Source organism: Bacillus sp. 95MFCvi2.1, from assembly GCF_000374965.1.
GTDB classification, from domain to species: domain Bacteria; phylum Bacillota; class Bacilli; order Bacillales; family Bacillaceae_G; genus Bacillus_A; species Bacillus_A pseudomycoides.
The window spans coordinates 1-57,671 of the sequence record NZ_KB895705.1 but is presented as its reverse complement, the minus strand read 5'-3'; the positions used below and the strand labels follow the sequence as shown (position 1 = coordinate 57,671).

The window sequence follows — 57,671 nt, the reverse complement described above, 5'->3', positions numbered from 1 at the left end:
TGACGAAGACAAAAGTATATACCAGCTATAGCATATCCAAAACTATTTATAAGTTTTCCTTTTTTCATCTACCTAATCCGAACGCCTCTAAAATTTCTTTTTGCTTTCCAAACATTTCTTGTTCGTCTTCATCTGTCATATGATCATAACCAAGTAAATGCAAGAATCCATGCAACGCTAAAAATCCTAATTCACGATCAAAGGAATGCCCATATTCTTCAGCCTGTTCTTTCGCTCTTGGAATAGAAATAATAAGATCTCCTAGCATACGCGGCATTTCCGCGCCAACGATCTCCATCTCTCCTTCTCCCATATCCTCCATTGCAAAAGAAATAACGTCTGTCGGTTGATCTTTGTCGCGATAATCACGATTAATTTCTTGAATACGTTCATTATCAACAAATGTAACAGAAAGCTCTGTTCCATCTTCTACGTTCTCCATTCGTGCAGCTTGCTCTAGCAAATCGCAAATCATATTCACATATTCTTCTTTCACTTCTTCTGTTTCATCAAAAAAATCTATTAATAAACTCATTCTGTCCCCTTTTCTTCCGGCGGTTCCGGATATTTAATACGAGAATGAAAAATACCATTTAACGTTTCACATAAAGTTTTCCCAACAATTTGTAATTCTTTAAATGTCAAATTACATTCACTAAATTGTCCATCCTGCAAACGATCTTTTATAATACTTTGTACTAAATTATTAATTTGTTCTGGTGTCGGATGGTTCATAGAACGCACTGCTGCTTCGACGCTATCCGCAATCCCAACAATTGCAGACTCTTTTGACGTCGCTTTTGATCCTGGATAACGGAACATTTTTTCTGTATATCTCTCTTTATCTTCTTTAATCGCTTTATAGTAAAAATATTTAAGTAATGTCGTTCCATGATGCTGTCCTGCAATATCAATAATTTCTTGCGGAATATGGTGTTCTTCTAACATTTTTACTCCATTTGTCACATGAGCAATAATAATATCTCTGCTCATTTCAGGATCTAATTTATCATGCGGGTTTTCAATCCCCATTTGGTTTTCTATAAAGAAATGAGGCTGCACTGTTTTCCCAATATCGTGATAATACGCACCAACACGTGCTAAAACTCCATTTGCTCCAACAGCCTCACAAGCTGCCTCAGAAAGGTTAGCAACCATAACGCTATGATGATATGTTCCCGGTGCTTCTAGTAAAATTTTACGAAGGAGTGGATGATTCGGGCTTGAAAGCTCCATAAGCTTCATACTTGATACAATTCCAAGACCACTTTCTAAATACGGTAAAATCCCCATAGCTAAAATGGATGAGATGATACCAGAAGCAGCAGCCATTAATAATTGTGAACCAATTTCAAGCGGCGAGAAGTTTCCATTACGCAAAAGTAATAGCGCAGCTAATACAACTACATTTAGAACAGAAACAAGGATGCCCGCTTGTAAGATCATCGAACGTCGATTTTTCTCTCTCAAAAAGATACTAACCGATAACGAGCTTAATAAAACATAAATACCTACACTATAATTCAGTGTACTCGTTACACCTTCATTAAACATAATACTCCCACATACAGAGAAGATCATACTTGTTATAAAAACAAAACGATCACCAATCATTAATTTTACTAGTATTGTTCCCATCGCGACCGGAACAACATATGCGATACCGGCATATTCCAACTTTTGAAACAAACTAATGATTTTCATCAAAACGACTGTAATCGCTACAATTGTTGTATAAGCTAAAATATATGGTTTTTCTTCTCTTTTCAATTTTAAAAACGATTCAAATTGCTTATGCATAAAGAATAGGAGTACACCAATAATGATTGCTAATCCTACAAATGGCTGAAATGTATTTCCTTGTTCAAGAAGCCCAACTAATTTCAATTGATCATATACTTCTCTTGTAATCGTGTCGCCTTCCTTCACAAGAATTTGCCCTTGAAGAATATAAACTGGCGCAACTGCATCTTCCGCTACTTTTTTCCGGTCTTTTGTAGCAGTTGAATCATAGAAATAATTTGCTTCAATTGCATATTTTCCAAGTACGTTAAGTGCGTCTTTTAAATCGCTATTCACATTAACATTGCGTATTTCATTGACAAATCGTTCTCTCGCATCATTTTCTTCATTCATTTTAATGTGAGTACTCATAATATTATTAATCGCTGTTACCATAGCATCTCTTGCTAATGACAATTGACCTGGTTCAGCATTTACAAACTGTAACAACACAGAATCAGATAAACTTTTCGTTAAATCTGTAGGCAATTTCTTCTTTAATTTCTCCAATCGTTCTGCAGCAGAAATCCTTTTCTGTTCATCAGGACCAACAGCCTTCGTGTCAGCTTCCACTTCTTTTATCGCTAAAAAGACAGAGTTTACAATATCTACTTTATTTTGCTTGTATTCACTTCGATATGTATATTGGTCCTCTACCTTTTGAGCAGCTTCTCTCTTCTTTCTATCCGTCGTTACTTTATCTTCGATTTTGATAGGAGAGTGGATTGTTTGTTTCGAAATAGATAGCATTTTAACATCTAGTTGCTCTGGTTTCACATTGTTCATGAGTGCAAAAAACAGTACCGCTCCTAATAAAATATAAGAAATCCAGCTTAATTTTTTCGAATGTTGTATGTTACGAAACCACCTAGAAATTTCTTGAGATCTTGACATGATTTCAATACCTTCTCCTCTCCAGACATAAAGTGAATCTTTAATCAACGGGAGTTTTTTATCCCCACCAATGATTAACCCCCACCAATCGGGCTTTTTATAAGCAGGCTTCTACATTGCACTGCACATTCACAAGTAAATGAATCTACTTGTCCACCCTTTAATGATAGTAAAAAATAGGCTATTCGCCAACCCTTTCATCTATCTCTACCATACAAAAAGAAATGATCCTTACAAATAGGATCATTCCATTTTATCATATGCCTCGATAATCCGCTGCACAAGGGGATGTCTTACAACGTCCGATTGCTCTAATTTAACAAATGAAATCCCTGATACACCTGATAGAACATTCGCAGCAATTGAAAGTCCCGACTTTACCCCCTTCGGTAAATCAACCTGCGACGGATCGCCAGTAACAACCATTTTCGAACTAAAACCTAGGCGAGTTAAAAACATTTTAATTTGAGCACCAGTTGTATTTTGAGCTTCATCTAAAATAACGAAAGAATCATCCAGCGTACGTCCCCTCATATATGCAAGAGGTGCAATTTCAATCGTTCCTCTCTCTAGCATACGCTGTGTATATTCTTGCCCAAGAATATCATGAAGCGCATCGTATAAAGGACGTAAATAAGGGTCTACCTTTTCTTTTAAATCACCTGGTAAAAAACCTAAGCTTTCCCCTGCTTCTACAGCTGGTCTTGTTAAAATAATCTTTTTTACATACCCTTGCTTTAATGCTCGTACAGCCATTACCACAGCTAAATATGTCTTCCCTGTACCAGCAGGCCCTATTCCAAATACAATATCATTCTTCTTCATCGCATGAATGTACTGTCTTTGACCCATTGTTTTCACACGGATGGATTTACCTTTTGCTGTTTTAAAGATCTCCTCTTCATATAGCTCTTCAAAATGAGTTATTTTCCCTTGACGGCCAAGCTGAATTGCATATGCAACATCTCGTTCCGAGATTGATACACCTTTACGAATAACAGCAAGTAATTGCTGTAAAATTTTTTCAACAAGCGCCACGGTTTCATCTGTTCCAGATACACGAACAGATTCACCTCGCGTTACGATAGATACGGCAAGTTCTCGTTCAATTACTTTTAAATGTGCATCATTCACTCCAAATAGAGCAATTGCTTCATTAGGATTTTCCACTTGTTGATTCATTTCTATTAATTGTTCTGCCATTACTCAGTCTCCTTGAATATCGGATTCAGATATCGGTTGTGGCTCTGCAATATTTTCAATCACCGTATAATGTAATGTTACTCTTAGATGATTCGCCTCAACCTCGTTGTGCAAAATCTTATCACTTACAATCATAGCATGTTCATCCAATTTTTTCTTTAGTTCTTTTTCAGCCATTTCTTTCGCTACTCGCATTGCTTGTTTTTCTGTATATTCACGATTCGCTTCTTCCTCTTCACGCACAATTTCCCTTTCATAGGAAATAGGCAATATAAAACCAAACAGTTTCACATCATGTTTGACATTTTCAGTACGAGACCGCTTATACTTATCATGCTGAAATCCCCATATTTTTATTTTAACACTTCCAAGACGAAGATAATGCTCATTATATGAATTTCCTGTATACACTTGAAATGTTGTTTTTAAAGGAACTGTCACTTCAGATTCATACCACGTTTCTCCATATACAATTCCTTTAGCAGAAACAATCGTTGGATTATCCTCTTTTCCAAACATCCCTGACACAAGAAGTTGTCCCTTTTGCACATAATCATTTTTCATTACAACTGGTTTTCCAGTTTCCACAAATGTTTTTGTAATGATTGCCTCTTTTTTGGCAACTAAATTTTGTGGTTTTTGCTCTTTCTCCTTCTCCGGCTCATTTTTTTCAACAATTTTAAAATGATATGTTGTCCCCTTTATCTCTAGGCCAGCCCATGTAATCGCATTAATATTATCTGTCAAATGACGCTGAACATCTTCTACATTCGGCATTTGAAATTGCAGTCTTCCTTTTTTAATACCCATTTTATCCAATTCTTTTATAAGAATATATTCCGTTTCCGGTTTTGCCCCTGTAATCTCGATTTTCCAGACCATATTTGATAAAGCAATCATACCGAAAAAAAAGATAAGAAAACCGATTAAAAAACCACTATTCTTAAGCAAACGCTTATTCCAAAACGGAAAACCGAAACGTCCAATAAAGTATAGCTTACATTCATTTTTTCGATAGATCGGTCTCAGTCGCTTCACATCACGAAGCAACATACAAAATACTAATGTATCTTCTGCAATCTTCTTTACATCCCATACGACTAAATTTCTACGCACACATTCATTAATAAAACGCTCCGCTCCTCTACCTTCAATTCGAACCTTCACATACCCAAGCCATCGTGTGAACCATTGATTTTTCATCGTCCGTCCCACTACCTTTCTCAAAAGCACAAATGTTACGCCACTATTTTCGTAGTGCTTTCTTCAGCTTTTAACATTCAAATAGCTCGTACGAAACGAAATAAGAAGAAAAACTTCACTAATGGAAGTTTCATTACAATTTATCTTTCTTCTCATTTTCTAAAAATGTTACTTGTTCAATAATCCCTTCAAGCAAAAGCTCTTCTGGAAGAATTGTTTTAATAACAAACGATTGCCCTTTTATTAATAATTGACCATGTTTTAATAACAACCGCACTTCTTTATCTGTAAATACTAATAACCCTCGATGATTTTCTATATAAATATGTACTTGCCCGACAAGGGTAATACGAGGTAGATCCATTAGTACATCCACTGGTAGGTCTATTTGCTTTGTTAGCCAATTTTTCATTTGCACTAATTTCTTCATCTCCAAGACCCCCCTCTCATCCCATATGTATGAAAAAAGAGCTTGTAATATCACGTCCAAAAAGAAAAAAGCATAAAAAAACGTCTCATTTCTCATGAGACGCTTTTTTATGCTAATAGCTGTGCAACCAGCTTATTCACTTGTGATCCGTCTGCTTTACCTTTTACTTTCGGCATAACAGCACTCATCACTTTACCCATATCTGCCTTAGAAGCAGCACCAACTTCAGAAATAACTTGCTTAACTACATTCACTAGCTCTTCTTCTGTTAGTTGTTCAGGTAAATACGTATTTAAAATCTGAATTTCATTTTGCAGTTTATCAACAAGGTCATCACGACCCGCTTTTTTAAATTCAAGGAGGGAGTCCTTATGCTGTTTTACTTCACGAGTTAAAACTGTTAATTCCTCTTCTTCAGTAAGAGTATGTTGCAGTTTAATTCCTTCATTTTGCAAAGCAGCCTTAACCATACGAATAACGGTTAATTTTTCTTTTTGTTTATTCTTCATCGCTTGTTTCATATCATCGTTTAAACGACCGAGAAGACTCATAACTTACACCCTCTCTTAGAATTTACGCTTTCTTGCCGCTTCAGACTTCTTCTTACGTTTTACACTTGGTTTTTCATAAAACTCGCGCTTTCTTGCTTCAGCAAGTGTACCAGTTTTAGAAACCGATCTTTTAAAACGGCGAAGTGCATCCTCCAAAGACTCGTTTTTACGAACGACTGTTTTTGACATTCTCTTTCCCTCCCTCCGAAACATCACACTTACATACTAACTTCAGCATGCAAAAAGAAACACTTCTTCAGCATGTCTTTTACGATTATAATACATTTTGTTACTTCAGGTCAACTATTTGACAGAATAAAAGAAGAGTAGATGCCCTTCTTCTATCTAAATTTGTTCAAATCATACATTACAGCTAATGTATATTTTATTTTTTGAACAATTCAATCCATCTAGCTATAATAGCTAGATGGATTCGTTTCTTTTACCTTCCATACAAGAAGATAACAAGCTTATCAGATAGGACTAAACAGTCGGCTCCGCTTTTAAATTAATAATCCGTTGTTGCTGTTTTCCCACTTACTAGTGCAACACCAGCACTTGTACCAATACGTGTTGCTCCCGCTTCTACCATCGCGTCCATATCTTCTCCGTTACGAACACCACCAGAAGCTTTCACACCGATTTCTGGCCCAACTGTTTTTCTCATTAGTGCTACATCTTCTACTGTTGCCCCGCCCGTTGAGAAGCCAGTCGATGTTTTTACAAAATCTACACCTGCTTTTACAGATAATTCACAAGCACGAACTTTTTCTTCTTCTGTTAATAAGCATGTTTCAATAATAATTTTTACAAGTGCTTTTCCTTTTGCAGCTTCTACAACCGCACGAACGTCGCGCTCTACTAATTCATCATTTTTATCTTTTAATGCACCAATATTAATTACCATATCAACTTCTGTTGCACCTTTTGCAATTGCATCTTGCGTTTCAAACGCTTTTGTTTCTGGTGTATTTGCTCCAAGAGGGAAACCGATTACTGTACAAACTTTTACATCTGTACCTTTTAATAATTCTGCTGCAGTTTCAACCCAAGTAGGGTTTACACACACAGACGCGAAGTCATGTTTCTTTGCTTCCTCACATAATGTAACAATCGCTGCTTTTTTTGTATCCGGTTTTAATAATGTGTGGTCAATTAACTTTGCATAGTTCATTTTTCATATGCCCCTTTCTTCACTACACGGTTGTCTGACAACCATAACGGTTAGCATTATAGCATGAAATATTACAACTTCATATCTTAACTTCTCCAGCAAAGAAAAAAGCATGCAAACCCTTTTCGTTTGCATGCTTTTCTCTTACGCACTTGCTGATTCTTTTTTTACATCATCTTCAAGAACACGAACAAATTGTGCTTCGTTATATGGGTAACCAGCTTTTGTAATTTTCACTTTTACTAGTTTGCCGATTAATTCTTCAGATCCTTCAAACACAACTTTTAAATAGTTATCTGTATAACCTACATATAATCCTTCACGATCGCCGTCTTTGAAAGGCTCTTCTGGAATAATCTCAAGAACTTCACCTTCAAATTGAGATGCGTATTCTTTCGCTAACTGATTCGATAATTCAATTAAACGATGAACACGATCATTTTTTACTTCTTCAGGAATTTGGTCATCCATACGAGCCGCAGGTGTTCCTGTACGTTTTGAATAAGGGAACACGTGCAATTCAGAGAAACGGTTTTCTTTAATGAAATTGTATGTTTCCATAAATTCTTCTTCCGTTTCACCAGGGAAGCCAACAATTACATCGGATGTAATCGCAAGGCCTGGTAACGCTTCTTTCAAGCGATCTAAACGCTCTTGGAAAAATTCCATCGTATACTTACGGCGCATACGTTTTAGTACAGTGTTAGAACCTGATTGTAGTGGAATGTGCAAATGACGGACAACTACTTCAGACTTATCTAATACTTCAATTACTTCATCTGAAATTTGACTCGCTTCAATTGAAGAAATGCGAAGACGTTTCAAGCCATTTACCTCTGCTTCCATATCGCGAAGCAATCCAGCTAAATTGTAGTTTTTCATGTCTTCCCCATATCCACCTGTGTGAATACCAGTTAAGACGATTTCTTTATAACCTGCATCCACTAATTGCTGCGCTTGGTGAATAACTTCTTTTCCATCACGAGAACGCATTAAACCACGTGCCCAAGGAATAATACAGAACGTACAGAAATTATTACAACCTTCTTGTATTTTTAAAGATGCACGTGTACGGTCAGTGAAATACGGTACATCAAGCTCTTCATATACACGTGTTTTCATAATGTTACGGACAGCATTGATTGGTTGACGTTCTTTACGGAACTCTTCAATATACCCTAGCATTTTCTCACGATCTTGCGTACCAACAACGATATCTACGCCTGGAATCGCCATAATTTCCGCTGGAGATGTTTGTGCGTAACATCCTGTTACACAAATAACAGCGTCTGGATTTTGACGTACAGCACGTCGAATAACTTGACGGCTTTTTTTGTCTCCAGTATTTGTTACTGTACATGTATTGATTACATACACATCAGCTTTCTTTTCATATTCAGTTCTTTCATAACCACCTTGTTTAAACAATTGCCAAATTGCTTCTGTTTCATAGTGGTTTACTTTACAACCTAACGTGTGAAACGCAACAGTTGCCATTGATCATCACCCCATCAATTCAAAATGATAAGAAGCGGCACTTAACGCATAAAGCGGCGCCGTTTCTGTTCGTAAAATCCTCGGCCCTAAACTACATGGTATAAATTTATGTTCACGAAGCGCAGAAATTTCTTCCTCAGATAAACCACCTTCTGGGCCAAATACAACCAACAGTTTTTGACCACGTTCAAGTGCCGTTAAAGCCTTCGCAAAATTAGCTTTTTCGCCTTGCTTTGCTTCCTCTTCATACGCAACAAGACAAACATCATAATCACTGCTCATCGCAAGCAATTGTTTAAATGATGCCGGAGCATGTACAGCTGGAATTTCACTTCTATGCGATTGCTCTGCAGCTTCTTTCACAATTTTTTTCAAGCGCTCAACTTTTTTATCTGCTTTTTTTGCATCCCATTTTACAATAGAACGAGATGCTTGAAATGGTAAAAATGCGGCCGCCCCAAGCTCAGTTCCTTTTTGAAAAATTAACTCTAGCTTGTCTCCTTTTGGCAGTCCACTTGCAATCGTCACGAACACTGGCAGTTCACTTGACGCCTCTACCCATTCTACAATAGCACTATCCACAAATTCACTGGTAATTTCAGCAATTGTACACATTGCTGTTTTACCGTGTACACAGCAATAAATGTGATCACCAACTGACATGCGCATCACTCTTGCGATATGATGTACATCATCACCTACAATACGAATACTTGCATCATTTACATACTTCTCTTCTACAAAATAACGTTGCATCTCATCACCTTAGTAAAGTTTCGTTCCTTTCGTAAGTCCTCCCTTACGAAAAGAACGAAACGTTATCATTTTAATATAACAAACGGCAAGTCTCTCACTTCATATAGCGAGAGACTCTTTCGTTCATTATTAACATAAATTATATATTACGCATTTCGTGCAATGATTGCTACCCAATCTTCCATTCTTAACACTTCTTCAATTGTAAATCCAGCTTTTTCTAACGCCTCAGAGATTACTTTTTCTTTTGCTCCAATAATACCAGATGTAATAAATAGTCCACCCTGTTTTACAACTCTCGCTGCGTCTTCAGGGAATAGAAGAATAATTTCTGCAAGTAAATTTGCTACAATCAAATCTACTGGTCCTTCAATACCTTCTAATAAACTATTTTGTCCGACAGATACGATACCGTCCGTTTTATTTAAACGAACATTCATCTCCGCACTTTCAACTGCAACTGGATCTAAATCATACGCTTGAACAGATGCTGCACCTAATTTTGCTGCAGCAATACTTAATACACCAGAACCTGTTCCAACATCAATTACGGTATTACCTGGCTGCACTGTTTTCTCTAACGCACGAATACACATCGTTGTTGTTGGATGTGTCCCTGTACCAAATGCCATCCCTGGATCTAATTCAATAATTTTTTCATCTGGAGAAGAAGGTATATATTCTTCCCAAGTTGGCACAATTGTGAATGTATCAGAAATTTGAACTGGATGATAATATTTTTTCCAAGCAGTAGCCCAGTCTTCCTCATCGACTTCATTAATCGTAATATTTCCTGTACCAATTTCGATGTCGAAAGATGGAAGTACATCAATAGATGATTTTACACTCGCAACTGTTTCATGTAAAGAATCCGTTTGTGGGAAATATGCTTTTATTAACACACCATCTTCTGGATATTCAGATGGATTGAGCGCATAAATTTCACCATACTGTTGCTCACGCTCTTTTGTTAACTCTGCCGGGTCTTCAATCGCTACACCGCTAGCACCTGCTTCGTGTAAAATATGAGAAACAGCTTCTACTGCTTCCTCTGTTGTATGAATACTAATTTCTGACCATTTCACAATTTACCAACTCCATTTTTTATTTCCATTATTCCCCTTTAAAAGCTCGTTTAAGCTTTCCAAATAGGCTATCATCTTGATCTTCTTGTCCTGCAAATTCACGTAATAATTCTTTTTGATGTGATGTTAATTTCGTTGGTACAACAACACGAACAACTACATATTGATCACCTTGGCCATATCCACGTACATTTGGAGCGCCTTTTCCTTTTAGGCGGAATTCCGTTCCTGTTTGCGTTCCTGCTGGTATTTTCAATTTCACTTTTCCATGAACAGTTGGAACTTCCACTTCAGCACCAAGCGCTACTTGCGTAAATGTTAATGGCATTTCACAAATAATATGATCGCCATCACGCTCGAAGAACTCATGGTCTCTTACATGAACAACAACATATAAATCACCAGCCGGCCCACCGTTTACACCCGCTTCACCTTTACCAGACACACGGATTTGTTGACCATTATCAATACCCGCTGGAATTTTAACGTTAATTTTTTTACGTTTACGTACTTTTCCAGAGCCATGACATGTTGTACATTTCTCTTTAATCATTTGGCCTGTTCCTGAACAATGTTTACACGCTTGACGATTTACAATACGACCAAATGGTGTATTTTGTTCTACGCTCACTTGACCTGTTCCTGAACAATGTTTACATGTTTCTTTTGAAGTTCCTGGTTTCGCTCCAGCGCCTTGACATGTGTCACATGGGTCTTCAACTGGAATTTCAACATTTAATTCCTTACCAAAAATCGCTTCTTCAAAGTTTAAAGTAACTTGATATTGCAAGTCAGCACCTTGACGCGGTGCATTTGGATCACGGCGTCTGCCGCCACCTCCGCCAAAGAATGAGCTGAAAATGTCTTCAAATCCGAATCCACCACCAAAGTCTCCACCGCCGAAGCCGCCAAAACCCTGATTTGGATCAGCATGACCAAATTGATCGTACTGCGCACGTTTCTGATCGTCACTTAAAACTTCATACGCTTCTTGTACTTCTTTAAACTTTTCAATTGCATTTTCTTCTTTGCTTACGTCTGGATGATATTTTTTAGCCAAACGACGGTATGCTTTTTTGATTTCATCTTTTGAAGCGCCCTTGCTAAGGCCGAGCACCTCATAATAATCTCTTTTATTCATAAATTTGTAACCCCCGAATCTTTCACATAAACGTAATTTTAACACCGAAAGAAAGTGCTTTGCAACAAAGTTTCCTCACTTACAGTATGCAAAAAGAAAAACTTAAGACTCTCATATGAAAGAGCTAACCTGCCCGAAGCACTTTCTTCATTCATGAAAAAAGCCAAAGCCAAGGCACGCTTGACTTTGACTTTTTGTCATCTTACTTATGTTTTTTTACTTTATTACTTATCTTCTTTTACTTCTTCAAACTCAGCGTCAACTACGTTGTCATTTTTTGCACTAGCGTTACCTTGTGTACCTTCTGCTTGCTGAGCACCAGCAGCTGCTTGAGCTTGTTCATATAATTTTACAGTAAGTTGTTGTACGATTTCTTGAAGTGCATCTTTTTTCGCACGAATTTCATCCAGATCATTTTTCTCGATTGCCGCTTGTAATGCTTCTTTTGCTTCTGTTGCTTTCGCTACCTCAGCTGCATCTACTTTACCTTCTAAATCTTTTACAACTTTATCTGTTTGGAATACAAGTTGGTCAGCTTCATTACGAAGTTCAACTTCTTCCTTACGCTTTTGGTCAGCATCAGCATTTGCTTCAGCTTCTTTTACCATACGATCTACTTCTTCATCAGAAAGACCTGAAGAAGATTGGATTGTAATTGTTTGTTCTTTACTTGTTCCTAAGTCTTTTGCACGTACATTTACGATACCGTTCGCATCAATATCGAATGTTACTTCGATTTGCGGAATACCACGTGGTGCTGGTGGGATATCTGTTAATTGGAAGCGACCTAGTGTTTTGTTGTCAGCTGACATTGGACGCTCACCTTGCAATACGTGAATGTCTACTGCAGGCTGGTTATCAGCAGCAGTTGAGAACACTTGTGACTTACTTGTTGGAATTGTTGTGTTACGCTCGATTAACTTCGTGAATACGCCACCCATAGTTTCGATACCTAAAGAAAGTGGAGTTACGTCTAATAATAGAACGCCTTTTACATCACCAGTAAGTACACCGCCCTGAACTGCAGCACCTAACGCTACAACTTCATCAGGGTTAACGCCTTTATATGGTTCTTTACCAGTTTCACGTTTAATTGCTTCTTGTACAGCTGGGATACGAGTAGAACCACCAACAAGAATAACTTTATCTAATTCACTTGGAGAAAGACCAGCATCTTTTAATGCACGACGAGTTGGCTCTAATGTTCTTTCAACAAGGTTAGCTGAAAGTTCTTCAAATTTCGCTCTTGTTAAGTTTAATTCTAAGTGTAATGGACCAGCAGCCCCAGCACTAATGAATGGTAATGAAATTTGTGTTTGTGTTACACCTGAAAGATCTTTTTTCGCTTTTTCAGCTGCATCTTTCAAACGTTGAAGTGCCATTTTATCTTGACTTAAATCAATGTTATTTTCTTTTTTGAATTCAGCTACTAAATGATCGATGATAACTTGGTCAAAGTCGTCACCACCAAGACGGTTGTCACCCGCAGTTGAAATAACTTCAAATGTTCCATCTGCTAACTCAAGAATAGATACGTCGAATGTACCGCCACCTAAGTCATATACTAGAACTTTTTGTTCTTCGTCTTGTTTTTCTAAACCGTAAGCAAGCGCAGCTGCTGTTGGTTCATTAATAATACGTTCTACTTCTAAACCAGCAATACGGCCAGCGTCTTTTGTTGCTTGGCGTTCTGCATCGTTGAAGTATGCTGGCACTGTGATAACAGCTTTCGTTACTGTTTCACCTAAGTACGCTTCAGCAGAAGCTTTTAAGTTTTGTAAAATGATTGCAGAAATTTCTTGAGGTGTGTAGTTTTTACCTTCAACTTCTACTTTGTAGTCTGTACCCATATGACGTTTAACAGACATGATTGTATTTGGGTTTGTAATCGCTTGACGCTTCGCTACTTCCCCAACTTGACGCTCTTCATTTTTGAAAGCTACAACAGAAGGTGTTGTACGGTTCCCTTCTGGATTTGGAATAACCTTTGGTTCTCCACCTTCCATAACAGCTACACAAGAGTTTGTTGTACCTAAGTCAATACCGATAATTTTACTCATGGCGAAACCTCCTACATTTATGTAAATTATTGATTTACTTTTACCATTGATGGGCGAATCACACGGTCTTTCAGTTTATAACCTTTTTGGAATTCTTCCACAACCGCGTTTGATTCAAACTCGCTGTCTTCTACTTGCATAACAGCTTGATGTTCATGCGGATCAAACTGTTTACCAACAGCTTCAATCGCTTCAACACCTTCTTTAGTCAGCGCTTCTAGCAATTGACGATATACCATTTCCATCCCTTGTAATAAGGACTTCATCTGCTCGTCGCTCGCTTCCACTTGCATCGCTCTTTCAAAGTTATCAAGAGCTGGCAAAATATCTGACACAAGGCTTTGCGATCTATATTTTTCAGCCGCTTGCTTATCCAGTTGAACACGGCGCTTATAGTTTTCAAAATCAGCTTGTAGACGTAGTGTGCGACCTTCCGTTTCCGTCAATTTCGCTTGCAATCCATCTACTTTTTCTTGTAAAAGAGCCGCTTCACTTTTTTCTTCTACTACAGTTTCTTCACTGTTTTCTGCTGTAATAGATTCCTCAGTTTGCGTTTCTTTCGCTTCTTCAACTACTTGTTCGTTACGCTCTTCCACAACTTTCACCTCCTTAAAAGGCACCAGAGCTCATGCTTAACATGAGCGTCCAAGCATAGTTTTTATGTTACACACCAGCAATGACAATGTTCATCGCTCGAGTGAATTTATTATTTTGATTTATACAATCCATTTAGCCCATCTGTAAATTGTCTTGAAAACAATTGTAACAGACTAATTACGCGAGAATACTGCATTCTCGTTGGACCTAGGATCGCGATTGTTCCAATCTGTTCTTCGCCAATGGAATAGGTTGCAGAAATTAAACTACAATCTTCCATAGCCGTCGAAGAATTTTCTCGACCGATTTTCACTTGAATCCCGACTTGTTTATTACGCAAAATATCGTAAAATTCAGCTTCATTATCAATCATAGTCAGCAAGGAGCGTACCTTTTGAATGTCGTGAAACTCCGGCTGCGAAAGCATATTCGCTTTCCCCCCAAAGTATATCTTTTCCGACAAGGGAACTTGAAATGTACCATCTAACATTTTTATTGCACTATCATAGTTGTGGACATACCCACGTAGAACCGTCACAATCTCTTTTAAAATTTTATTATGCAACTCCGCCATCGGCACACCAGATAGCTTTTCGTTTAAAATATTAACCATTTTTTCTAAATCTGATAAATCAACAGATTCCGGAACGGTAATCGTTTTGCTTTGTACATGACCTGTATCTGTTACAATAATGGCGACTGCTGTTTGATGATCCAGCGGAACAATTTGTACATTCTTTAATTTATTTGCACTCACTTTCGGTCCAAGAACAATTGCCGTATAATTTGTGAGCTCTGATAAAATTTGAGCGGATTGCTGTGCAATTTTTTCCGCTTCAAAAATTCTTTCAGCAAATAAATCCTTAATCTGTACAACATCCTCATTCGATAAATGTTGTGGTGCTAAAAGATGGTCTACATAAAATCGATATCCTTTTTCTGAAGGAACACGTCCAGAAGAACTGTGTGTCTTTTCAATAAATCCCAGTTCCTCTAAATCAGCCATTTCATTTCGAATCGTAGCTGAACTAAATGTAATTTCATCTTTTTTAGCCAACGTTCTTGACCCAACAGGTTGCGCTGATCCAATAAAGTCATCAATAATTGTTTGTAAAATCAAGAGCTGACGTTCCGTAAGCATCTCATCATCACCTCTGTTAGCACTCTTTGTCTTCGAGTGCTAAATCTATTAATAACTTACCAAAATTGACATTCAATTGTCAACGGAAACGTCACAAAATAGAGAAACTTTTTCATACCTACTGAACATTTAATTAATCAATTAAAAACGACTGAAATACTTCATTCCCTAATAACTTACCTTGTCTCGTCAAACAAACATGGTTACCTTTATCCTGAAGCAATCCATATTCCTTGTTGGATAATAACTGCTTTGCAAAAATCTCATCCATTTCGACACCAAATTTCTTTTGGAATGTAAGCTTAGAAACGCCCTTTGTTTTCCGAAGCCCTAAAAATAGTTCTTCTTCCATTCTTTCTTTTCTTGTTACTTCGTGGACGTCTAAATAAGGGAAGCCTGTCTCATCAATTTTAGAGAAATATTGCTTTAACGGGCCAACATTTTGAATTCGTTCTCCGTTTACATAACTGTGAGCACCAGCTCCAAAACCATAATACTGTTCATTATTCCAGTATGTGAGATTATGTCTACTTTCATAGCCTTCTTTTGAAAAATTACTGATTTCATACTGTTTATAGCCATGATTTTCCATTTCATCCATTACTATTTCATACATTCTTGCTTCATGCTCTTCCCCTGGAAGTCTTAATTTTCCTTTGTTCATTAAATTATAAAAAACCGTTTTCGGTTCAACAATTAAGGAATATGCAGAAAAATGCTGAACTCCTAACGTAAAAGCAATGTCCAACGTTTCTTTCACATCTTCTATCGTTTGCCCTGGTAATGCATAAATTAAATCCACATTAATATTCGTAAAGCCTACTTCCTGCGCTTCACGAATCGCTACAAATGCATCTTCCCTCGTATGCTTACGTCCAATTTTCTGAAGTAATTCATCTCGAAATGTTTGCACACCAAAGCTAATTCGATTGACACCACCATCTAATAGCAGGTTCAACTTTTCTTTTGGCAAATCTCCAGGATTTGCTTCAAACGTCAATTCACAGTTTGGAGCGAACGGACGTAAACGGCGATTAATAATATCTAACAGCTTTTTTGTCTGCTCCATATTTAATGCCGTTGGTGTCCCGCCCCCAACAAAAATCGTTTTCATATTTTCAAACGGCACCTTTTGAACCGTATTTATAATTTCTTTCTCTAAATACTCTAAATATTGATCAACAGGCTGACGTTCAATAAATACTTTATTAAAATCACAATAGTGACAAATATGCTGACAAAACGGAATATGAATATATGCAGCTTGCATTAAACTAGACTCCTACCTTTCTAAAAAGAAAACCTCCGCACTTCGGAGGCTCCTTTACTTCTGTAACGTGTTACGAATTTGTTCCATTCGCATTTTTCCCCAATCATACATCATTTCGACGATTGGTAAAAGCGTCATACCTAAATCAGTCATAAAGTACTCTACCCGCGGAGGTACTTCTGGATATACTGTCCGATCAATGATTCCATCTTCCATTAATTCTTTTAATTGATTAGATAAAACCTTATGAGAAATGTTTGGGAATAGTCGTTGTAACTCACTAAAGCGATGCGACCCTTCTACACCTAGATGCCACAAGATTACAACTTTCCACTTTCCGCTAATAATAGAAAGCGTCAATTCTTTTTCACAATTAAAATCACCGTTTTGTATTTTTTCTTGAATATCTTTTCGAATATTTTCAGACATCAATAGTCTCCTAACTCTATATCACTGTTGTTTCTTACAATAAAAAGCATCCTCACCATTGTAAAGGAGAGATGAAAAGATGTCTAAAAAAGTAATCCTACGTACAAAAAGAAGCCGCACAAACGGCTTCTTTTTTATTAGTTATCGTCCATTTTTAATACAGCCATGAATGCTTCTTGTGGCACTTCTACAGAACCAACAGACTTCATACGTTTTTTACCTTCTTTTTGTTTATCAAGAAGTTTACGTTTACGAGAAATGTCACCACCATAACATTTTGCAAGTACGTTTTTACGCATCGCTTTAATTGTAGAACGCGCTACAACTTTGTTCCCAATTGTCGCTTGAATTGGTACTTCAAACTGTTGTCTTGGAATTAATTCTTTTAATTTTTCTACAATTACTTTACCACGATCATAGGCTGAATCGCGATGTACAATGAATGATAAAGCATCGACTTGTTCATTATTTAATAAAATATCCATCTTCACAAGTCTAGACGGTTTGTAACCGATTAACTCGTAATCAAATGATGCATACCCTTTCGTATTAGACTTCAATTGATCAAAGAAGTCGTATACGATTTCAGAAAGTGGGATCTCATATGTTAACGTAACACGTGTTTCATCTAAATATTGCATATCAAGGAATGTACCACGTTTCCCTTGGCAAATTTCCATTACAGCACCAACGTAATCATTTGGAACCATAATCGTCGCTTTTACAAACGGTTCTTCCACACGGTCAATAGATTGCGGATCTGGCATGTTAGATGGGTTATCAACAATAAGATCTTCACCGCTCGTTAAATATACTTTATAAATAACACTTGGCGCCGTTGTAATTAAATCAATCTTAAATTCACGTTCAATACGTTCTTGAATGATTTCCATGTGAAGTAACCCTAAGAAGCCACAACGGAAACCGAATCCTAATGCTTGAGATGTTTCTGGCTCAAATTCAAGAGCAGAATCATTCAATTCAAGTTTTTCTAATGCATCACGTAAATCGTTATAACGCGCCGAATCGATTGGATATAAACCACAGAATACCATTGGGTTTAATTTACGATAACCTGGTAATGGTTCTGCTGCTGGACGTTTCGCATGTGTGATTGTATCACCAACGCGTGTGTCTCCTACATTTTTAATAGATGCTGCTAGGAATCCTACATCACCTACTGTTAACTCTTCACGCTGCGTTGTTTTCGGTGTAAATACACCTACTTCTGTTACCTCAAATTCTTTACCAGTTGCCATCATACGTACTTTATCGCCAACTTTTACTGTACCGTTCACAACACGGATATACGCAATTACACCGCGATATGGGTCATATAAAGAGTCAAAAATCATACATTGAAGTGGCTCTTCCGGGTCACCTTCTGGAGCTGGTACTTTTTCAACGATTTGTTCTAAAATATCTTCAATCCCAATTCCAGCCTTTGCGGAAGCAAGTACAGCTTCTGATGCATCTAAACCAATTACATCTTCTACTTCTTGACGAACACGCTCTGGGTCAGCACTTGGCAAATCGATTTTATTAATAACCGGTAAAATTTCTAAATTATTATCAAGCGCTAAATACACGTTCGCTAACGTTTGCGCTTCAATACCTTGCGCTGCATCGACAACAAGGATAGCACCTTCACAAGCCGCTAAACTACGAGATACTTCGTACGTAAAGTCGACGTGCCCTGGTGTATCGATTAAGTGAAGAGTATATTCTTCACCGTTTTTTGCCGTATACGTTAATTGAACTGCATTTAATTTAATTGTAATACCACGCTCACGCTCTAAATCCATAGAGTCAAGTAATTGAGCTTTCATTTCGCGCTGTGTTAACGCATTTGTTTTCTCCAAAATACGATCTGCCAACGTTGACTTTCCGTGGTCAATATGAGCAATGATGGAGAAGTTACGAATGTTGGACTGTCTTTTTGCTCTTTCTTCTTTATTCATCTATGTTCTCAACTCCTAATAGTCTCGCCAATATACACTAGCACTGATTATATCAATAGAGCAGCAAAGATTCAATGAAAACTCGTGCTGCTTATAAGACAAATCTTCCTCTCTTTATCTTATGCGAGCAGATCAAACGAGACAAACCTTTTTATAACAAAAAAATGGTTGTCTTACAAAATGATAAGACAACCTCTGTTTATTCTCCCAATTGGCTAAAAATATCTTTTATTTTCCCAATTACTATATCTGTACTAAACTTAGCGATACTTCGAACAAATTCTGCGATTCCCATTCCCAGTCCTTCTACAACATTAAAACTTCTGAGACTTTCTAACTGTTTTTGTTTTTCACTTGCTGAAAATGTACCTCCTAAAATTTCTAAATCAACATTTTCACTTCCAGTTCCCGTCATTCGTGCAACTTGTTCATATGTTGGCTGTCGATAGCCTTTCATGCTTTTTAAGCCATGATTAACGATTCCAATTCCGATTAGCATCACAAACAAAAACAGAATAACGCAGCACACACATTGAAGCGTAAATCTACTCAACTACTTTCGCCTCTTCTCATCAATGCGTATATGCACCTGTATTATCTTGGTCAATTTGATGATGAAGTGCAGCATTTAAACCACTCGCTATTACATTTGCCATATCTTCAATAAATGCATCTACTTCTTTCGGCGTCACCATTAAATTATGACCAAGAGGAGCTAATACTTCGTAAATTAATTTTCGTTTTTCTTCATCTTCCAATGTGCCCACTGCCCCTAAAAACATATTACGGCTTTTTTCATCCGGCATATCTTCCTCTGTTAGTTTCTTCTTTTCTCCAAATGTAAAACCTGCTGGCAATAAAGATCGAGACGGCTTATCTCCTTCTCTCATTTCACGTCCAAAATGTTTTAGGATAAAATCAATTGTATCGCTCGTAATGGAAACAGCATCTACAACCGTCGGAACACCGATAGCAATCACAGGAATTCCTAGCGTTTCTTTACTTAGTTCTTTTCGTTTATTTCCTACACCAGATCCAGGATGAATTCCCGTATCTGAAATCTGTATCGTACTGTTTACTCGTTCAATAGACCTTGCAGCAAGCGCATCGATAGCGATAACAAAATCCGGCTTTGTTTTTTCAATGATACCGTAAATGACGTCACTTGTTTCAATCCCTGTAATCCCCATTACACCTGGACGAATTGCACTAACTGGGCGATACCCTTCCTCTACACTTTCAGGTTGTAATTTAAAAAGATGGCGTGTCACAAGCACATTCTCTACAACAATCGGACCAAGTGCATCTGGTGTGACATTCCAATTCCCTAGCCCTACAATTAAGCAGCTTGCTTCTTTGGTTATTCCAATTTCTCCTAATAAGTAAGAGAATTCTTTTGCAAAAATACGTTCCACTTTTTGCTGAAGTTCCGTATCTTGCTGGCGGATCCCTTGCACTTCAAGCGTTAAATAATTCCCGGCTTTTTTACCCATCGATTCAGAAGCACTTTCATCGATTATCACTTTCGTAATCGTAATCCCTTCTTCTTCACGCTCTTTTACAACAACACCTTCGATTCCCGTTTGTTTTTGTTGACGTTCCTGTAACATTTGATGCGCTTCTACTGCAAGGTCTGTCCTAACGCTATATTTACTTAAATCTAATGGTTCTTTCATCGTATCTCCTCCGCATTTAATAGTAAATATCGTTAGATTTCCCAAAATTATATAAGGCCATTCTTTCCCTTACATGAAATTTCATTGATCTCGCTATTGCAATTCTCTTCTCCGTTTGATAGAATATCACTTGTTCTATGTAAGTATCGAGTCACTCGATCGCACCAGGGAGGTGAAAAGTATGGCAAACATTAAATCTGCTATCAAACGCGCTAAACTTAGCGAAGAGCGTCGTGCACATAACGCTTCTATCAAGTCTGACATGCGTTCAGCTGTTAAAACTGTAGAAGCTTTAGTTACTAATAACGATCTTGAAAATGCTAAAGAAGCTTTCAAAACTGCTTCTAAAAAACTTGACAAAGCAGCTCGTAAAGGTCTTATCCACCAAAACGCTGCAGCTCGTCAAAAATCTCGCTTAGCGAAACAAGTAAACGCGTAAGGCGTTTAAAAAACGATCCATTTGGATCGTTTTTTTATATACAAAAAAGTCCATGCAGCAGATGACATGAACTTTTTTATTTTATCCAGCTATAGCAACTAGAATCTCCGGCCATTTCACCCTCTCGATTGAAGCCAAAAACACTTCTCGGTGGGGGGCTCCAATGACCTGTGATTCTGAGCGAACTGCCTCCGCTTTTATTTTACCCAATATGATTTAAACGCATTAAGAAAAACTCCAAGACAAGCTTTTTATCCATTTTCCCTGTTTTCATACTATAATCAGCTTCAGCTAGCTCTAAAATAACTTTTTTCAATTCTTCAAACGAGAAAAATTTCGTTTGATTCATCGCCAACTTTACTCGGTACGGGTGAACACCAATATGCGAAGCAATTTGATTTTGTCCATATCCACGTTGCTGTAATTCCTTCACTTGGTACAGTAAACGAAATTGACTCACTAATAACGCCAATAATTTAATTGGTTCCTCTTGCTGCGTAAATAGTCCATCTAGAATTAGCATAGCCCCAGCAATATCTTTTTTTACTACCTTTTCTGTTAACGCAAACACATTTTGTTCAACCGATTTTGGTACCAGTTCCGCTACAAGCCCTGTTGTAATTTCTCCACCTATACCAACATAAAGGGTCAACTTGTCCATTTCCTTTGCTAGCATCGTTACATTGCTTCCTACAAGCTCCAATAGTAAACTAACAGCTGCTTCCTCAATATGTACATGCACTTCATCTACACGGGCCACAATCCATTTACGAACGTCCTGTACTTGCATCGTACTTGCTTCTACTACATCTGCCGTTTTCTTTAATAATTTTGTGATTTTTTTCCGCTCATCTAATTTTTCATAAGGAGCTACAAATACAACAATCGAAAATGGAGATGGTTCTGCAACATACTCCTCCAAAATCTTTAGATTTTGTTCTAGTTTTTCTTTTTGCGATGTTAAAAACAATGGGGATTTAACTAGTAGTATTTTACGTTCTCCAAAAAAAGGAAGCGTCCGTGCATCTTCTATTACATCTTCCAAATACGCTTCTTCTAAGTCATATGTTACAACATTAAACTCACGATCTTCTTCAGCTAGCGCTTCCGTTGTTATAAGCTTTATTGTTTCATTTATAAAATAAACTTCCGTTCCATATATTAAATAAAGTGGTGCAAACTGTTTCTTTTTAATCTTCTTATGTATATCACTCATGCTTTTTCCTACTCCCTAATTTGGCAATATATCTCTATACTAATGTGGTATCTTTTGTTTTACAAGTACAAAGGAACAGGTTTAAACTAACCCGTCCCTTTATCTATATAAAACGCCACGCAATAAGTCCCGGGATTCTTATTGGTGTGCGGTAACCACTTTACTGTTATTATTCGCAACTGCCGGATAAGTATAATTGTTAACTGTTAACATGCATGGAAATCAAATTTCCATCTTCTTTTCACATAAGATTTACCGCCTACTTCTACACACATATTCTCTATCTCCCCCGCTACTCACGTGCAGTAAGACTCTCATCTCAAAATTCAGCGAAAGCAAAAAAGTCAGATATGGGATCAATTGCCCGTAAAAACCCGATTGGTGGGGGGTAATCATCAGCGGAAGAGCAAACCCACTGATTAAAGTCTCCCTTTATCTTCATATGGAAATTGTAGATTTTTTTCTGACAATATCTTATACTAAAATGGAATGTTGGGGAGGGATTCTAAATGAATGAATTTGAGCAAAACGTTCAAAGTAAACGCAATGACGCTATTGATTCAGGGGTAGGTTTTATCGTCTCATTTGGTTTTTTCGCAACACTTTTCATTATTGCAACAATTATTAAATTTATTGGTTCTTAAAGGCTGCTGCTTGCGGCCTTCTTTTTTTTTACTTCACCTTTTCTGTGCTTCATCATATGTTAGTTTACTTTGAAACGTTCCTCTTTCGCCTTCAAAAACATAGGAAATAGCTCCTTGCTTGTCTGTTCGCCATATTTCAATATCAAGTTCTAACAAACGCTCTAGCACTTGCCGATGCGGATGACCATATCGATTATGCTCTCCAGCTGAAATAATTGCCTTTTTAGGCTGAATCAGGTGTAAAAAAGAAGATGAGGACGACGTCTTACTACCATGATGCCCAACCTTTAAAATATCCGCTCGCAACTCTGGATACTGCTCTACAATTCGTCGCTCGCCTTTCTCTTCTAGATCTCCAGTAAACAGCCATATAAATCCACCTAGCTTTACCCATAACACAATAGACGAATCGTTATCCTCTTTCTCTCCTCCCTCTGGTGATAGTACAGTAAATATCGCTTCGTCTACTTGCCATCCATCCCCTTCTCCTACAATGTTTATCCTTATATTTTTTTCCTTTGCAATTTTTTTCAATTCTTTTTCGACCACAGCATCTTCTCGCTTCTTCCCAAATACGATTTCCCCTACAGTAATAGCGGATAACAATTCTTTAGCCGCTCCCATATGATCTGTATCTCCATGCGTTACAATCAACTTATCAATTTTCCGAATACCCTCTTTTTGCAAAAACGGAAGGAGAATATCGTGTCCAACAGAAAATTCATGTTTTTTCTTCTGCCATGCTTCTTTTTTTACAGGAATCGTTCCTCCTGTATCAATGAGATAGACCCCCTTTTCATACGGAAGACGAATCAAGATCGCATCCCCTTGTCCAACATCAATAAAAGTCACACTTCCGCTAGTACGGAAATAAGGCGAAATATAATGAAAAATACATATAAAGAGGAAAAACCCAACAGTCAGGAATAAAAACTTTTTTCTAACCACTCTTTCCCACACAATAAATATACTAACGATACTAAAACAATATAAAACTATAAGAAATAAAGGCGTTTGGCCAAAGGTAAAGCGAAGAAACGGGAGATTTTCACAGTACTGAAGAATATCATTAGAAATTGTTAAACATACTGATAACATTTGTGCGAGCCATTTCGCTACGAAAGGTACAAATAGTATACACGCAAAAATTACAATACTACACGGTAACACAACACAAGATAGAAGCGGGACATATAGAAGGTTGAGGAAAATACTATATGGAGAAAAATAACCAAAATGATATAACAAAATAGGAGTACTAGCAAGTTGTGAAATAACAGAAAGATAGATTGTATTTTGAATCAGACCATTATCATGCCGTAATAGCCTACTTGCTGACAGCAATAACGCAAAACTACCAACAAACGAAAATTGAAATCCAATATCAAAAGCCATATAAGGGTTATATAAAAGCATTAATACAGCCGTCATACTAAGCGCATCTAAACTCGAAACACGGATAGAATGCATTAGTGCTAGCAACAACATAACACCCGTTACAGAAGCCCTCATGACAGATGGAGACGCCCCTGCTAAAAACATATACAGCGGAATGCAAATAATGAGGCAGATTGTCGCCATTTCCCTCGTTACACCAATCCGTAGTAGAACAAAGTAGCCAATCGCCATTAATAATACAATATGTGATCCTGAAATGGCTAATAAGTGGATAAGACCAAACTGTTGGTATTGTTCTTCTACTTCAAATGTCATCAGTTGCCGATCTCCAAACAACAACGCATTCATAAACGCTCCGGATTGCCCAGGAAACATTTCTGCGACTATCGACATCGCATTTTGGCGTAATAAAAAGACCCACTGTGTAAACGTCAAAGATTTTTGGATACAATTTGAAATCTCTTTTGCTTCGAATAAAAAGTGAATCTTTTGCTTATGTAAGTAGTCACGATAGTCGAACCCGTGGAAATTCCGTGCTTCTGACGGCACTTTCATTTCTCCTTGAAATGTACAACTCATACCAGCATGTAATTTCTGCAACTGTTCTTTTTGTTCAACTGATTGAATTTTGTACATCAATTGCAACGTATCTCTATCATTGACCTCCATTTGAAAAGAGAGTCGATCACCATTTATAAGGGGTGTAGTTTGAATCACGCCTTCTGTTATTTCAAAGTCTAACCCTTTTGAATGCTGATTTTTCCATTCAACATATGAGGTATAAAGGAAGCTACCGGAACATGCCAGTATGCAAAAAAAGAGGAGTCGACGTGAAGTACGATATATACAAAATAGAATATAACAACAAAATAAACCAATATACAACAATTTAAAGGAGGAACAGGCAATCGCAATCCCAATAACAAACGAGATTGCAATATAGCCCCATTGTCCACGCAACTTATACTCACCCCTTATAGCGGATGTTCAAAAAATCCAGGAAAGATATCTTTCACATTTCTTCGTCTGCTTCGCCAATCCGGCACTCATGTAGTTCCATCTACACTCCGCACTCTCCTGACTTCCGCGTCTCGAACTGCCAAACTCTCTTTATCCTCCTTTTTGAACACGCACTTATAGTATCTCTTTTGCTCTAGCGAATACTTGTTGTAATTCATTCATTGTTAACTCATCTTTTTCTAAAGATGAAAACAGTTCTTTTAATTGCAAATGACGTTCTTGTTGCTCTAACGTTGTAATATCATATTCTAACGGAACATGTTTCACAGTGACATTTGCTTGTTCGAATAGTTCCACAGCATAGGGGTGATTTTTATAGTCTTGTGCGTAATAAACAGCTGTAATACCACTTTGAATAATGGCTTTACAACATTGTAAACAAGGAAAGTGTGTAACATAAATTTCCGCACCTTCTGTTTTCGCACCAAATTTTGCACATTGCAACAGTGCATTCATTTCAGCATGAATTGTACGAACACAATGATTATCAATGATATAACACCCATCATCTATACAATGCACACCACCTGTGATTGAACCGTTATATCCACCCGCAATAATTCGCTTATCGCGGACAATTGTCGCTCCTACTGCAAGCCTTGTACACGTACTACGTAGCGATAATAAGTGACTTTGCGTCATAAAATATTGATCCCAAGAAATTCGTTCCATATCTTTTCACCTACTTTCTCATCTACTTGTAGTGTAGCGAAAGGAGAAAAAGTTCGTCAATCCTTTATGGAATAATTATTTTATCTTTTATTTTTTCAAGCGATTTCTCTCCAATGCCATCTACCTCCAATAAATCTTCCATTTTTTGAAACGGCCCATGTTCTTCTCGATATTTCAAAATATTTTCTGCTTTCCGAGGCCCAATTCCCATTATTTTTTCGAGCTGCTCTTTTGAAGCAACATTAATTTGAATTTTCTCCTCCTTCCGCCCTGAAGGTAGATTGGCTCCTTGAACTTGCTCTCCTTTTCTCGGGACATAGAGTAACATTTGATCTTGCATAAGCTGCGCTAAGTTCACTTTTCCCATATCCGCTTCAGGTAAAAAACCACCCGCTTTTTCAATCCCGTCTTTCACGCGTGCACCCGCTCCTACCTCATATACACCTTCGCGATACACAGCACCTTTTATATCAATCATAATTGTTTTTTTCTGTCCATTTGATTCCGCTACTTTCAATTTACTTTTTCTCTCTTCGCTCTTCACATTTGTATCAAGTTTCACGGTCGGTTGCACAGCTTGTTGCTTCGTCTGCCACATAAACAGTATAAATACGACGCCAACAGCCCCTAATAAAGCGAGCCACTTCTTTTGAAAATTCCGCATAATTTTAATACCTCCAATTCATAAATTCACAACATGGTTCATATTGTTTAGGAGAAAGATGTTACGAAGGAGGGATGAAACATTGAACATAGGAATTATAGGGACAGGAAACATGGGGAATATACTAATCGATGCATTTTTAGAAACCCGTGCTGTCAAACCTTCGTGCCTTACTATTATTAATCGTACGCCTGCCAAAGCATATCATATAAAAGAGAAGTATCCTTCTGTTCATATAGCAAAGACAGTGCAAGAGGTAATTGAACGTTCAGAGCTTATTTTTATTTGCGTTAAACCTTTAGACATCTATCCAATTTTAAAAAAACACACTGCCCACTTTACTGATGAAAAATGTTTAATTTCTATTACAAGCCCCATATCAGCAGCTCAATTAGAACAGGTTGTATCTTGTCACGTCGCACGTATTATTCCGAGCATTACAAACCGCGCATTCTCTGGCGCCTCACTATTCACATTCGGGAAAAACTGTTCAAAAGAATGGGAACAAAAGTTACTTCGTTTGTTTAAAAATATTTCTACACCTATTGTGATCGGAGAAGATATTACACGAGTTTCATCTGACATTGCAAGCTGCGGACCCGCATTCTTCAGCTACTTACTACAATGTTTCATTGATGCTGCTGTGGATAAAACAAATATTACTCATGAAGAAGCAACTACTTTAGCAAGTGAAATGATTATCGGGATGGGGAAATTACTAGAAAAAGAAATTTTCACATTACCAACTCTACAAGAGAAAGTATGTGTAAAAGGCGGTGTTACAGGAGAGGGTATTCGTATTTTAGAGGATCACGTCGGAGATATGTTCCATAAATTATTCGAGCGGACACATGAAAAATACGATGAAGATTTAGAAGGCGTTGAACAACAATTTAATAAGCACACGTAAATAATACGCCACAATGATACAGAATCCTCTTAAAAATCCTTCTCTTTTTCTCATCCTATTTTTTATCAAACCCTTATTTTTAGATTTTATAGGTATTACTTTTCTACTTTTCTATAAATAAAATATTGTATTCTAAACAAAAAAAAGCAACCTAATCGGTTGCTTTTTTTATCCATTCTTTTTCGCCATAAAAAAGATACGTTCCGTTTGTTCAGTTACTTCCATTCGTTCAAAATCACCCGTTACACGAAGTACTGTAAATCCAGCTTCTTCAAGCCATTTTGTTAACAATTCAACTGAATAGGCACGTTGCATATGACATTCATCAAAGCGATGATATACGCCTTCCTCTGGATCCTGTACAAAGAATGACAAGTCATGTTCTACACTATCTGATTCTTCGCCAGGGAAGCAGTTCCAAATGAGAGCTATCTCTTCCCCATTGACTGTGTACGTTTCATTTTGAAAGACATGATAAATTTTATATAAAGAGTGTACATCAAATAAGAACAGACCATCTTGACGCAAATGGTGAAATACTCGTCTGAATGTTTCTTGTATCCCCTCTTCTTGCAATACATAATTTAATGAATCACAAAAGATTGTCACACAATCAAATTCACCAGGAACATCCAGTTCTCTCATATCCTGTTGATAAAAAGGAATAAAATACCCTTCTCCCCCTAGCTTTTGCTGGGCAACTGTTAGCATTTCTTCTGAAAGATCGACACCAATCATGTCATAACCTTTTCGCACAAGCGGAAGTGTTACATTCCCAGTCCCGCACGCTACATCAAGAATCTTCGCCTCTTTCATGCCTGCCTGCTGTAAGCTTTCCTCTGTGAATTCTACCCATTTATCATATGGGACATCATTCATGAGTTCATCATACAACAATGCAAATTGCTCATATCTCATTAGCTTAACTCTTCTGTAATATCTTCACGTGGCACATCGCCCCATAGACGCTCTAAATTATAATGATCACGCTCATCTTTATGGAATACATGCGCAACTACATCACCAAGGTCCACTAGAACCCAACGCGCTTCATCGAAGCCTTCCATACGTTGTACGTCGATTTGGAATTCATGTGCCTTCGCTTTAATTTCACGTGCAATTGCTTGTACTTGCTTATCAGAATTCCCGTGACAAATAATAAAATAATCTGCAATTGGTGAAATTCCTTGCATGTTTAGTACAACCATATCTTCTGCTCTTTTATCATCAGCTGCTTTTGCTGCTAATACTAATAACTCTTTATCTTTCATTCAGTAATTTCCTCCTTCAGTACCGCATTGTATGTTTGAAATGTTAACGGATAGATCGTTTGATCCTTTTCCATTAAAAATTGAATCGTACGTTTTAATGCAAATAATAAAGCTTTATTTATATCTTCCTGTGCTAATTTCCGTGCTTCTTCCACACCTGGAAATTTGCGTCCAGGTTCAATATAATCTGCCACATAAATAACTTTATCAAGCATTGTCATCTCTTCATGACCGCTTGTATGATATGTAATAGCTTGCAGAATTTCAGAGTCCGTAATGCCGACTTCTTTTTCTACTAAGTATGCCCCAACTGGTGCATGCCATAACTCTTTGTTGTAGTGAAGTAAATCTTTTGGCAACTCTTCCTGCTTAATAATGTCTTCCATCTCTTGAATCGGTCTACATTTTGCATAATCATGAAATATAGCAGCCATTTCTGCTTTTTTCTCATCCACGCCATATAGCTTAGCAAGTTCAATTGCCGTTTCCATTACACCAATTGTATGTATATAACGTTTTTCATGCATTTGTTGTTTTACAATCTCAAGTGCTTTCTCACGATTCATACAACCCATTCCTCTCGATATATACCTGTACTTGTTCTGGAAGCAAATATTTGCACGTTTTCTTCTCTTTATATCTCTCACGTAACAAGGAAGACGAAACAGCAAATTCCGGAATTTCTACTGTGACGATTTCATAAGGTGTATTTAATGTATACCCCGGTCTTGCAACCCCAACAAAAGTTACAAGTTGAAGTAATTTCTCGATGTTATACCATTTTGGTAAATACTCCACCATATCTCCGCCAATAATAAAATGAAACTGCGCATCCGGATGCTTCTTAGTTAATTGTAACATAGTGTCATATGTATAGGATGGACCTTCTCTTCTTAACTCTTCTAAACAAACCGAGAAATACTCCTCTTGCTCAATTGCTAACTCTAGCATGTTCAATCGATTTTCTACACTTGTAATACTACGATCTTGTTTATGAGGTGGAATTTGATTCGGCAAAAACCATATTTCATCAAGCGCGAGTGCATCATATACCTCATTTGCAATCAGCAAATGTCCATAATGAGGCGGATCAAACGTGCCGCCAATGATTCCGATTTTTTTCAAATGAAACGCCCCCTTTAATTCACAAGCAGTAATCTTTCCGAAACAACATGCGGAGAGATTACTGCCTGTAAAAGCTCAATTGGTCTAAACCCTATTATCCCGAACATAGCAAGCATATGCTATGGAAACGACATATACACATCCTGAGCACAGTAAACTTGCTATTATGGAAGTTTGATTTGTTTATTTTCTCTTGATTCTTTATATAAAACAATTGTGCTTCCAATTACTTGGACAATTTCAGCTCTCGCACCTTTAGCCAATTCTTCTGCAACTTCACGACGATCAAATTCACAGTTTTGTAGTACGCTCACTTTGAATAACTCACGAGCTTCTAACGCCTCTGCAATTTGTTTTACCATATTTTCATTTACGCCACCTTTTCCAACTTGAAAAATCGGTGTTAAGTGATGTGCTTTTGCACGTAAAAATCTTTTTTGTTTTCCTGTTAACATATAGTTAGCCTCCAAGCTTTCTCATTACTAATTGTTTCATTTTTTCGATATTCGGCATACGTCCTGTCCACAATTCAAATGCAAGTGCTCCTTGATAAACAAACATATCTATTCCATTCTGTACGATCGCTCCTTTAGCTTTCGCATCTTGCAGAAGCTTTGTCTCAAATGGATTATAAATAATATCCGAGACAATCGTCCCTTGTTTCAAAGATCGAATTTGCAACGGTGTATTTTGGATATGCGGATGCATTCCTATCGTTGTTGTATGAATGATAATATCATAATTCCCTTGTTCTTCAGTTGCTCGCTCTAATGAAAGAGCTTGCGATGTAATCTTTGCTTGGCATCCAGAGAGAAGATGATTTGCCTTTTCCACTGTTCGATTGGCAATATCAATTTCCTTTACACCTGCGTCTGCAAGCGAAAAATAGATAGCACGGCACGCTCCACCTGCACCGAGTAATAAAATACGCTTTTGATAAAGCGGCTCTTTACTAATCGATTGTAATGAACGAACATAACCAATTCCATCTGTATTATAACCAATTAGTTTTCCATCTCTATGAACTACCGTATTCACAGCACCAATTTGCTTTGCTAACGGATCAATTTCATCCAAGTATTTCATAATTGAAACTTTATGTGGAGTCGTGACATTAAATCCTGAAACTCCTAACGCCTTTAACCCTTTCACTGCTTCCCCTAATGTTTCTTCTTCTACAAGAAACGCATGATAATGAGCATCTATATTCAAGTGTTCAAATGCATCGTTATGCATGAGCGGTGACAATGAATGTCCAATTGGATTCCCGATTACACCATATAATTGTTTCATAAATCCCTCTCCATATTAAATTAAAGATTTACGTAATGAAACACTAACTCCTTTTGGTACATGAGCAACGATTTTTGCACCTGGCTCATTTACAGTCACCCATCCTAATCCAGAGAATACAACATCTGTTTTGGGCTCACGAATATTAAATTCATATTTCACAAGCCCAGGCATATTTTCTAGTTCTTCTGGAGTTGGTGGATTTAATAACTCCCCAGCATGTTTTTCATACAATTCATCTGCTTTTTCAAGTTTTGTACGATGAATTGGTAGACGATTTGATAAATGACAAGTGAACGCACGACGACCACCACTAATATAATCAAAACGTGCTAATCCCCCGAAGAATAATGTTTGTTCTTCGTTTAATTGGAATACCATTGGCTTAATTTCCTTCGTTGGTGTAATAAGCTTTAAGCTTTGCTTTCCAACGTAATGTGCCATTTGGTGGTGATTAATAATACCTGGTGTATCATATAAAGAAGATGTTTCATCTAATGGAATGTCAATTAAATCAAGTGTTGTTCCTGGAAAATGAGACGTTGTAATCACATTCTCAGTTTCTTCACTAAATTCTTTAATCATGCGATTAATAAATGTAGATTTCCCAACATTTGTACACCCTACAACGTATACATCCTTACCACCGCGGTACTGTTCAATCGCCTCAGCAAGCTCGCGAATACCTTGTCCTTTTGCTGCACTAATTAAAAAGACATCTTCTGGTTTTAAGCCCAGTTGCTTTGCACTATAACGCATCCAATGTTTTACTTTATCATGCTTTACTGACTTTGGAATTAAATCCGATTTGTTTCCAACAAGCAATACTTTGTTGTTCCCTACAAAACGATGTAAGCCTGGTAACCAACTACCATTGAAGTCAAAAATATCTACAATTTTGACAACAAGCGCGTCTGATTGTCCAATTCCATTTAAAATGCGCAAGAAATCATCATCTGTTAAAGACACATCTTGAATTTCATTATAGTTCTTTAAACGGAAACAACGTTGACAAATCACCTGTTCTTTTTCTAAAGATGAAGTTGGTGCATATCCAACCCCATTTTTATTTTCTGTTTGAATTTCTACACCGCAACCAATACATTTAATTGTTTCAGTCAAACTTTATTCCTCCCAGTTAATTAAACCTTTTTTCTTCATATTGCTCATAATTCTTCGTTCAATTTTTCGATTAAAGCGCGTTACTAGTCCATCTGTTTGTGCCACTGGCACGACTAAAATTGTATATAAACCAACGCGATTCCCGCCTAATACATCCGTTAACAATTGGTCCCCAATAACAACTACTTCATCCGCTTTTAAATTCATTTCTTGTATCGCACGTTTAAAAGCACGAACAAATGGTTTACGTGCGCTATGGATAAAAGGAATGCCAAGTGGATCTGCAAAATCCTTTACACGTTGCTCATTATTATTTGAAACGACCGTTACTTGAATGCCTTGCTCTTTCATTTTTAAAAACCATTGCTCAAGCTTAGGCGTTGCATTCGGGCGATCCCATTCAATTAAAGTATTATCTAAATCAGTAATAATACCTTTGATCCCGCGTTTTTTTAAATCTTCCGGTTGAACATGATATACGTTTTTTACGTATTCATTAGGTAAAAATAATTTCAATTTCTTTCACCTCTTTGAGGAGTTTTCTTAAAATTTTTCGACAACATTTTTCGATAGCGAGCTTGTGGATAACATTGTACACATTTTCCACATCGATATTTCAGTTAATTCAAAATTTATCAACAACTCATACACACCTTATCCACGGTGATATGTGGATAACCAGTCGTTTGTGACTATCATATTTTTTTGATACAGTAGATGCAACAAAGAACCTATCCTTATTATCGGAGGTGACTCACCTTGAAAACGAAACATATGGAACAGTTATCTACTGAGTTACTCACTGAGTCTTATTATAAAGCAAAAGAACTAAAATTAAATCCTGACTTCATTTTACTTATAAAACAAGAAATCATCCGGCGATCATTAGAGGACAAGCTTGTCAAATCGTCTTGAGTACATATAGATTACTGCTTCGCCTGTAAAAAGAGCCATCCTCAAGATGGCTCTTTTATAAAATGAAACTTCCATCCGTGGGAACTTTTCACTCATCACATAAGTCCATCTAACTTCTTGGTGTCCTCACAAGTTTGTGATAAAACTTTTACTGCCCGTTACCATTAGATAAGCGCGTTGCGATTTTTTCACCAACGTGAAGTTCTTGGCCACTCGTTAATGTTGAAACAACTTCAACCATTCCTTTTTCAAACAGTAACACGACTGTTGAACCAAATGTAAAGTATGCCATCTCTTCACCTTTTTGAACAGTATTTCTTTCATGAAGAAGCTCAATACTATTTACAAACATAGCTCCTACTTTTACAAGCGCCATATGTTGTCCTTCACTATCGACCTCTGTGACAGAACGATAGTTCTTTGACAATGGTTCTTTTCCATATTTCATTCCTGCTGCGTTTACTGGATATGATTTTCTTCCAAGTACAACTCTCTCTGTCACAGCACCTGAGAGCGGGCTATGAATGCGATGATAATGACTTGGACTTAAATAAATAACCATATATGTACCGCCGGCATAGCGTCTTGCTCGCTCTTCATTACCTAGCATATCCACAAGCGAATACCGCTTGCCTTTAATATCAAATGTTTTCGTTTCTTCAATAGGGCCATGATCAGCAGATACCCCATCAACAGGACTAACAATACTTGATGCCGCTGCATCTATTTCTCGTTTTCCTTCTTTCAACTTACGTGTAAATAATTCATGCAGCGTCTGGTATTCCTTTAAGTCCTTCTCCATCTCATCCTGATTCAATTGAAATGCTTTTGCATAAGATGAAATAATAATGGAACTTAAGCGAGACTGTGCAAATTTACGTAATATATAAGAAGTAAAACGCCCGTTTGTAAGTTCGATCATGAGTCGATATAATGTACGTCGCAAACCGCGAAACCTCCTAATAAGTCTTAATGTAACAATTAAGTTTAGCTTTCCCTTCTTTTCTTTCTATATCAGAAAGTGGTTTTTATATTCACTTATCATACATCGAGCCAGTCATATAAAAAGAAAAAACAAGTACTATTTCATTCTTAAATTCGTTAGCACCTTCTAATATTACAGATAGAACCTGTCATTTTCAACAGTGAACGTATATTTCTTCTTAGAGTTTCTTGTTTTATTCCCTTTTCATCAAAAGAAAAAACGGCTGCACTCGAGCTGCAACCGTACCACACACCTTTACGCTTTTCCCTTCTTTTCCTTCTCCGCACGAACAAATTCATGAAACATTTTCATCAGCGCTCGCTTCTCAATCCGGGACACGTAACTTCTTGAAATGCCTAGCGCTTTCGCAATTTCCCGCTGCGTTTTTTCTTTATCAAGACCAAGTCCAAACCTTTTTACAATCACTTCTTTCTCTCGTTCATCTAAAATATCGATATATTCCTTAATTTTTTCTAATTCCATGCTAAGCTGGATCATATCAATTACATCTTCGGATTCGGATTTTAAAATATCGATAAGTGATATTTCATTTCCTTCCTTGTCCTGTCCAATCGGGTCATGAAGTGAAACATCTTTCTTTGTTTTCTTCAGTACACGCAAATGCATTAAAATTTCATTTTCAATACAACGAGCTGCATATGTCGCCAGCTTCGTTCCTTTCCCCGCTGAATAACTCTCAATTGCCTTAATGAGCCCAATCGTTCCGATAGAAATTAAATCTTCCGAATCCTCACCTGTGTTTTCAAATTTCTTAACAATATGAGCCACAAGCCGTAAATTATGTTCAATTAAAAGATTTCTCGCATGAGCATCACCTTGCTCCATCAGCTCTAAGTACTTCTTTTCATCGTCTGATGACAATGGCTGTGGGAACGCATTGTTTTTAACATAAGAAACAAATACAAACACTTCGCGAATCATGTATCCAATTGCGGCGAATAGACTCAAACCCTTCACCTCCGCCAAAATAGTGGTCTTTACTATATGTATGTGGGCGGGGGATTGTTTGTGTCTGTACCTACTTAAGAATAGAAATGCATAAAAAAACAGCAAGATTTCTCTAGCTGTTTTACTTCGTTTCACGATGCAATGTTACTCGCTTTAATCGTGGACAATATTTTTTCAGTTCAATACGCTCCGGATTATTTCGCTTATTCTTCTTCGTAATATAATTACGATCACCGCATTCTGTACAAGCTAATGTAATGTTTACACGCATATGTAGACCTCCTTTTCTCCAAAGATCGCAACTAAAACGTAATGATTGCGATTTATAAAATAAATGCTATTATTCTTTTTGTCAATTCACCCTTTTAACAATCATTCTAAAAAGACAAAAAACTGAAACAATTAGTTCATACGAAATTCACATCAATCCATTACTATTAGAATTGTACATAATCAATTTATTAACAATCCAATTTATTGATATATGAAAGCTAATTAGAAAGGAGTTAAAAACAAATGAAAGCAAAATACCGTTTTATGATCTCATCATTTGCAGCATGCGCTTATATGATTTGGTATTTAGTATAATAAGCAACCTTATTTGCAAATATGAAAAGGTGTGTATATAAATGAAATATAATCAATCAACTGTTAACTATTGGAAAGCATTTGTATTACCTTATACATTCGCTTTAGAAGAGTTAAAAACAAAATTCGAAATTATGAACCGGGAAGCTCAATTCTTAGAGGACTACAACCCGTTTGAACATATAAAAACAAGATTGAAACAGCCTGAAAGCATCGTAAAAAAACTCGAACGCAAAAATTTAGCACCAACGATTGCAAATGCGCAAACACATTTGCAAGATATTATCGGCATCCGGATTACATGTTGCTTTGTGGAAGATATTTATCACTTAAAACAAGTCATTGAAAATCGTGAAGACATGGAAATTGTAGAAGTAAAAGATTACATTGCTAATCCAAAGCAAAACGGCTATAAAAGTTTGCATATGATTATTAAGTATCCACTAGCGCTAAATTCTGGTACAAAAGAAGTTTTTGCAGAAATTCAATTACGTACACTCGCTATGGACTTCTGGGCAAGTTTAGAGCATAAACTCTACTATAAATATGAGGGGAATATCCCCGATTATTTAAAAGATGAACTCCACGATGCTGCCATGAAAGCTGAAGAGCTTGATAATAAAATGGCAACCATCCGCCAAGATATTGATGAGATTGAAGCATGTTCAAATCAAATTTTACTACCATTATAAAAAGGTTCTCCTAATAAGAGAACCTTTTTATTTCTTTTCTACCGTCCGGACTTCTTCAATTTTCCAATGCTCATCTTCTTTTCCTAGCGCATACCGGATCTTTTTCTGAAGAGAGCTTCCACCATCTATTTCTTTTTCTTCTGTTTCAACAATGGCAAAATCGCCTTTTGAACTTTTCACTTGAACACGATTCAACTCAATTCTCTTATTTTCTCGTTGAAACGCCGCTTCTTTTTGTGTTCGTAAGTCTTCGGCGCCAACAATTTTGCCCGAAAACAAAGCCATATGTTGATCGAAATTTTTTTCGTTTGTCGTCTGCACAAACGTCTCTATTACATTCCGAATTTCTTTCTCTTCTTCTGGTGTTACATGTACCTTCGTTTCTTGTTTTACCGTTACCTCTTTTTTTTCTATATCTTTTTGCTTCGTTTCTTGCTGAAATTGACAACCCATTAATAATAACCCAGCTAGAGCAAAAGCCCCTATTTTCTTAACAAAGTTTTGCATCCTTTATTCCTCCAAAAAAGAAAAAACGAGGCGAAATGCCTCGCTTTCCTTCACAATTAGCGTCTGCCTTTATTAGGGTCACCGCCACCAACAATATCGAAGACACGTTTTGCTAAATTTGTATTTTCTTGAACGCCAGAGAATAGATATTTACCTGGCCCAAATGCATATACGTTCACATCTTCACCCGTATGTCCACCTGTTGTCCAGCCTGTAAATGAACGTTTATTGAAGATTTCTTCAATCGCATTATCAATTTTCGTTACATCTTTTGATGGAGCAATGTCATTCACGGATTTAATTTCTTCTGTTGTTAATTGTAAATCAATGTATTTTTTCAACGTTTCTTCTACATTTGCACCTTTTGCAATTTCATTTGCCATAAAGTCTGGTGTACGTTGCGCAGCTTTAATTGCATTTGCATTAAAGTTATATTCACCGTTTACACCAAGAGAGAATCCACCAGTAGAATGGTCAGCTGTTGCAATCACTAATGTATGTTTATCTTTTTTCGCAAATTCAATTGCTGCTTTAAATGCTTTCTCAAAGTCTTCTATTTCACTCATCGCACCAACTACATCATTATCATGGCCAGCCCAGTCAATTTGACTACCTTCTACCATTAAGAAGAAACCTTTATCGTTTTTATTTAAACGATTGATTGCTGCATTTGTCATTTCTTCTAACGAAGGTGTTTTTTCATTACGATCGATCATTTTATCTAAGCCACCTGGTGCAAATAAACCAAGAATTTGATCACTTTTATCATTTAATAATTGCTCACGATCTGTTACATAGCTATAACCAGACTTCTTAAATTCTTCTGTAAGATTCCGATCTTTTCTTACAAAGTTATTCACGCCACCACCAAGAAGAACATCTACTTTATGTTTCCCATTAATTTTCTCATCAAAGTAATCATTTGCAATTGCATCCATATTTTTACGGCTTATATCATGCGCTCCAAAAGCAGCTGGCGTTGCATGTGTAATTTCAGAAGTTGCAACTAAACCTGTTGATTTCCCTTGCTCTTTTGCTTGTTCAAGTACTGTTTTCACTTCTGCTTGATCATTATCAACCGCGATTGCTGCATTGTATGTTTTCACACCTGCTGACATCGCTGTTGCCGCTGATGCAGAATCTGTAATATTTTGATGCTCATCTTCTGGATATGTCTTTTGTGTTCCTACAAGATGATTATCAAATTCTGTCGATTCCATTTCAAACGTCTTTGGATTGTCTTTCATATAACGATGAGCAGTCATATACGAAGGTCCCATGCCATCCCCAATTAAAACAATTACATTCTTAATTTTTGGATCACTTGCTTTTCCATCCGCTTTAATTACATCTGAACGTGTTACGCCCCACGTTACTACGGAAGTAAGTGCTAACGATGTGACAACTGCAAATGGCCATGCTTTCTTCATAAACTTTTTCACTTTTTTTGTCCCCCTAATACGTTATTAAGTTCCCTATACCCAATTTAAAGGAAGACTATTAAGGAAAAGTTAGTTATATGTAAATATTTTGTTAAGTAATGTAAATTTTAGTTATAATTTGTATATCTTTGTCTTATATCATTAAGCTTTATCACCTTTACAAAATGAAAAGAAACTAGTATAGATTTTTCAAAATTAAAAATTACTGCTTTACATTCTCTCTGTTTATGACTATGTATTCATTTTTTTCATGGTAAAATATTTCTACTAGATTAGAAATGTGGTGATTCAATATGCAAATACAAAAACTAAATAATTCTAGTATTTCACAGCTCATTTCTCTTTGCGAGGCTGTTGGATGGTTACAGCCTCAATTATTTATGCGAAATCAATTTGAAATGTACCTGTCAATCGGAAGTCTATTTGGCTATACACAGAACGAAAAACTGATTGCTACTGGTGGGGTATTCCCTTCCGAATCTGGATTTTCTTCTATCGGTATGTTAATGGTTCACCCCAACTTTCAAAAACAAGGACTTGGCCATTCTTTACTCGATTTTTGTGTGCAACAAGCGCCTACTTCTCTCCCAGTTATACTCATCGCAACAGATGCTGGTGTGCCCTTGTACCAAAAATACGGCTTTACGACAATTACAACAATCCATCGCTTTGAAAAATTTGTTACAAATACATCTACGAATCTCTCTCATTTAAAGCAAATTATACAAGATGATCTTAGTTCTCTCAGTAAGCTTGATAAAACCGCAACAGGTACGCATCGTCCAAACCATTATTCAATATTACTAGCTAGAGCAGCACTCACATTTAAAATTGAAAGAAACCACAGGATAGAGTCTTTTTCATTATGTATCCAAAAAGGGGATGTACTGTGCATTACCCCTCTTATCGCAAAAAATGAGGGAGATGCAATCCAATTATTACAATCCATTTGCAAAGGTTGGAATGGAACTGTACGTATAGATGTTCCACACTCACAATGTACATTTCGAGCACACTTGGAATCGAAAGGATTTCAAGAAACACTGCTTTCACCCCTTATGATAAAAAATGGAAGTCACCTGTCTGGAAATCGTGACCATTTATTTGCTATGATGGATGCAGCGTTATGTTAGAAAGGGGTCAAATGCTTGAAACGAATGAAATCTTATATAGTAAGCTGTCTTACTCTTACATTGCTAGTGGGTTGTAATGCGGCAGAAAAACCCGTAGAAACAGTAAAACAGGTAAAAAATACAATTGAAACAAAGTTAACAACAGATGAAAAAATGGTCGACATAGATGGACAAACTATTTACTTTAAACAAATTGGGAAAAAGAAACCACCATTACTTATGCTTCATGGATTTGGTGGATCATCCAACGGATTTAGCGATATTTATGCAGACTTAGCAAAAGATCATACGATTATCTCCGTTGATGTTTTAGGATTTGGCCATTCTTCCAAGCCGATGGATTTTCCATATTCTTTCCCTAACCATGCCAATCTTTATTATAAGTTAATGAAAAAATTAGGATATGATACATTTGCAGTGCTTGGTCATTCTATGGGTGGAGAAATTTCTCTTAATTTAACATACTTATATCCAAATGCAGTTACCCATCTCATTTTAACGGACGCTACAGGAGCTGTATCATTAACGAACAGAAATGCTTCACCTAAGCCACAGTTATCAACTGATTTAAATACTGTTTCTTCAATTACAAATTATGATGAAAGTAAAGTGAAATTTAAACGTGATGATACAGAACATTATAACCAAATGAAAATGTGGCCTAGACGCCTTAAGATTAATGCTAGTGAAATCAAGCTTCCGACTTTAATTATTTGGGGCAGAAATGATAGTAGTGTATCATGGAAAGAAGGCGAATCTTATCATCAGTTTTTAAAAAACAGCGCCTTTCATATTATTGAAAAAGGTTATCATGCCCCATTCCGCCAAGAACCGAAAGAATTTATGGGCTATGTAAAAGAATTCTTTGAAAAGAATCCAACCGAAACGACAAAGTAATAAAAACGGGTATCTCACCTTTGAGATACCCGTTTCATATATTAAGCAGCTTGCCTCTGTCTTTTTTGCGTTTTTGAACCTAGTAATTTAGGTCCAATCCAACCATCAATTCCAAGTTTTCCAGCATTCATGCCAGCAACTAAAACAAACATAGATAAAATAACCATTTGTGGATTCACACCTAGAGACCCACTAAACATATAGGAAAAGTTCATTACAAGACCAAAAAAGACAGCTGTTTTCGTTAAACAACCTACAATTAAACCTATTCCAACTAGAATTTCTCCCCATGTTACAAGCGTGTTAAATAGATCAACATTCGGAATTGCAAAGTCTTGTAAGAATGCTGCCCACCAAGATTGAACGGCTGGTTGTGCTCCTTTTGACTTTTCAATAGCCCCCTGCAAATAACCTGTCGCATCAAATCCCTTTCCTTGTAACTTTCCGATTCCAGCCATCAACCATGTGTATCCCAGATAAACACGGATAATCGCTAACACAAAAGAAACTGCTTTGTTTTCTCTTAAAAATTGAATAACCATATCTTCCTCCTAAAGATGTAATTAAGTTAGTTGCAGGTAATATCTTAACATTAGTTACTTATTTTTTAAATGTTAATTATGAATAAATTGTGACAATTATATAGAATGTTAAAAACTAACATTTATATAGTTGCTTTTATTTCCTTGCAAAAAACTTGAAAATATCATACCATAATTGATAATGATTTTCATTATTTTTCGCAAAAAAATTATGCGGTAAATGTGAAACGTGCTTATCCTATATTCGGATAAGCACGTTTCATTCTCTATATAATTCAAATGTAAGAGTCCCGTTATCTAATGATTTTGCATCCTGAAATGCATCATCTATTGTTTTTTGATGATTAATAAGCCCGTAAAATAAACGCATTGTAAACATAAGTGCTGCATTTCCATCCACATAATCTGTTGAGCCTATATAAGCTTTTACACCACTATTTAAAAATGCTGTCGCAAGTTTTGGATCTCCTAAAGTACACCCGCTATTGATAATATACTTGTTATGCAATTTTGCATATTGTTTAATTTCAGTTACACCAAAGTTTCCTCTCAGCTCATCTTTCTCATACACATCTTCCCCTAATTCTTCCATTACAAATTCCCCTTCTTCACCATGAAAGCAAAAGATAATATAATCTATATCTTCATACAAACTTTTCCCTGAAAGAACATCCATCAAATCCCGCGGTCGACCAATCCAATATGTAATAACTCTTGCTCCAAAATACTCAAGCGTCGCTCGAAGCGATTGTGCTTCTAAATCTGAATTATCGCCAACTACTAACGCAATATTCAAATAAAAAACCTCCATTCATAAGTTTATTTCATACACACCTGTTTCTTCTAAAAAATCCTCTCTGGTTAGAACTAAATTTTGTAAATACTGCCTATATGCTGTAATCGTTCCATCGTGTGAAACGATACAAATTCTTTCTGTATGTAATGTATAACACCAATCGATGAATTCATCTGCTATATTCTGAAATTCCTTCTCTGAAATCGTATTTATCCCCTGATTCCATAACATATCGTTTGTATTTTCTCTTAAAGAAAAACTAGGAAATAACTCTTGAATTACCTTTGTATCTAACAACCTGTCACACGGTAATGTTCTCGCTCCTTCACGATAAGAGAAAATACGTGGAGAAATATAAGGATGTGTTATTTTGCGGCAAACTACTTGTGAGCTCCATATCGCAGCAGTTTGTAATGTTCGAAGCGTAGGACTCGCTATTAATACATCGATTTCTTGTAGTGGTAAACTACTTTGAAGTAACAATGCTTGTTTTTCGCCTTCTTTTGTCAAAGCTGAATTCTCTAATTGCAAGCTCATAGGTAAATCTTTTGTATGTGTTCCCTCGCCATGCCTTATGAAAATAAGTTTCATAGTTTTAGTCCTTTCTATGAAAATAAATATATCTTTCTATCTTTTCTCCTTTCTCTTCTATATTCCTTTTGCATTATTTTTAATCACAATTATAAATGATGCTGTAAAAATATCCGACACCCCTATTAGCAATTATTACAATAAAATATGTAAACCATTTTTATCCCGCATTAACGGGCAGTAAGACCTCCACCTCAAAATTCAGTGAAAGCAAATAAGTTAGGTGGGGATCAACTGCCCGTAAAAGCCCGATTGGTGAGGGCTAATAATCATCAGTGGGGGATGAAGAAAACCCCCACTGATTAAAGTTTCACTTTATAATTCTTATATATTTAGGGAGGAATTCACAAATGTTTGAAAGCTGAAAAATCTATACAGAGTTATACATTTTTTAATCCGAATACCAATTCATGATTCTCCTCTCAAATGGTTATAGTAACAGAGATAAAACGAAATTCTGAGGAGGATATATCAATGAGTAACTCAAATGATTTTTTAGACACAATACACGAAAAACAAGCGAAAGACGAGCAAAATAGAAAACGCCAAGGGAATGGAAATCCTGGGAAAAAGAAGCCGAATAAAACGCACAAATAACTATAAAAAAGCTGCCTAAAAAATATTCTAGGCAGCCTTTTTTAACCTTCTTTTACAGAAATAACTTCCTCCCAATTCCATTTTTCATAATACCACTGGGGGACATCAATATTTTCAATCCATTTCTTCGCTTTCGATCCCTCTCCATTCGCCAACCACATATCTGCCTTTTTACGGTCAGAGCGCATCCATGTCAGCTGATTTTCACTTTTTATATAAAGTGGATTGTAATCTCCATATTTTTTTGAAGGAGTTGTAATTTGACGCTGTCGATTTGATTGAATATTTACTTGGTATAAAGAAGGCAATGATCTTTTTTCTTCTTCGTTCGACCATTCCATTTCCTTCGCTCTTGAAAGAGTAATAAGTTCATTATCCTGCCATGTAAAATCCCAATCAACATATCCTTTTGGAGTGAATTTTTCTTGCTGGAGAGCGGGTAATTCCTTTATTTTTAAATGTTTATTCTCTAACGCAAATCTTCCACTTCCTTCAATATAAGCTAATATATTTTTCGATGGAGACCATTGTATCCATTGGCTGTTTAATAACATTTGATCTACTTTTTCAAAATAACTTCCGTCCGCTTTCAAAAGACAAAGTGTATTACTATCAGCTGACCACGAAGCAGTTGGTACAGCTAAAAAAGCAATCCACTTTTGATTTGGAGACCATTTGAAATCACTTGCAATATAGGCTAAGAAATCTTCCTGCATACTCGGTAATGTATACAGGTGTTTCATTTTATTCGGATTCATTCCTGCATCCTTTTGTACTTCATATAACTGCGCTCCTGTCCAACCTGTTGGAAGCAACTGAGCCTCAGACGAAACAAGAAATTTCTTTCCGTCTGGATACCATGCATAGTCTCCTACACCCGATGATACATTTTCAAACGTTGCATTCTTCTTCTCTGCATCAAATGTATTTAACGTGCTTGTAAATTCAAATGCAATTATATTCTCTGCCGGTGACCATTGATAATTCGTTGCTTCTGTCTGAGACGGAACAACTTTTTTCCCATCCGCAACACGGTACAATTCAAGCTGATTTTGTTCCTCTCCCTTTGCGTATGCGATCCATTTTCCATCATGTGACCATTTTGGCTTTGTTATGTACTCTCCTTTTGTTATTTGTTTTTCGTTCCCATCGATTTTTATCCAGAGATTATGGTTACGAATAAAAGCTACTTGTATATTTTTTGTTTCAGCTTGAACAGTAGGCACAGCTTCACATAAGCAGCAAACACAGACAATCAAAACAATTATTTTTCTCCACATCTTTTCCTATCCTCCTATAGATAATTCCCACTTATCGTTCCCCTTATCTACTATATTTAAATAAAATTATTGTTGACAACTATTCAAATGTAGTTTTATAATACAAAACATAGTTTAGTTGAACGAATTATATATCGGCTTTGAAGGAAACCTAGTAGCGACTTATATCCCTGACTCAGAGAACTGATGGTTGGTGCAAATCAGTACATATACAAGCGTGAATTACAATTCTGGAGCTTCTTTCCCGTAGTGCGATTATGCATGAAGAGAAAGACGGATCTTTCCGTTATCTTAAAGTAAGTGGTAAACAATTTTTTGTTTACAAGTAGGGTGGTACCGCGATTTCTATCGTCCCTATCGGATTTTCCGATAGGGGCTTTTTTGCGTCTTCCCCTTTTAAACAATTTCATATATTACGCGTTGAAAGAATCGCAGTAGTAACTTATATCCCTGTTTCAGAGAGCTGATGTTTGGTGCGAATCAGTACATATACAAGTGCGAATTACAATTCTGGAGTTTCTTTTTCGTAGTGCTATTTTTGCATGAAGGAAAAGACGGATTTTTCCGTTATCAGTAACTGAGAAGTAGGTGGATTTTCACTTACAAATAGGGTGGTACCGCGATTTCTTCGCCCCTATCGGATTTTCCGATAGGGGCTTTTTCTATTTCTCACAAAAACAAATGTTAAATAATTCCGAATCTTATGATAAAATTTTATAAGCGCTTACAATAATTGAAAGGGGGTGATATACCCAAAAGTAATCACAGCAGTTTTTACAGATAAAAAAGGAGGATGTATTAATGACAAAGAAAACAGAAATTCCATCACATTTAAAACCATTTGTATCCACGCAGCATTACGATCAGTACACACCGGTTAATCACGCTGTGTGGCGTTACATTATGAGACAAAACCATAACTTTTTAAAAGATGTTGCTCATCCAGCCTATGTTAACGGACTACAATCATCTGGTATTAATATAGATGCAATTCCAAAGGTTGAAGAAATGAATGAATGCTTAGCACCAAGTGGTTGGGGTGCAGTAACGATTGACGGCCTTATTCCCGGCGTAGCGTTCTTTGATTTCCAAGGACATGGTTTATTACCAATCGCAACAGATATTCGTAAAGTGGAAAACATTGAATATACTCCAGCTCCTGATATCGTTCACGAAGCAGCTGGACATGCACCGATTTTACTTGATCCTACATATGCAAAATATGTAAAACGATTTGGCCAAATTGGAGCAAAAGCATTTTCAACTAAAGAAGAACACGATGCTTTTGAAGCTGTGCGTACTTTGACAATTGTGAAAGAAAGTCCAACTTCTACACCAGAAGAAGTTGCAGCAGCTGAAAAAGAAGTTGTCGAAAAGCAAAAGCTTGTTTCTGGCTTATCAGAAGCGGAACAAATTTCTCGCCTTTTCTGGTGGACAGTCGAGTACGGCTTAATTGGAGATATAAATAACCCGAAAATTTACGGTGCCGGTCTTCTCTCCTCTGTCGGTGAGAGCAAACATTGTTTAACAGATGCTGTAGAAAAAGTCCCATTCTCAATTGAAGCTTGTACAAAAACGACCTATGATGTTACAAAAATGCAACCACAGCTATTTGTATGCAAGTCATTTGAAGAATTAACAGAGGCACTTGAGAACTTCTCTGAAACAATGGCTTTTAAAACAGGTGACGCAGAAGGATTAGAAAAAGCAATTCGTTCTGAAAACAATGCAACTGCTCAATTAAGTAGTGGGTTACAAATTACAGGTACATTTGCAGAAAAGATTCAAAATGATGCAGGTAGAGTGATTTACATGAAAACAAATACACCGACTGCATTAGCACTAAACAATAAACAACTACCGAATCATTCTACAGCTGTACATCAAGATGGATTTGGTACACCAGTTGGTTTATTAGAAGGCAATGTTTCACTCGAAGATTGCACAGATGAGGAGTTACAAGCATTAGGCATTATCATTGGTAATCGTACGGAACTATACTTTGCAAGCGGTGTTCATGTAAAAGGAACAGTAACCGATATTATGAAAAACGATGAAAAAATCGCTCTTATTTCATTTACAGATTGCACAGTAGTTTACAAAGATCGTCTATTATTTGATGCTTCATGGGGAGCTTTTGACATGGCAGTTGGTTCAAAAATCACTTCTGTATTCCCAGGCGCAGCCGATGCAGCCGCATTCTTCGAAGTGACTGAAGAAGTAGAAGAAACACCAGAACCACTTACATTAACTGAGCTTGATCGTATGTATCAAACCGTTCGTGATATTCGAAATGAAGGTGTGTTACAAGATTCACATGTGGAACAATTAGTAGCAATTCAAGAGGTACTAAATAAGTTCTATACGAAAGAATGGTTACTTCGTCTTGAAATTTTAGAATTACTTTTAGAGCATAACAAAGGGCACGACGCATCTACTGCTCTATTACAACAACTTTCTACTTTTACAGAAAATGAATCTGTAAAACGTTTGATTAGCAATGGTCTTGCCCTACTCTCAATAAAGGATGTGAACAATAATGCAACGACTAACAGATGAAGAAGTGCAAGAGGAATTAGCAAAGCTAGATAAATGGACAGTGAAAGATGAAAAATGGATTGAAAGAAAATATATGTTTTCCGACTACTTAAAAGGTGTCGAATTTGTCTCTGAAGCCGCCAAACTATCAGAAGAACACAATCACCATCCATTTATCCTTATCCAGTATAAAGCAGTCATTATTACTTTGTCATCCTGGAATGCAAAAGGTTTAACAAAACTTGATTTCGAGCTAGCAAGACAGTTTAATGAACTCTTTTTACAAAATGAAAAAGCAATTATAAGAAAGTAAAAAAAGGAGAAGCCTTTATTTAGGCTTCTCCTTTTACAATCAATTGAATACAGTGACCAAACGGATCTTCTACTTGCATTATTCCATCTTTATACATAGCAATCGCGCCAATATATTTTAAGCTTTCACACACTTGCTCTTTTTCTTTTTCATCTACTAGTACAATTGTGAAATATTTCAAGCCAACGGAATTTGGCATTTGCGGCGGCACACCTTCACCTTGCCATGTATTTAAACCAACATGGTGATGATAGCCACCTGCTGAAACAAATAATGCACCATTTCGGACTGGAATCGTCACTTCAAATCCAAGCCCATCTACATAAAAACGTTTTGCTTCTTCTAAATCAGCAACATGTAAATGGATATGTCCCATTACAGTTCCGCTTGGAAATCCATTCCACTCATTTCCTTGTTGTAATAATCCGTCTCCATCTAATGGGTTGCTAACAAACGGAAGCTCTCCCTTTTCATCACGCCATACTTCTCTTTGACGATCATGATAAATTTCGATTCCATTTCCATCTGGGTCAGCTAAATAAATTGCTTCGCTAAAGTAATGATCTGCCCCGCCATGTAACGGATACACTTTCTGCACAAGATGCAGAAGAATATTTGCTAAATCTTGTCTACTTGGTAGTAAGATTGCAAAGTGATATAAACCAGTGCGACTTCTTTGTTTTGGAAGAGCATTTTCTTTCTCCTCTATTATAAGAAGTGGTTCATTACTTTCATTACCAAGTGTAGCGATATGCTCCTCTTCTCTTACCACTTTCAATCGTAACACATCTGTATAGAATGCTAGAGACTGTTGTAAGTTCGATACATATAAATGAACTGCACCGAGTGTTGTACTGGGATGAAGTCGAAAGTCCATATTGTTATGCCCCCATTTCGATTAATGTTTTTTGAATACAGTTGCTTTTAAGAAGTTATCTACAAAACCTTCAGCTTTAACAACGAATAAGTAAAGACCCATTGCCAACAATGCAAGGTCTAATTCGTATCCTGGATTCTTTCCATCTCCTAATAAACCAGCAGACCATTTTACTTTTACAATTGCTCCAACTAAAATAAGTGCGAATAATAATCCAATATACCGTACACCTAAACCGATAATCAATAACAGACCACCAACTAATTCTACTGTCGCTACGCCGTATGCAAGAGCACCTGGTAAACCAATGCTTGTAAACCATCCTGCAATATTATCAATGCCTGATTGGAACTTTGCCAAACCATGCATAAAAAACGTTACTCCTAATACGATACGAATAATTAAATTACCAATATGTTGATTCATTTTGTTCTCTCCTTTTGAGTTTTATAATATAAAACTTTTGTTCACATTACAAAACATACAATAATTTTTTTTATCCGTCAATTTATTTTTCTTGAGAAAAAAATGTTTTTTTTTGCTATGATACAAATAGTTGTCTACAAAAAGGAGCTTGATTATTATGAATATCGGTTCTGCAATACGTGAAATTCGTCAGCGCAGAGGCGTCACTATCGCCCAAATTTGTGAAGGAACAGGACTTTCTAAAGGTTTTATGAGCCAGGTCGAGAATAATAAAACTTCTCCATCTATCTCAACTTTAGAAACAATTTCCAAATTTTTAAACGTTCCTCTCCCTTATTTATTACTTGAGCAAAAAGATCACATGAAAATTGTAAAAAAGGAAGAACGAAAATACAGTGTGTATGGAAAAGATGAACAAAGGATTGAACATGTCGCTGAGCAAGGAGGCCTTCGTTTATCTTTAGTAGAAATCCCAGCTGGATTCCCAAAAGAAAATATACCAAATGCTCATGAAGGTGAAGAATGCCATCTTGTTTTGCGCGGTAAATTAGAAGTACAGCACGGAGAAGATATCGCGATTGTGGAAGAAGGAGATTCTTTCTCCTGGAGTGCATGTGTGCCACATATTGTGCGTAATATTGGCGAAGACTCCGCATTATTACTCATCTCGAGCCATGCTGAAAATCGAAAACGTGTATATTAAAATGCAATGCAAAAAGCCTGTTTTCAAAAATGAAAAACAGGCTTTTTGCATTATTCTCGTATAATTCCATAGCTTGATCCTACTAATACTTCTTTCCCTTTTTGATTACGATAAATCGACTCTATCGATACCTTTTTGTACCCTTCCAATTGTTCCACACTTGTAAGAGTTACATCACAAGTAATTGTATCTCCAGTAAAAACAGGCCTGATGAATTCACTTACTAATTCCCGTGCTATGTAATGTACCTCTCCACCAATTTTCGTTCCAATACTTGCAGTTAATAACCCATGCACCATTAAACGTCCCTGCTCATCATGTTCCATATGATGTCTCCCTTTATCACCTGTAAGATGAGCAAATTCCAAAACCTCTTCTTCTGTAAATGTTCTTTCGTACCGAAACGTATCTCCTACTTTAATATTCATTTTATCCTCCTTTTTAAATTTCTGAATTTTCTTTATTATTTTACCACAAAATGAATAGACCTTCATTTTAATCACTAAAAGTATCGTTACAAACTGTAAATAATTAACATTTTCATGTTATTATTTAAGTATCTTTGGTGAAATTGGAGGTCTTAACAATGACATTTGAATTAGTTAGTGGCATATTATTGGCAGTTTCATTACTCTTCTATTCCACATTAGAAGTTTGGCTTGCTCCCAATAATAACTCCTTCTTTAAAGGTTTCAAAAAGAAAATGATATTCCTACTCCCCTTGTTTACTCTCTCATTCGCAATTCACTACTTCTTTTTTGTACAATAAAATAGTTTATCTGTGTAAATACAAAAGGATCGCTATCGTCTAGCAATCCTTTTTACACGCTTTCTATTATCTAATGGGATTATCGATGTCCTGCTTTTTTCGCTTCATTATAACCATAATAAGCACACGTCCCATTTTGAGATAAATCCCGCACCTCAAAACCACAACTACGATAAAAATCAAAATTATTCGCAGAAGTATGAGCAAACCAATCTCCATGAGGGAGTTTCTGCATACAAAGGGAAACGAGCTTCTTTCCTAATCCTTTTCCTCTATATTCATACTTCACAACTAAATCCATAATATTTGCAGCCATTATCTGATCAGAAATAACACGAACCATCGCAATCATTTCTTCCTCATCCCAAATCGTAAAAGCCCACGTAGAATTTTCAAATGCTATCGTAAATTTTTCAATTTGCCATGATGGAATGCTATTGTTACTCCAGCCCGCATCTTCAAATAAACTTTTAATTGCATAAGCTGGCACACCTGTCGTTCCTTCTCGAATAATGAGTCCATTATGATAAATATACAATCCCATTCCCCCTTTTATTGTTATATACTATTCTTTAAAAGTTGAATATTACCTTTTTAAAAGGAGAAAAAGATGAAGGGATTTTTATTATTCTTTTACACTTCTTATGATTACTATACAAACTACTAATATAGCATTCTTTTGTTTATGGATCCTTACATTACTACTTCTACTACTAAAAAAGAAAAACTATCATCATTTCATATGGATTACTCTATTATTTGGGAGTGGATTCTTTCTCTATTTATTTACTATGGATCAAATTTCCTTTTCTTCAAGAGAACTAACAATTATTGTGAAACGTCTTTGCCTACTTCTTGTTTTTGTGCCATTTCTCATAGATGCTCTTATACGCAAACAGCGAATATCTCTAAATTAGAATCAACCAAAATGGAACAATACTTTGCACGTGCCTTTTATTTGGAGTGGTCCTCATCAAGTTAAAATTTATATATTTCTTATCATCGCGATTTCTATTAACATCGTCACCTTTACACCTTTTCTACTACAAAAAGAAATATCTTATATACAACATATCATGCTATTTGCTGTATTGTTTTCTATTATCAATGGCGTATTAGAAGAATGTATTTGGCAGGGAATCCTACTACATCAGTTTACAAATCAGTTTGATGAAAAATAGGCTATTTTGCTTACAAGCATTGGTTTTGGTTTACAGCATTACTCCTTAGGTTTTTCTTGGAGTGTTTCCACCGCTTTTATTATAGCTGGTATATTTTATGGAGGAATAGTTGTGAAATCAAATCGTATCATTCCAGCTATTATATGGCATGTAATTTTAAACATATTAATGGTATTTAGTAGTCTCATTCTTTAAAAGAGCAGGATTTATCCTGTTCTTTTAATTGCATATACAAGAACATCTATTCCATGAAATGATGCTGTCTTCTCATAACTCATTCCTGTTTTTCGGGCAACAAAGATAGAAGCAGGATGATCTGGATTAATAAGAGAAATGAGCTTATTCAAACTTAACACTTGAAAACCATAATCTCGAAAAGCTGTTGCTGCTTCCTTTGCATATCCCTTTCCCCAATACTCTGGAAGTAACCAGTACCCAATTTCAATTTCTTCTCTTCCATCTACTTGTTGCCTAACGAGTCCTGCGTGACCAATTGGAGTATCTGTTTCCTTTTCAATCATTAGAAATAATCCTAAACCGTTTTTATAACTAGGAAGAACCCAGCTTTCCAGACTTTTCTTACACTGCACATATGTTTTTGGCGTTCCGTTCCCAATGTAGCGCATTACTTTCACATTTCCCCATAAGGAAGCATAGAAATCTAAGTCATCCATTGTATATTTTCGAAATTGTAAACGATCTGTATGGAACATATCCTACTCCCTTCTTGTAGATTCTCTTTCTATAATTGAAATAGGTAATTGTATACGTTGTACAGGCTCTCCTCGCAATTGTTTATGTAATAATACGATAGAATTCTTTGCCATACTTGTAATGGAGGTATTAATCGTTGTTATATTAGGATGCATTATCATCGAAAGTTCTTGATTATCAAATCCTATAACACCAAAATCTTGTGGGATCGCAATTTTCAACTTTTGAGCCTCCATAATAATTCCAGCAGCTATTTCATCACTGCCTGTAAAGATGGAATCTGGGGCATTTTGCATGGAGTGAATGCTATCTATTACCCTCTTCCCATCCTTCAGCCCATAGCAATTTGGAAATACCCATTCTTGCTGTAACTGTAGACCATACTCCTTTAAAGCTCTTTTATACCCTTGATATCTTTTTCTCTGCGCTTTACTTTTTAATGTATCGTAACAAAATCCTATACGTGTATATCCATTTTCCAAAAGATGCCTCGTTCCAATGTAACCAGCTAGCTCTTCATCAAATTGAACTGTAGATACGAGTTCTGTTTCTACATGTTCATTACAAATAACAATAGCTCCTGAAGTTATCGCACGCTCTATTTCCTCTATTGGCAAAGAAAGTGTAGTAAAAATAAGCCCATCTAACTTTTTCGTCCTAATATATTGTAAAAATTCTCTTTCTCTCTCAATTTCATAATTTGATTGTAATATCACGACATCATAACGATCTATTTTTAAAATACCACTTAACTCTTGAATTAACTGACTAAAAAAGGGATGATGTAAATTTGGTACGACTACACCGATTAATTTTGTTTGTAGACGACGTAGATCTTTCGCTGTCGCCACAGGTACATAATTTTTTTCATCAATAATCGCTTGCACTCTCGCCCTTAATTCTGGACGTACATACGGATGATGATTGATCACACGGGAAACGGTTGCTTTAGACACTCCGGCTAATTTAGCGATATCTTCAATTGTAGAAATCTTAACTCCCCCCTTGACCTGTAATGCATTTCAGAATGTACAGTATATGGTAACTATTATAAACGAGGTGACATGAAATATGGGAAAAATTCAAATTTCTGGAGAGGTTATTGAAACGAAAGCAATTGCCTTTGATAAAGATGGTACATTATTTCACGCGATTCCATTTTGGCAGGAAATTGATAGACTGCGAAAATCCAAATTTTCACAAATTGTTGGTAAAAAGTATGAACCTCTGTGGGAAAAAGCAGTTGGATTTGTACCTCCAAACAAAGTTGATTTTAAAGGCCTGTTAGCGGTCGCATCTGAAGAAGAAGAAATTATTGTTGTCGCCAGCCTTTTATATCAAATCAAAAAATATCCATGGCACCGTTGCAAAGAGCTCGCTACTACCATATTTGAAGAAAGTAATGAGCAATTATCCATTGAACAAGCTTTTCATCCTATTCAAGGGATAACTGAATGCATTATTTCTTTGCAAAAAGAAGAAATATACACAGGTATTCTTACCTCGGACAATAAGGTGAGAACAAAAAAATGTATTGATTTACTTAACATACCATCTCTTCAATTTCTCTTTACGCCAGAAGATGTAGAAAACGGAAAGCCTCATCCAGAAATGATTACAAAAGCATGTGAACAGCTTGATATTAGACCAAATGAGCTAGTAATGATTGGAGATACTGTTGTAGATGTAAAAATGGCTAAAGAGGCCGGAAGTATTGCTGTAGGCATTGCTAATCATGAACATGCTATAAAAGAACTAACACCTTATGCAGATTTTATTATTACCGATTACAATGATATACAAGTTTTAACAAAAAAAAGACAGTAGACAAAGCTTGTCTACTGCATCCATATCATAACTAGTATAAAGAAAACTACAGTTGAGGGGGGGTAGGATTTTCAGTTATATACTAGATATTTATCTTGTTCTAACAACGGACAAGAACTTCCGTTCACAAATGACCTTGAATTAGAACTTAGTTCTATTATATTTTAATTGATAAAGATTATCATTGTCAATATAAAACACATACATTTTCTACAAATTTTACTTATACGAAAAAACGCTACAAAAAGATACACTCTTTTCGTAGCGTTTCATCTATCAATCTTATTCATACTCGTTCTCCTCTAACCTGTCACGCAATACTTTAACACGCTTGAAAAAGAAAAATGACATCCCTAAAAATAAAACAATAACACCCATCATCGCAAAGGATTGTACAGTTTCTCTCCCTCCATTTGGGATTAATAAACCAATCATTAAAAATGTGGCTAGCGCAAGAAGAACTTGACCGAAGCGAATATAATCTGCTATTTTCTGTTGTAATTCTTTCATACTTCTACCACTCCTCCCTCTCACTCTATCATATTCTAATCGTTTCTGAGGCAAGTAAATACAGCCAATGAGGGAGATGTTTTCCAAAGTAAAAAGAGCCGCTGCTAAACGGCTCTTTCAAATTTTCTATACACCTTTATAAGCTTGCATATACACTTCTTTCAACTCTGAAATAAGCGGTAATTTCGGATTTGCCGTTGTACATTGATCTTCAAATGCTCGTTCAGAAAGTATATCAACAACCGCTTCAAATGCTTCTTTTTCAATACCTTGGCCAGCAACACTCATATTAATATTTAATTCTTTTCCAAGGGCGATAATAGCTTGTACTAATGATTCCACGCCTTCTTCTACTGTACGTGCTTTAAGACCAAGCATTCTTGCGATATGTGCATAACGCTCATCCGCAACAAAGTGCTCATATTTAGGGAATAGTGCATGTTTTCTTGGTTTAATTGCATTATAGCGAATAACATGCGGCATTAAGATTGCATTAGCACGTCCATGCGGAATATGAAACTCCGGTCCAATTTTATGCGCTAAGCTATGGTTAATACCAAGAAACGCATTGGCAAATGCCATCCCAGCAATTGCTGAAGCATTATGCATTTTTTCACGAGCTTCTTCGTCATTTCCATCTTTATATGCACGTGGTAAATATTTAAAGACAAGATCAATTGCTTTTAAAGCTAATCCATCTGTATAATCGTTTGCCATAATAGATACGTACGCTTCAATCGCATGTGTTAATACATCCATTCCTGTATCAGCAGTTACATGTGGTGGTACTGTCTTAACGAACTGCGGGTCAACGATTGCAACGTCTGGTGTTAATTCATAATCAGCAAGCGGGTATTTGATATTATTCTTTTTATCTGTAATAACCGCAAATGGTGTCACTTCTGATCCTGTTCCAGATGTTGTAGGAATCGCAACAAACTGCGCTTTAGTTCCTAGTTTTGGATATTTGCATGTACGTTTTCTAATATCTAAAAACTTTTGTTTGATACCAAAGAATTCTGTTTCTGGATGCTCATAAAATAGCCACATTCCTTTTGCTGCATCCATCGCTGATCCGCCGCCAAGAGCAATAATCACGTCTGGCTTGAAGCTTCTCATCATTTCTGCACCTTTAAATACAGTTTCATCTGATGGATCTGGTTCTACTTCAGAGAATATTTCTACTTTTACATCATTTCTATGTTGACCTAAATAATGCGTTACTACATCAATATATCCATGTTGAACCATTCCAGGATCTGTTACAATGAATGCTCGTGAAATGTTTGGCATACTTGCTAAATATTGCGTAGCGTGTTTTTCAAAATAAATTTTTGGTGGCAGCTTGAACCACTGCATATTCTTTTTTCTATTTGCAAGTCTCTTTACGTTCATTAAATGAGTTGCCGTTACGTTTTGAGATACAGAGTTCTTTCCGTATGATCCGCATCCAAGTGTAAGCGATGGAATGAAAGCATTATATATATCACCAATTCCGCCTTGTGCTGACGGAGCATTCACAATAAGACGACATGCTTTCATACGTAAACCAAACTGTTTTTGTACTTCTGTATTTGTAGAATGAATAACTGCAGAATGTCCTAAACCGCCAAGCTCTAACATGTTTTCACAATGCTGCAATCCTTCTTCTAATGAATTTGCTTTTATACAAGCTAATACTGGGCTTAATTTTTCGCGGGATAGCGGATAATTTGCGCCGACTCCTTTAATTTCTGCAACCAGCATTTTTGTATCTTCTGGTACTGCAATTCCTACTAGTGATGCAATGTAGTGAGCAGATTTCCCAACAATATCGCTATTTACTGCACATGTATTTTCATTAATGACAAGTTTCTCTAATTTCTTCCGTTCATCTTCTGTTACAAAATAACAATTGTTTGCTATCATTTCTTGTTTCACATCATTATAGATCTCTTTGTCTACAATAATTGCTTGTTCAGAAGCACAAATCATACCGTTATCAAATGTTTTTGATAAGATTACATCATTCACAGCACGTTTCACATTCGCTGATTTTTCCATATAACATGGAACGTTACCTGGTCCTACTCCTAAAGCTGGTTTACCAGTTGAATATGCTGATTTTACCATTCCTGCTCCTCCTGTTGCCAGAACAAGCGCTACACCTTCATGATTCATTAATTGTTTTGTTGCCTCAACAGAAGGCTTTTCAATCCATTGAATACAGTTCTCTGGTGCACCAGCTTTCACTGCAGCATCGCGCACTGTTTTTGCAGCTGCGATAGAACATTGCTGCGCTGAAGGGTGGAATGCAAAAATAATTGGGTTTCTCGTTTTTATCGCAATGATCGCTTTAAACATCGTTGTTGACGTTGGATTTGTTACTGGCGTTACCCCAGCAACCACACCGACCGGCTCTGCAATTTCTATTACTTCCTCATGTGGATCCTCACGAATAATCCCCACTGTTTTGTCATTTTTTATGCTATTCCAAATATATTCAGTTGCAAAAATATTTTTAATGCATTTATCCTCATACACACCGCGTCCCGTTTCTTCAACAGCCATTTTTGCAAGCGGCATATGTTGATCCACGCCCGCAAGTGCCATTTCATGTACAATTTTATCAATTTGTTCCTGTGTAAAACCTTCTAATGCTTGTAAAGCTTTTTTACCATTCTTTACTAACGCCTCAATCATTTCTACCACTTCTTGCGTTTCATTTACAACTTTCTCTTTGACTACCATGTAATTTCCTCCTATTCTGCTATATGGACTTAAATAGACCCTAAGGGTCTTAATGCGTCCCTATTAGCGTAAAAAAATAGAGTTACTTTTCCTACATGAATCCTATTATTTGTGAAATGTTTCACATATTTATGTGTGAAGTATTATTTCATGATTTTACTATACACGAAATATTTTTAATTGTGTGTGTCTAATTTGTGAAAAGTTTCACAAATTGTATTTTAAAAAAAACACTGCCTTTTTGATATGATCCCCTTATAGTAGACAGTAAAAAGAAAGCACATTAATCTGTTTACTATGGAGGGGATTTTTTCTATGGGTAAAATTAGAGTAACTTACGATATAGAATTTAAGAAAAAAGCAGTAGATTTATACCTTAAAGAAGGAATGGGATACAAAACGGTCGCTAAAGAACTAGGAATTGATCACTCAGTAGTAAGACGTTGGGTGAAACACTTTGAAGCTGAAGGTATCAAAGGACTAGAAGAAAAACGTGGTAAAGCGAAAGGGCCAGGTGTAGGTAGA

At 36.5% G+C, this 57,671-nt stretch carries 64 protein-coding genes and 2 other annotated features (1 of these 66 running past the window's edge); of the genes, 14 read left to right on the top strand and 50 right to left on the bottom strand.

The window, feature by feature from the left end; translation table 11 throughout:
* The 21 genes from C568_RS0120170 to gpr form a co-directional block, all read right to left on the bottom strand.
* Positions 1 to 68 carry the beginning of a diacylglycerol kinase family protein gene (locus tag C568_RS0120170; RefSeq protein ID WP_018782552.1) on the bottom strand. The gene continues 286 nt to the left of window position 1, outside the view, so the window shows 68 of its 354 coding nt (coding positions 1-68); its start codon is at positions 66 to 68; the stop codon falls past the left edge of the window.
* Positions 65 to 535, bottom strand: a complete 471-nt coding sequence (gene ybeY / locus C568_RS0120165) for an rRNA maturation RNase YbeY (RefSeq protein ID WP_018782551.1) — start codon at positions 533 to 535, stop codon at positions 65 to 67. The genes C568_RS0120170 and ybeY overlap by 4 nt, the downstream gene beginning before the upstream one ends.
* Positions 532 to 2,676, bottom strand: coding sequence for an HD family phosphohydrolase (locus tag C568_RS0120160; RefSeq protein ID WP_029427559.1), 2,145 nt, complete (start codon positions 2,674 to 2,676; stop codon positions 532 to 534). The genes ybeY and C568_RS0120160 overlap by 4 nt, the downstream gene beginning before the upstream one ends.
* Before the next feature lie 243 nt (positions 2,677 to 2,919).
* Positions 2,920 to 3,879, bottom strand: coding sequence for a PhoH family protein (locus tag C568_RS0120155; RefSeq protein WP_003208528.1), 960 nt, complete (start codon positions 3,877 to 3,879; stop codon positions 2,920 to 2,922).
* Positions 3,880 to 3,882: 3 nt separating this feature from the next.
* Positions 3,883 to 5,082, bottom strand: a complete 1,200-nt coding sequence (gene yqfD, locus C568_RS0120150) for a sporulation protein YqfD (protein ID WP_018782549.1) — start codon at positions 5,080 to 5,082, stop codon at positions 3,883 to 3,885.
* Positions 5,083 to 5,215: 133 nt separating this feature from the next.
* Complete coding sequence (gene yqfC / locus C568_RS0120145; protein ID WP_003200641.1) at positions 5,216 to 5,512, bottom strand: sporulation protein YqfC; 297 nt, start codon at positions 5,510 to 5,512, stop codon at positions 5,216 to 5,218.
* A gap of 107 nt (positions 5,513 to 5,619) precedes the next feature.
* Positions 5,620 to 6,063: a GatB/YqeY domain-containing protein gene (locus C568_RS0120140; protein ID WP_003200639.1), complete on the bottom strand. Its 444-nt coding sequence runs from the start codon at positions 6,061 to 6,063 to the stop codon at positions 5,620 to 5,622.
* A 15-nt stretch (positions 6,064 to 6,078) separates the two neighbouring features.
* Entirely contained in the window at positions 6,079 to 6,252 is a 174-nt protein-coding gene (gene rpsU, locus C568_RS0120135; RefSeq protein WP_000048061.1) for a 30S ribosomal protein S21, read from the bottom strand.
* A gap of 319 nt (positions 6,253 to 6,571) precedes the next feature.
* Complete coding sequence (gene deoC, locus C568_RS0120130; RefSeq protein ID WP_016116369.1) at positions 6,572 to 7,237, bottom strand: deoxyribose-phosphate aldolase; 666 nt, start codon at positions 7,235 to 7,237, stop codon at positions 6,572 to 6,574.
* Positions 7,238 to 7,381: 144 nt separating this feature from the next.
* Entirely contained in the window at positions 7,382 to 8,734 is a 1,353-nt protein-coding gene (mtaB, locus tag C568_RS0120125) for a tRNA (N(6)-L-threonylcarbamoyladenosine(37)-C(2))-methylthiotransferase MtaB (protein WP_003200635.1), read from the bottom strand.
* Between the two features lie 6 nt (positions 8,735 to 8,740).
* Positions 8,741 to 9,490 (bottom strand): 16S rRNA (uracil(1498)-N(3))-methyltransferase, encoded by a 750-nt coding sequence (locus C568_RS0120120; protein WP_018782548.1) that lies wholly within the window; start codon positions 9,488 to 9,490, stop codon positions 8,741 to 8,743.
* Positions 9,491 to 9,636: 146 nt separating this feature from the next.
* Positions 9,637 to 10,575: a 50S ribosomal protein L11 methyltransferase gene (gene prmA, locus C568_RS0120115; RefSeq protein WP_006095985.1), complete on the bottom strand. Its 939-nt coding sequence runs from the start codon at positions 10,573 to 10,575 to the stop codon at positions 9,637 to 9,639.
* A 28-nt stretch (positions 10,576 to 10,603) separates the two neighbouring features.
* Entirely contained in the window at positions 10,604 to 11,716 is a 1,113-nt protein-coding gene (gene dnaJ / locus C568_RS0120110) for a chaperone protein DnaJ (protein ID WP_003200629.1), read from the bottom strand.
* 224 nt (positions 11,717 to 11,940) lie between these two features.
* Positions 11,941 to 13,776 (bottom strand): chaperone protein DnaK, encoded by a 1,836-nt coding sequence (gene dnaK / locus C568_RS0120105; protein WP_003200627.1) that lies wholly within the window; start codon positions 13,774 to 13,776, stop codon positions 11,941 to 11,943.
* 26 nt (positions 13,777 to 13,802) lie between these two features.
* Complete coding sequence (gene grpE / locus C568_RS0120100; RefSeq protein ID WP_018765852.1) at positions 13,803 to 14,372, bottom strand: nucleotide exchange factor GrpE; 570 nt, start codon at positions 14,370 to 14,372, stop codon at positions 13,803 to 13,805.
* Between the two features lie 110 nt (positions 14,373 to 14,482).
* Positions 14,483 to 15,514: a heat-inducible transcriptional repressor HrcA gene (gene hrcA / locus C568_RS0120095; RefSeq protein WP_003200623.1), complete on the bottom strand. Its 1,032-nt coding sequence runs from the start codon at positions 15,512 to 15,514 to the stop codon at positions 14,483 to 14,485.
* A 133-nt stretch (positions 15,515 to 15,647) separates the two neighbouring features.
* A complete protein-coding gene (hemW, locus tag C568_RS0120090; protein WP_018782547.1) occupies positions 15,648 to 16,784 on the bottom strand; it encodes a radical SAM family heme chaperone HemW in 1,137 nt (378 codons plus the stop codon).
* 54 nt (positions 16,785 to 16,838) lie between these two features.
* The gene (locus C568_RS0120085; protein ID WP_003200619.1) at positions 16,839 to 17,213 is read right to left on the bottom strand and encodes a winged helix-turn-helix transcriptional regulator; all 375 of its coding nucleotides are present in this window, start codon (positions 17,211 to 17,213) and stop codon (positions 16,839 to 16,841) included.
* Positions 17,214 to 17,350: 137 nt separating this feature from the next.
* Entirely contained in the window at positions 17,351 to 19,174 is a 1,824-nt protein-coding gene (gene lepA / locus C568_RS0120080; protein WP_003200617.1) for an elongation factor 4, read from the bottom strand.
* Between the two features lie 199 nt (positions 19,175 to 19,373).
* Positions 19,374 to 19,727 carry a DUF3679 domain-containing protein gene (locus C568_RS0120075; RefSeq protein ID WP_018782546.1) on the bottom strand — a complete coding sequence of 118 codons (354 nt, stop codon included), beginning with the start codon at positions 19,725 to 19,727 and terminating at the stop codon, positions 19,374 to 19,376.
* Between the two features lie 19 nt (positions 19,728 to 19,746).
* A complete protein-coding gene (gene gpr, locus C568_RS0120070; RefSeq protein ID WP_006095982.1) occupies positions 19,747 to 20,850 on the bottom strand; it encodes a GPR endopeptidase in 1,104 nt (367 codons plus the stop codon).
* Positions 20,851 to 21,031: 181 nt separating this feature from the next.
* Here gpr and rpsT point away from each other — a divergent pair, with 181 nt between their 5' ends.
* On the top strand, positions 21,032 to 21,289 hold the full coding sequence (gene rpsT / locus C568_RS0120065; protein ID WP_001274011.1) for a 30S ribosomal protein S20: 258 nt from the start codon (positions 21,032 to 21,034) through the stop codon (positions 21,287 to 21,289).
* A gap of 202 nt (positions 21,290 to 21,491) precedes the next feature.
* On the opposite strand, the gene holA is transcribed toward rpsT, so the two are convergent.
* Positions 21,492 to 22,505, bottom strand: a complete 1,014-nt coding sequence (gene holA, locus C568_RS0120060) for a DNA polymerase III subunit delta (protein WP_006095981.1) — start codon at positions 22,503 to 22,505, stop codon at positions 21,492 to 21,494.
* Positions 22,506 to 23,014: 509 nt separating this feature from the next.
* Between holA and C568_RS33335 the strand changes: the two genes are divergently transcribed.
* A complete protein-coding gene (locus C568_RS33335) occupies positions 23,015 to 23,149 on the top strand; it encodes a YqzM family protein (RefSeq protein WP_001001652.1) in 135 nt (44 codons plus the stop codon).
* A 33-nt stretch (positions 23,150 to 23,182) separates the two neighbouring features.
* Here the strand turns inward: C568_RS33335 and C568_RS0120050 are convergent, their stop codons facing one another.
* The 3 genes from C568_RS0120050 to C568_RS0120040 form a co-directional block, all read right to left on the bottom strand.
* On the bottom strand, positions 23,183 to 25,507 hold the full coding sequence (locus C568_RS0120050) for a DNA internalization-related competence protein ComEC/Rec2 (protein WP_018782545.1): 2,325 nt from the start codon (positions 25,505 to 25,507) through the stop codon (positions 23,183 to 23,185).
* A gap of 174 nt (positions 25,508 to 25,681) precedes the next feature.
* Positions 25,682 to 26,239: a ComE operon protein 2 gene (locus C568_RS0120045; RefSeq protein ID WP_003200607.1), complete on the bottom strand. Its 558-nt coding sequence runs from the start codon at positions 26,237 to 26,239 to the stop codon at positions 25,682 to 25,684.
* Between the two features lie 64 nt (positions 26,240 to 26,303).
* A complete protein-coding gene (locus tag C568_RS0120040) occupies positions 26,304 to 26,903 on the bottom strand; it encodes a helix-hairpin-helix domain-containing protein (protein WP_018782544.1) in 600 nt (199 codons plus the stop codon).
* 82 nt (positions 26,904 to 26,985) lie between these two features.
* Here C568_RS0120040 and comER point away from each other — a divergent pair, with 82 nt between their 5' ends.
* Complete coding sequence (gene comER / locus C568_RS0120035) at positions 26,986 to 27,813, top strand: late competence protein ComER (RefSeq protein ID WP_018782543.1); 828 nt, start codon at positions 26,986 to 26,988, stop codon at positions 27,811 to 27,813.
* 168 nt (positions 27,814 to 27,981) lie between these two features.
* On the opposite strand, the gene C568_RS0120030 is transcribed toward comER, so the two are convergent.
* The 8 genes from C568_RS0120030 to C568_RS0119995 all read right to left on the bottom strand — a co-directional run bounded on the left by C568_RS0120030 (position 27,982) and on the right by C568_RS0119995 (position 33,140).
* The gene (locus tag C568_RS0120030) at positions 27,982 to 28,731 is read right to left on the bottom strand and encodes a class I SAM-dependent DNA methyltransferase (protein WP_003200600.1); all 750 of its coding nucleotides are present in this window, start codon (positions 28,729 to 28,731) and stop codon (positions 27,982 to 27,984) included.
* A complete protein-coding gene (gene rsfS / locus C568_RS0120025; RefSeq protein WP_018765860.1) occupies positions 28,731 to 29,084 on the bottom strand; it encodes a ribosome silencing factor in 354 nt (117 codons plus the stop codon). The genes C568_RS0120030 and rsfS overlap by 1 nt, the downstream gene beginning before the upstream one ends.
* Positions 29,081 to 29,650, bottom strand: a complete 570-nt coding sequence (yqeK, locus tag C568_RS0120020; RefSeq protein WP_018782542.1) for a bis(5'-nucleosyl)-tetraphosphatase (symmetrical) YqeK — start codon at positions 29,648 to 29,650, stop codon at positions 29,081 to 29,083. The genes rsfS and yqeK overlap by 4 nt, the downstream gene beginning before the upstream one ends.
* Positions 29,640 to 30,209, bottom strand: a complete 570-nt coding sequence (locus tag C568_RS0120015) for a nicotinate-nucleotide adenylyltransferase (RefSeq protein WP_003200594.1) — start codon at positions 30,207 to 30,209, stop codon at positions 29,640 to 29,642. Before C568_RS0120015 ends, yqeK begins: the two co-directional genes overlap by 11 nt.
* Before the next feature lie 164 nt (positions 30,210 to 30,373).
* A complete protein-coding gene (yhbY, locus tag C568_RS0120010) occupies positions 30,374 to 30,664 on the bottom strand; it encodes a ribosome assembly RNA-binding protein YhbY (protein ID WP_003200592.1) in 291 nt (96 codons plus the stop codon).
* Between the two features lie 4 nt (positions 30,665 to 30,668).
* Entirely contained in the window at positions 30,669 to 31,502 is an 834-nt protein-coding gene (gene aroE / locus C568_RS0120005; RefSeq protein WP_018782541.1) for a shikimate dehydrogenase, read from the bottom strand.
* 15 nt (positions 31,503 to 31,517) lie between these two features.
* Positions 31,518 to 32,624, bottom strand: coding sequence for a ribosome biogenesis GTPase YqeH (gene yqeH, locus C568_RS0120000; protein ID WP_003200588.1), 1,107 nt, complete (start codon positions 32,622 to 32,624; stop codon positions 31,518 to 31,520).
* Positions 32,625 to 32,627: 3 nt separating this feature from the next.
* Positions 32,628 to 33,140 carry a YqeG family HAD IIIA-type phosphatase gene (locus C568_RS0119995; protein WP_003200585.1) on the bottom strand — a complete coding sequence of 171 codons (513 nt, stop codon included), beginning with the start codon at positions 33,138 to 33,140 and terminating at the stop codon, positions 32,628 to 32,630.
* A 243-nt stretch (positions 33,141 to 33,383) separates the two neighbouring features.
* On the opposite strand from C568_RS0119995, the gene C568_RS0119990 reads away from it, so the two are divergent.
* A complete protein-coding gene (locus tag C568_RS0119990; protein WP_000850094.1) occupies positions 33,384 to 33,539 on the top strand; it encodes a sporulation histidine kinase inhibitor Sda in 156 nt (51 codons plus the stop codon).
* 148 nt (positions 33,540 to 33,687) lie between these two features.
* On the opposite strand, the gene C568_RS0119985 is transcribed toward C568_RS0119990, so the two are convergent.
* The 3 genes from C568_RS0119985 to rpmG all read right to left on the bottom strand — a co-directional run bounded on the left by C568_RS0119985 (position 33,688) and on the right by rpmG (position 35,764).
* Positions 33,688 to 34,485, bottom strand: coding sequence for a phosphatidylserine decarboxylase (locus C568_RS0119985; RefSeq protein ID WP_018782540.1), 798 nt, complete (start codon positions 34,483 to 34,485; stop codon positions 33,688 to 33,690).
* Between the two features lie 294 nt (positions 34,486 to 34,779).
* Complete coding sequence (gene sigK / locus C568_RS0119980) at positions 34,780 to 35,493, bottom strand: RNA polymerase sporulation sigma factor SigK (RefSeq protein WP_018765865.1); 714 nt, start codon at positions 35,491 to 35,493, stop codon at positions 34,780 to 34,782.
* A gap of 121 nt (positions 35,494 to 35,614) precedes the next feature.
* Complete coding sequence (gene rpmG / locus C568_RS0119975; protein WP_001265619.1) at positions 35,615 to 35,764, bottom strand: 50S ribosomal protein L33; 150 nt, start codon at positions 35,762 to 35,764, stop codon at positions 35,615 to 35,617.
* 358 nt (positions 35,765 to 36,122) lie between these two features.
* Between rpmG and C568_RS0119970 the strand changes: the two genes are divergently transcribed.
* A complete protein-coding gene (locus tag C568_RS0119970) occupies positions 36,123 to 36,773 on the top strand; it encodes a GTP pyrophosphokinase (protein WP_003200578.1) in 651 nt (216 codons plus the stop codon).
* 27 nt (positions 36,774 to 36,800) lie between these two features.
* Here the strand turns inward: C568_RS0119970 and C568_RS0119965 are convergent, their stop codons facing one another.
* Entirely contained in the window at positions 36,801 to 37,280 is a 480-nt protein-coding gene (locus tag C568_RS0119965) for a hypothetical protein (RefSeq protein WP_018782539.1), read from the bottom strand.
* A gap of 56 nt (positions 37,281 to 37,336) precedes the next feature.
* The gene (locus C568_RS0119960) at positions 37,337 to 38,722 is read right to left on the bottom strand and encodes an alkaline phosphatase (RefSeq protein WP_018782538.1); all 1,386 of its coding nucleotides are present in this window, start codon (positions 38,720 to 38,722) and stop codon (positions 37,337 to 37,339) included.
* Positions 38,723 to 39,015: 293 nt separating this feature from the next.
* Here C568_RS0119960 and C568_RS0119955 point away from each other — a divergent pair, with 293 nt between their 5' ends.
* Together C568_RS0119955 and C568_RS0119950 are read left to right on the top strand one after the other, a co-directional pair.
* Entirely contained in the window at positions 39,016 to 39,855 is an 840-nt protein-coding gene (locus C568_RS0119955) for a GNAT family N-acetyltransferase (protein ID WP_018782537.1), read from the top strand.
* Positions 39,856 to 39,879: 24 nt separating this feature from the next.
* Complete coding sequence (locus C568_RS0119950) at positions 39,880 to 40,752, top strand: alpha/beta fold hydrolase (RefSeq protein ID WP_371400307.1); 873 nt, start codon at positions 39,880 to 39,882, stop codon at positions 40,750 to 40,752.
* A gap of 41 nt (positions 40,753 to 40,793) precedes the next feature.
* Here the strand turns inward: C568_RS0119950 and C568_RS0119945 are convergent, their stop codons facing one another.
* The 3 genes from C568_RS0119945 to C568_RS0119935 all read right to left on the bottom strand — a co-directional run bounded on the left by C568_RS0119945 (position 40,794) and on the right by C568_RS0119935 (position 42,681).
* Positions 40,794 to 41,294: a DoxX family protein gene (locus tag C568_RS0119945; RefSeq protein ID WP_003208549.1), complete on the bottom strand. Its 501-nt coding sequence runs from the start codon at positions 41,292 to 41,294 to the stop codon at positions 40,794 to 40,796.
* Between the two features lie 259 nt (positions 41,295 to 41,553).
* Positions 41,554 to 42,105: a hypothetical protein gene (locus C568_RS0119940; protein WP_006095972.1), complete on the bottom strand. Its 552-nt coding sequence runs from the start codon at positions 42,103 to 42,105 to the stop codon at positions 41,554 to 41,556.
* Positions 42,106 to 42,681 carry a histidine phosphatase family protein gene (locus C568_RS0119935; RefSeq protein WP_006095971.1) on the bottom strand — a complete coding sequence of 192 codons (576 nt, stop codon included), beginning with the start codon at positions 42,679 to 42,681 and terminating at the stop codon, positions 42,106 to 42,108. It abuts the gene before it with no gap.
* 474 nt (positions 42,682 to 43,155) lie between these two features.
* Here C568_RS0119935 and C568_RS0119930 point away from each other — a divergent pair, with 474 nt between their 5' ends.
* Positions 43,156 to 43,278, top strand: coding sequence for a DUF4023 domain-containing protein (locus C568_RS0119930; protein ID WP_003200562.1), 123 nt, complete (start codon positions 43,156 to 43,158; stop codon positions 43,276 to 43,278).
* Positions 43,279 to 43,319: 41 nt separating this feature from the next.
* Here C568_RS0119930 and C568_RS0119925 read toward each other — a convergent pair whose 3' ends face one another.
* Positions 43,320 to 44,558, bottom strand: a complete 1,239-nt coding sequence (locus C568_RS0119925) for a TolB family protein (RefSeq protein ID WP_018782534.1) — start codon at positions 44,556 to 44,558, stop codon at positions 43,320 to 43,322.
* 131 nt (positions 44,559 to 44,689) lie between these two features.
* Positions 44,690 to 44,917 (top strand) — a binding site (T-box leader).
* A gap of 52 nt (positions 44,918 to 44,969) precedes the next feature.
* Positions 44,970 to 45,197, top strand: a binding site (T-box leader).
* A gap of 162 nt (positions 45,198 to 45,359) precedes the next feature.
* On the opposite strand from C568_RS0119925, the gene C568_RS0119920 reads away from it, so the two are divergent.
* Positions 45,360 to 47,117, top strand: a complete 1,758-nt coding sequence (locus C568_RS0119920) for an aromatic amino acid hydroxylase (protein WP_003208557.1) — start codon at positions 45,360 to 45,362, stop codon at positions 47,115 to 47,117.
* Complete coding sequence (locus C568_RS0119915; RefSeq protein WP_029427556.1) at positions 47,095 to 47,409, top strand: 4a-hydroxytetrahydrobiopterin dehydratase; 315 nt, start codon at positions 47,095 to 47,097, stop codon at positions 47,407 to 47,409. Before C568_RS0119920 ends, C568_RS0119915 begins: the two co-directional genes overlap by 23 nt.
* Before the next feature lie 19 nt (positions 47,410 to 47,428).
* On the opposite strand, the gene C568_RS0119910 is transcribed toward C568_RS0119915, so the two are convergent.
* Positions 47,429 to 48,286, bottom strand: a complete 858-nt coding sequence (locus C568_RS0119910) for a VOC family protein (RefSeq protein WP_006095967.1) — start codon at positions 48,284 to 48,286, stop codon at positions 47,429 to 47,431.
* 21 nt (positions 48,287 to 48,307) lie between these two features.
* Complete coding sequence (locus C568_RS0119905) at positions 48,308 to 48,712, bottom strand: DoxX family protein (protein ID WP_006095966.1); 405 nt, start codon at positions 48,710 to 48,712, stop codon at positions 48,308 to 48,310.
* A 157-nt stretch (positions 48,713 to 48,869) separates the two neighbouring features.
* Between C568_RS0119905 and C568_RS0119900 the strand changes: the two genes are divergently transcribed.
* Positions 48,870 to 49,415, top strand: a complete 546-nt coding sequence (locus tag C568_RS0119900) for a helix-turn-helix domain-containing protein (RefSeq protein WP_003200551.1) — start codon at positions 48,870 to 48,872, stop codon at positions 49,413 to 49,415.
* A gap of 50 nt (positions 49,416 to 49,465) precedes the next feature.
* Here C568_RS0119900 and C568_RS0119895 read toward each other — a convergent pair whose 3' ends face one another.
* Positions 49,466 to 49,843, bottom strand: a complete 378-nt coding sequence (locus C568_RS0119895) for a MaoC family dehydratase (RefSeq protein WP_018782532.1) — start codon at positions 49,841 to 49,843, stop codon at positions 49,466 to 49,468.
* A 420-nt stretch (positions 49,844 to 50,263) separates the two neighbouring features.
* A complete protein-coding gene (locus tag C568_RS0119885; RefSeq protein ID WP_018765876.1) occupies positions 50,264 to 50,722 on the bottom strand; it encodes a GNAT family N-acetyltransferase in 459 nt (152 codons plus the stop codon).
* A 649-nt stretch (positions 50,723 to 51,371) separates the two neighbouring features.
* Here C568_RS0119885 and C568_RS36520 point away from each other — a divergent pair.
* Complete coding sequence (locus C568_RS36520; RefSeq protein WP_157753627.1) at positions 51,372 to 51,560, top strand: CPBP family glutamic-type intramembrane protease; 189 nt, start codon at positions 51,372 to 51,374, stop codon at positions 51,558 to 51,560.
* Positions 51,561 to 51,571: 11 nt separating this feature from the next.
* Here C568_RS36520 and C568_RS0119875 read toward each other — a convergent pair whose 3' ends face one another.
* Both C568_RS0119875 and C568_RS0119870 read right to left on the bottom strand, forming a co-directional pair.
* Positions 51,572 to 52,078 (bottom strand): GNAT family N-acetyltransferase, encoded by a 507-nt coding sequence (locus C568_RS0119875; RefSeq protein ID WP_006095963.1) that lies wholly within the window; start codon positions 52,076 to 52,078, stop codon positions 51,572 to 51,574.
* Positions 52,079 to 52,081: 3 nt separating this feature from the next.
* Entirely contained in the window at positions 52,082 to 53,035 is a 954-nt protein-coding gene (locus C568_RS0119870; RefSeq protein WP_029427555.1) for a LacI family DNA-binding transcriptional regulator, read from the bottom strand.
* A gap of 115 nt (positions 53,036 to 53,150) precedes the next feature.
* Between C568_RS0119870 and C568_RS0119865 the strand changes: the two genes are divergently transcribed.
* Entirely contained in the window at positions 53,151 to 53,906 is a 756-nt protein-coding gene (locus C568_RS0119865) for an HAD family hydrolase (RefSeq protein WP_018782529.1), read from the top strand.
* A gap of 282 nt (positions 53,907 to 54,188) precedes the next feature.
* On the opposite strand, the gene C568_RS0119860 is transcribed toward C568_RS0119865, so the two are convergent.
* Both C568_RS0119860 and adhE read right to left on the bottom strand, forming a co-directional pair.
* Entirely contained in the window at positions 54,189 to 54,416 is a 228-nt protein-coding gene (locus tag C568_RS0119860) for a YrhC family protein (RefSeq protein ID WP_003200539.1), read from the bottom strand.
* A 126-nt stretch (positions 54,417 to 54,542) separates the two neighbouring features.
* Positions 54,543 to 57,146 carry a bifunctional acetaldehyde-CoA/alcohol dehydrogenase gene (gene adhE / locus C568_RS0119855; protein WP_006095960.1) on the bottom strand — a complete coding sequence of 868 codons (2,604 nt, stop codon included), beginning with the start codon at positions 57,144 to 57,146 and terminating at the stop codon, positions 54,543 to 54,545.
* Positions 57,147 to 57,461: 315 nt separating this feature from the next.
* On the opposite strand from adhE, the gene C568_RS0119850 reads away from it, so the two are divergent.
* A partial coding sequence (locus C568_RS0119850) for a helix-turn-helix domain-containing protein (protein WP_018781297.1) occupies positions 57,462 to 57,671 on the top strand: 210 nt, incomplete at its 3' end.

Excerpts from the sequence above, each read along its gene's own strand:
- ybeY (WP_018782551.1), bottom strand. The coding sequence starts at position 535 with ATGAGTTTATTAATAGATTTTTTTGATGAAACAGAAGAAGTGAAAGAA.
- C568_RS0120160 (WP_029427559.1), bottom strand. The coding sequence starts at position 2,676 with ATGTCAAGATCTCAAGAAATTTCTAGGTGGTTTCGTAACATACAACAT.
- C568_RS0120155 (WP_003208528.1), bottom strand. The coding sequence starts at position 3,879 with ATGGCAGAACAATTAATAGAAATGAATCAACAAGTGGAAAATCCTAAT.
- yqfD (WP_018782549.1), bottom strand. The coding sequence starts at position 5,082 with ATGAAAAATCAATGGTTCACACGATGGCTTGGGTATGTGAAGGTTCGA.
- yqfC (WP_003200641.1), bottom strand. The coding sequence starts at position 5,512 with ATGAAGAAATTAGTGCAAATGAAAAATTGGCTAACAAAGCAAATAGAC.
- C568_RS0120140 (WP_003200639.1), bottom strand. The coding sequence starts at position 6,063 with ATGAGTCTTCTCGGTCGTTTAAACGATGATATGAAACAAGCGATGAAG.
- rpsU (WP_000048061.1), bottom strand. The coding sequence starts at position 6,252 with ATGTCAAAAACAGTCGTTCGTAAAAACGAGTCTTTGGAGGATGCACTT.
- deoC (WP_016116369.1), bottom strand. The coding sequence starts at position 7,237 with ATGAACTATGCAAAGTTAATTGACCACACATTATTAAAACCGGATACA.
- mtaB (WP_003200635.1), bottom strand. The coding sequence starts at position 8,734 with ATGGCAACTGTTGCGTTTCACACGTTAGGTTGTAAAGTAAACCACTAT.
- C568_RS0120120 (WP_018782548.1), bottom strand. The coding sequence starts at position 9,490 with ATGCAACGTTATTTTGTAGAAGAGAAGTATGTAAATGATGCAAGTATT.
- dnaJ (WP_003200629.1), bottom strand. The coding sequence starts at position 11,716 with ATGAATAAAAGAGATTATTATGAGGTGCTCGGCCTTAGCAAGGGCGCT.
- dnaK (WP_003200627.1), bottom strand. The coding sequence starts at position 13,776 with ATGAGTAAAATTATCGGTATTGACTTAGGTACAACAAACTCTTGTGTA.
- hrcA (WP_003200623.1), bottom strand. The coding sequence starts at position 15,514 with ATGCTTACGGAACGTCAGCTCTTGATTTTACAAACAATTATTGATGAC.
- hemW (WP_018782547.1), bottom strand. The coding sequence starts at position 16,784 with ATGCAAGCTGCATATATTCATATTCCGTTTTGTCAGCATATTTGTCAC.
- C568_RS0120085 (WP_003200619.1), bottom strand. The coding sequence starts at position 17,213 with ATGTCTGAAAATATTCGAAAAGATATTCAAGAAAAAATACAAAACGGT.
- lepA (WP_003200617.1), bottom strand. The coding sequence starts at position 19,174 with ATGAATAAAGAAGAAAGAGCAAAAAGACAGTCCAACATTCGTAACTTC.
- gpr (WP_006095982.1), bottom strand. The coding sequence starts at position 20,850 with ATGAAAGAACCATTAGATTTAAGTAAATATAGCGTTAGGACAGACCTT.
- rpsT (WP_001274011.1), top strand. The coding sequence starts at position 21,032 with ATGGCAAACATTAAATCTGCTATCAAACGCGCTAAACTTAGCGAAGAG.
- holA (WP_006095981.1), bottom strand. The coding sequence starts at position 22,505 with ATGAGTGATATACATAAGAAGATTAAAAAGAAACAGTTTGCACCACTT.
- C568_RS33335 (WP_001001652.1), top strand. The coding sequence starts at position 23,015 with ATGAATGAATTTGAGCAAAACGTTCAAAGTAAACGCAATGACGCTATT.
- C568_RS0120045 (WP_003200607.1), bottom strand. The coding sequence starts at position 26,239 with ATGGAACGAATTTCTTGGGATCAATATTTTATGACGCAAAGTCACTTA.
- C568_RS0120040 (WP_018782544.1), bottom strand. The coding sequence starts at position 26,903 with ATGCGGAATTTTCAAAAGAAGTGGCTCGCTTTATTAGGGGCTGTTGGC.
- C568_RS0120030 (WP_003200600.1), bottom strand. The coding sequence starts at position 28,731 with ATGAGATATGAGCAATTTGCATTGTTGTATGATGAACTCATGAATGAT.
- rsfS (WP_018765860.1), bottom strand. The coding sequence starts at position 29,084 with ATGAAAGATAAAGAGTTATTAGTATTAGCAGCAAAAGCAGCTGATGAT.
- yqeK (WP_018782542.1), bottom strand. The coding sequence starts at position 29,650 with ATGAATCGTGAGAAAGCACTTGAGATTGTAAAACAACAAATGCATGAA.
- yhbY (WP_003200592.1), bottom strand. The coding sequence starts at position 30,664 with ATGTTAACAGGAAAACAAAAAAGATTTTTACGTGCAAAAGCACATCAC.
- aroE (WP_018782541.1), bottom strand. The coding sequence starts at position 31,502 with ATGAAACAATTATATGGTGTAATCGGGAATCCAATTGGACATTCATTG.
- rpmG (WP_001265619.1), bottom strand. The coding sequence starts at position 35,764 with ATGCGTGTAAACATTACATTAGCTTGTACAGAATGCGGTGATCGTAAT.
- C568_RS0119970 (WP_003200578.1), top strand. The coding sequence starts at position 36,123 with ATGAAATATAATCAATCAACTGTTAACTATTGGAAAGCATTTGTATTA.
- C568_RS0119965 (WP_018782539.1), bottom strand. The coding sequence starts at position 37,280 with ATGCAAAACTTTGTTAAGAAAATAGGGGCTTTTGCTCTAGCTGGGTTA.
- C568_RS0119955 (WP_018782537.1), top strand. The coding sequence starts at position 39,016 with ATGCAAATACAAAAACTAAATAATTCTAGTATTTCACAGCTCATTTCT.
- C568_RS0119950 (WP_371400307.1), top strand. The coding sequence starts at position 39,880 with ATGAAATCTTATATAGTAAGCTGTCTTACTCTTACATTGCTAGTGGGT.
- C568_RS0119945 (WP_003208549.1), bottom strand. The coding sequence starts at position 41,294 with ATGGTTATTCAATTTTTAAGAGAAAACAAAGCAGTTTCTTTTGTGTTA.
- C568_RS0119940 (WP_006095972.1), bottom strand. The coding sequence starts at position 42,105 with ATGGAGGTTTTTTATTTGAATATTGCGTTAGTAGTTGGCGATAATTCA.
- C568_RS0119935 (WP_006095971.1), bottom strand. The coding sequence starts at position 42,681 with ATGAAACTTATTTTCATAAGGCATGGCGAGGGAACACATACAAAAGAT.
- C568_RS0119930 (WP_003200562.1), top strand. The coding sequence starts at position 43,156 with ATGAGTAACTCAAATGATTTTTTAGACACAATACACGAAAAACAAGCG.
- C568_RS0119925 (WP_018782534.1), bottom strand. The coding sequence starts at position 44,558 with ATGTGGAGAAAAATAATTGTTTTGATTGTCTGTGTTTGCTGCTTATGT.
- C568_RS0119920 (WP_003208557.1), top strand. The coding sequence starts at position 45,360 with ATGACAAAGAAAACAGAAATTCCATCACATTTAAAACCATTTGTATCC.
- C568_RS0119910 (WP_006095967.1), bottom strand. The coding sequence starts at position 48,286 with ATGGACTTTCGACTTCATCCCAGTACAACACTCGGTGCAGTTCATTTA.
- C568_RS0119905 (WP_006095966.1), bottom strand. The coding sequence starts at position 48,712 with ATGAATCAACATATTGGTAATTTAATTATTCGTATCGTATTAGGAGTA.
- C568_RS0119900 (WP_003200551.1), top strand. The coding sequence starts at position 48,870 with ATGAATATCGGTTCTGCAATACGTGAAATTCGTCAGCGCAGAGGCGTC.
- C568_RS0119895 (WP_018782532.1), bottom strand. The coding sequence starts at position 49,843 with ATGAATATTAAAGTAGGAGATACGTTTCGGTACGAAAGAACATTTACA.
- C568_RS0119875 (WP_006095963.1), bottom strand. The coding sequence starts at position 52,078 with ATGTTCCATACAGATCGTTTACAATTTCGAAAATATACAATGGATGAC.
- C568_RS0119865 (WP_018782529.1), top strand. The coding sequence starts at position 53,151 with ATGGGAAAAATTCAAATTTCTGGAGAGGTTATTGAAACGAAAGCAATT.
- C568_RS0119860 (WP_003200539.1), bottom strand. The coding sequence starts at position 54,416 with ATGAAAGAATTACAACAGAAAATAGCAGATTATATTCGCTTCGGTCAA.
- adhE (WP_006095960.1), bottom strand. The coding sequence starts at position 57,146 with ATGGTAGTCAAAGAGAAAGTTGTAAATGAAACGCAAGAAGTGGTAGAA.